We start from the raw sequence: 57,671 nt of genomic DNA on the forward strand, positions 1-57,671 counted from the left end.
CACCTCGACGTACTTGTGGGCGTTCTCGGGATCGGTCATCGCGAGCGTCATCGCCGGGTTCTGCTGCAGGTTGCGGAACTTGCCGCGCTTGGTCGTGTGCGTGAAGCGGATGGTCTGCGTTTCGGCGTCGAACTCGAACCACATCGGGTTGATCTGCACCTCTCCGTTCGGGCGCGTAGTGCCGAGGAAGGCGAACACGGGCGCGTTGAGGATGCGGGCGAAGTGGTCGTTGATCTCGATCGTCATGCGTTCAGTCAAGCAGGCGCGAGCGACGGGCATTCCCGGGTGTGGCGTCCCGACGGCGAGTCGCGAGCAGGCTCAGTGGAACACCGAACGCGCCGTCGCCGTGACTTCGATCGGCACCTCCACGGGGATGAACTCGGTGCCGATCGGCGCGTTCCAGACCGCCCGGAGTGTGACCGTCGCCGTGCGCCCGTCTGGCGACCCGGCGGCCACGAGCTCGAGCTGGTCGAGTTCGTGCACGGCATCGCCGAGATAGGCGTTCGCGGCGCGCAGCGCGTCGGCGTCGTCGAGCTCGAGGGCGAACTCGCCGTCGTCGATGCTCACCTCGTCGAGGGACCACGCCTCGGCCGCGGCGAGCGCGGCGCCGTCGGCGAGGGTGAAGAGGCGCTTGCGGTCGAGGTAGAGCGAGGTCGCCGAGGCGACGACGAGGATGAGCGAGAGACCGAGCACGCAGAAGAAGATCGTGAGCAGCAGGGTCGACCCCGACTCGTCGCCGTGGACGCGGCGGATCACGGCACCACCGCCGCGAAACGCGAGACCGTCTGCGTGGCGCTCGCCTCGAGCGACACACTGCCGACCCGGTCGAGCGAGAGCACGTCGGGCACGAGCGGAAGGCCGACGCTCGCCTGCACCGACACGCGGATGCGGCTGCCCGGCTGCCCGCAGTCGGCATCCTGGCAGTCGATCGTGACGGATGCGTCGCCGGCATCCATCCCGTAGTCGGCGAGCGCCACTCGAACCGCCCGTTCGACCGCCGATACGGCCGTCGCCCGGTCGCCGGCCTGCACGGCGACCCGCGCCGCCTGCCGCGCCGCACCCTCGACCGCGAGCGCACCTCCTTGGATCGACGCGAGGGCGAGCACCAGGTAGACGAGCGGCACGAGCAGCAGCACGCCGACCGTGAGGAACTCGAGCGAAGCCGAGCCCCGCTCGCCGGCTCGATCGTGCTGCGCCGGGCGCGGCTCAGTCGAGGCGTTCGACGGCGGCATGACCGGTCACCTCCAGACCGTGATCGACGCCGAACAGCCCGACGACCGGCATCGTCGCCCGCACCGTCACCGCGATGACGGGCACCCCGTCGAGGCTCGTGCGATCGGCAGTGATGTCTCGGGCATAGTCGGCCGAGATCGCGGTGCTGATCAGTTCGCGCGTGCGCTCGACTCCGTCGAACTCGTCGGCCCCGGCGAGTGCGGCGTACCTGGCGCCCTCGGCCGCCGCATCGAGCACGGTGTTTCGCACGTGCAGCGCGAGCGCCAGCTGCACGACCGCGAGGGCGAGCGCGGTGAGCAGCACGCCGACAAGGGTGAACTCGGCGACCGCCGAACCTCTCTCGTCGCGCAGGAGCCGTCGCACCGCGATGACGGACGACGAGCCTCTCAGGCCCCGAGCACCCGCTCGATCGCCTGATTGAAGACGTCGCTCAGTGCGGGGCCTGCGAGCCCCCAGATGAGGATCACGAGCCCGGCGGTCATGAGGGTGATGAGCACCCACCCCGGCACGTCGCCGCGTTCGTCGCGGAGTCGTCGCCGGATTCGGTCGAGTCGTCGTTGCATCGGGGTTCCTTTCGTCGTCGGGCATCAGAAGCCCGTCTGGAGTACGAGGTAGCCGGGGAACAACGCGAACGCGATCGTCACCGGGAGGATGAGGAAGATGAGCGGCACCAGCATCGCGATCTCCTTGCGACCGGCGAGCTCGATGATGGTGCGTTTCGCGGCCTCGCGCGCGTCGCCGGCCTGGGCGCGCAGCACCGCGGCGAGCGGGGCGCCCCGTTCGAGCGCACCGAGCACCTGGTCGACCGCACGCGAGAGCCCGGGGTGGTCGACCCCGTCGCGCAGTTCGGCGAGGGCCGTGGCGAGCGGGACCCCGGTGCCGACGCTCGCGACCACGTTCGAGAACTCGCGCGGAAGTTCGCCGTTGCCGGTGGCGCCGACCCGTCGAAGTGCGTCGAGCATGCCCTCGCCGGCGGTCAGGCTCAGGGTGAGGAACTCGAGCACGGTGGGAAGTTCGGAGGAGATTCGGGCGAGCCGGCGCCGCGCGCTGCGCTGGAGGACCCAGTCGCGGGCGACCGCACCGAGCGCTGCCGCGACGAACGGGGCGGCGAGACGGACGATCGTCGGCATTCCGCCGAAGCCCGGTGCGACGATCGCCAGCGCCGCCCCGAGCGCGAAGCCGACGGCCGACCACGCCAGCTGCTCGCCCCTGAATCGCTCGACGTTCTTCGAAGACCCGGCCTGCCGCAGGCGCTTCGCCACGACCTCGTTACCACCGAGCCACGACGACATCACGCCGCGCAGCCACCGCAGGGCGGGTGCCACGACGACGCCGAGCACGGGGCTCGGATCGGCCGGCCTCGTGGCGAGGAGCACCCTGGCCTCGGGCGAGAGATCGGCGATGTACGGGGCGACCCGCTCGGCGAGGCGAGGGCGGCCGATGCGAGGAACCGCCGAGATCATGAGCCAGAGGCCGAGTCCGGCGATCACGCCGAGGGCGAGGCTCAGCGCGGCGACGTTCAGGTGAACCATCGACGCTCCTCGGGCAGTCGACCGAGCGCGATCATGCTGCGGTAGGCGATGAGGGTGATGCCGAGTCCGACGAGGATGAGCGCGGCGCCGGCCGCCGAGTCGTAGGCCGCGATCGCCTCGTGCCGCGAGGCGAGCACGACGAGCAGCAGCCAGGGCGCGGCGACGCCGAGTCGGGCGGCGTTCCGGATCCACGACTGCCGGGCGACGACCTCGGCGCGGAGGGCCGCATCTTCGCGAAGGTACCCGGCGAGGCCACGGAGCACCGCCGTCACGTCGCTGCCACCGACCTCGCGAGCCATGCGCAGCGTCTCGATGATGCGGTCGGCGACCGGATCGGCGAGTTCTGACTTCAGTCCGTCGAGGCACGCCGAGAAGTTGCCGGTGCGCCGGTATTCGCGTTCGAACGACGAGAAGGCGGCCCGTGTCGGAGCCGGGCCGAGTTCGGCGAGCGCGCCGACGCTCTCCGGCAGCGACATCCCGGCGCGGACCGAGGCGACGAGGTGATCGACGACGTCGGGCCACACCGCCCGGTTGGCCGCGCGACGACGCGTGGCGCGGCCGCGTACGACGAACGGCACCAGCAGCGCTCCGAGCACGGCGCCGGTGATCGTGAGGAACGGGATGGCGAACACCGCATGCACGAGCGCCCCGGTCACGGCGGAGAGGATCACGCAGACGATCGCGACCACGGGAACCGGCACGCTGCCGAGTCCGGCGAGCGCGAGTTCGCCGCGCAGTTGCTCGAGCAACGCCGACGAGCCCGGGCGCTGCTCGACGCGGCGCGGCCACAGCAGCGGCGCGGCGACGAGCAGCAGGCCGAGGCCGAGGGCGGCGCCCAGCACGAGGCTCATCGCGTGTCTCCGAGCACGTGACCGGGGTCGAAGCCGCGTGCGTGGAACTTCTCGAGCCGCGCCGGCCGCCGCCCGGTCGCGAGAAGCGCCCCGTCGCGGGTCTCGAAGATCGCCTCGGCCACGACCTCCGCCCCGGAGCTTCCGCCCGTGGGTGCCACGATCTCGGCGACGCGACGTCGGCCCTCGCGGTCGATCGTGAGATGGACGACGAGGTCGATGCAGCTCGCGACCGTCGGCACGACGAACGCCGAGTCGATGTTGCGGCCGGCGAGCAGCGGCAGCGTCGAGAGCTTCACGAGCGCGTCGCGCGCCGAGTTGGCGTGAATGGTGCACATGCCGGGAAGCCCGGAGTTGAGGGCGATCAGGAGGTCGAGGCTTTCGGCTTCGCGCACCTCGCCGACGATGAGCCGGTCGGGGCGCATGCGCAGCGCCTCTTTGATGAGGCGGCGGAGCGTGATCTCACCGCTTCCCTCGAGGTTCGGCTGCCGGCACTGGAGCGCGACGAGGTCGCGCACGTCGAGGTCGAGCTCGAAGGTCTCCTCGACGGTGACGACGCGGTCGCCGATGCGGGCGCTCGACATGAGCGCGTTGAGCATCGTGGTCTTGCCGGTGTGGGTCGCCCCCGACACGAGGATGTTGGCCCCTGCGAGCACCGCCATGCGGAGGAACTCGGCGGCCTGAAGCGTGAGCGAGTCGAGTTCGACCAGCGACGGGAGCGATCGGATGCGACGCTGGAACTTGCGCACGTTCACCGCCCAGTGGGCCCGCGCGACATCGGGGATCGCCACGTGCAACCGCGACCCATCGGGCAGTGAGGCGTCGACGAACGGCGAGCTGAGGTCGACGCGGCGCCCGGTGTGGGCGAGCATTCGTTCGACGAGTTCGCGCACCTCGCGGTCGGAGAGCACGACCGTCGTGAGTTCGGCGACGCCGCCGCGGGCGACGAAGACGCGCGTGGGCCCGTTGATCCAGATCTCCTCGATCTCGTCGTCGTCGAAGAACGGCTGCAGCGGCCCGTACCCGGTGAGCGAGGCGACGACCTCGCGCGCGGTGCCGTGCTCATCGCCGAGGCCGGCGTGGGCACCGCCGAGCGCGCGCTCGCTGTAGCGGCGCACCTCGTCGCGGGCGTAGCGGGCGGCGAGCTCGTCGTCGCCGGCGAGGTCGACACCGTCGCGCAGCACGCGCGTGCGCACGCGCTCGGCGATGGTGCGGACGGCGTCGGACATGGGAACCATCATGCGGTGGGGCGGATGCTTCGCCCCGAAGTTATCCACAACGAGGCATCCCGCACTTCCTTGTTCACATGGGGTACTTTATCTGTTATAGTACTTTACATGATCCAGGATTCAGCGGCATCCGGCGACGCCTTCGCGGCCGACCTGCTGCGCGGGCACACCGACACGATCGTGCTGGGCGTGCTGCGCGCGCACGACAGCTACGGCTTCGAGATCTACAAGCACATCCGCGATGCGACGGGCGGCGGGTACGAGATCAAAGAGGCGACCCTCTACGCCGGCTACCGACGGCTCGTGCGCGACGGCCTCGCCGAGGCGTACTGGGGCGATGAGTCGCAGGGCGGCCGTCGCAAGTACTACCGCATCACCGACGCGGGCCGCGCCGCCTTCCGCCAGAACGTGGCGAGCTGGGTGGCCACCCGAACCATCATCGACTCCCTGCTCGGCACCCAGGCGGCGCCGGCGAACACGAAAGGCTCCCTGCGATGACGAACGAACGCAGCCCCCGCACTCGACCGAGGTGCACCGCCTCCTCGATGAGGCCTTCGCGGGCATCGATCCCACCCCCGAGGCACAAGACCTGAAAGAAGAGATCCGCGACAAGCTGCTCTCGCGGGTCGCCGAGCTCGAGGTCGCCGGCGCCTCCCCCGCCGAGGCGGCCCGCCGCGCGATCGGCGAGCTCGGCGACGTGCGCGAGCTCGCCGCAACGGCCTCGGGCGAGAGCGAAGGCGAAGCTGACGCAGCGGATGCCACGCCGCCGGCCTCGTCTCCGCGCGGCGCCCGCCCCGCGGCATCCGCCGCCGAACTCGCCGAACGTCACCGGGTGCGCCCGAAGCCCGCCTTCGTGGTGCGCACCGTGCTGCTCGCCATCGTCGCGGCGGCCGCCCTCGTGACGCTCGTGCTCGGGCTCACGCCGCTGCTGTCGCTCGCCACGAGCCTGCTCATCGTCATCGCCGCGGTGCTCGGGCTCGCGATCGGCGTGATCACGGGCGACGCGCTTCGGCAGGAGACGACGACGAACTACCCGCTGCCGACCGGGAGGGCGCTGCTCTTCGGCACCGCCACGGGCCTGCTCGTCGCCGGGCTCGGTTTCGCGGCCGTCGTCGCAGTGCGGCTCGACCTCGTGTGGCTCGTGCTCGCCGCAGTGCTCGTGATCGTCGCGATCGCCGTGCTCAGCGCGCTCGGCGCCACCCAGACCAACCGGCACAAGCCCTGGATGGTCGCCATGCAGCGCGACGCCGCCCGAGCGGGCAACCGCTTCGAGGAGGACCCGGCCGCCGCCGCCCGCTTCGGCATCTACTCGGCCGTGATCTGGCTCTCCGCCTTCGCGCTCGTGCCGGTGCTCGGCTTCACGGTGGGTTGGTGGTGGGCGCCGTTGCCGATCGTCGGCGCGTTCATCGTCATGATGCTCGTGCTCGCGCGCATGCTCTTCGGGCACGACACGTCGCGCTCCGCGCGCTCCTCGCGCTGAGTCGCCGCGACACGCGCCCAGCGCCCCTCCGCCACCACCGCGGAGGGGCGTCGCCGCAATTGCTAGGCTCGGCTCACCCGATCCACCCGCCCCCGGAGACCGATGACCGCAGAGCCGCGATCGACCCCCTCGACGCCGGAGCCCGCCTCCGCGCCCACCGTGCCGCCCCCCACACCGGCGCCCGTCGCTGACGCGAGCACCTCCCGCACCGGCGAGCAGGGTGCGGCCCGCGCCGCCGCCCTCGCCTCGCGCGACTTCGTGGTCGACCTCGCGAGGGTCGCGTGCATCCTGCTCGTCGTCGTCATCCACCTGCTCATGATCGGCGTCGGCTACGCGCCCGACGGATCGCTCGTCGTCTCGCGTCCGCTCGAGGCGCAGCCGTGGTTCGCCCCGGCGACCTGGTTCGGGCAGATCATGCCCCTCTTCTTCGCCGTCGGCGGCTTCACCGCCCTCGCCGCATGGCGCAGCCTCCGCCGCCGCGGCGGCGACGCGACCGCGTTCGTGCGCGGACGGGTGCTGCGCCTGGCGGGGCCGGCGCTGCCGCTCTTCGTGTTCTTCTCGGTCGTGCTCGGCGCGGCGACGCTCATCGGCGTCGACCCGACCCTCCTCGACACGATCGCGACCGGTACGGGTTCGCCGCTCTGGTTCCTCGCGGCGTTCCTCATCGCGCAGTGCGCGGTGCCGTGGCTGTCGCAGCTGCACGAGCGGGCTCCGCGCGCGACGCTCGTGGTGCTCGCCGCCGGGGCCGTCGCGATCGACGCGCTGCGCATCACGACGGGGGTCGTCGAGATCGGTCTCGCGAACCTCTTCTTCGTCTGGCTCTTCGTGCAGCAGCTCGGCTTCTGGTACTCCGACGGCTGGTTCCGTCGGCGTCGCGTCGTGACCCTCGTCGGCATCGCCGCGGCCGCGTACCTCGTCATCTGGCCGCTCGTCGCGGCCGGGTGGTACTCCCCCGACATGCTCGTGAATCTCAACCCGCCGACGATGCCGCTCGCGCTCCTCGGCATCGCGCAGCTCAGCCTGATGAGCGCACTGCACCGCCCGCTCAGCGCGCTCATGCGCCGCCGACCGGCGCAGGCGGTCGTGTACCTCGTCGGCAGCCGGGCCATGACCGTCTACCTCTGGCACCTGCCGGTGATCATCATCGTCGAAGGGCTCTCGCTCCTCATCCCGGGTGCGGCGCCCGAGCCCGGCAGCGCCGGGTGGTGGGCCAGCCGCCCGCTCGCGCTCATCGTCGTGCTCGGCATCGTGTTCGCGATCGCGCCGCTGCTCGTGCGCTTCGAGCGGCTGTCGACCGCGATCCCCGAGGGGTTCCGCGCGCCGTCGCCGACTGCCACGGCGGCCGCGGCCGTGCTCGCGATCGTTCCGCCGTTTCTCGTGATGCAGTGGTTCCTCGACCTGCCGATCGCACTCGTCGGCACCGCGCTGCTCGTCGCGGTGCTGCTGCTGCTCCGACCACGACTCGGGGCGCTGCGCGGAGGCCTGCACGCATAGACTGTTCGGGCACTCGCGGGAGTGGTGAAATCGGCAGACACGCAGGATTTAGGTTCCTGTGCCTTCGGGCGTGAGGGTTCAAGTCCCTCCTTCCGCACTCAGTTCTGCGCGGCTACTCCCCCGGAACCACCGAGCCGTGGCCGGCGCCGGTCGCTCACTCGACGCGCGGCGGCCCCGCCGCCACCCGCTCGCGCGAGTACTGCTCGATGCGATCGGCCGACACCGACCAGTCGGTGTCGAGCCACCACGTCGCGCCCGCCTCGGCCCAGGGGCGCACCACGGCTGCGTCGGCGACCGGGTCGAACCCCGCGGTCGTGCCCTCCTGCACCCAGTCGAACGGTTCGTCGGCGAGGCCCAGGCGCTCGCGCTCGGCGCCAAGCCACGCGAACGCCTCGGCACCGATCTCGGGGGTGAACAGCGCGGCCTGCACGTCGGGAAGCACGTGGTCGCCGGGCGGCGCGTAGTTCGGCAGCCAGCCGTCGAGCCGAGCAACGCGGCGCATCGACTTCGGCCGCGGCCAGAGCCCGACCGCCCAGATCGGAATGCGCGGCTGCACGGGCGGTGGCGGCAGCATCGTGTCGGTGCGGCGCACCGTGTAGTGCGGGCCCTCGTGCTCGAACGGCTCGCCGCGCCAGAGCTTCGGCAGCAGCTCGAGCGATTCGTCGAGCAGTTCGGCGCGCACGCGGCGGCCGGGGTCGTGCTCGAAGATCCAGAAGCGGTCTTCGGCGTCTTCGGGCACGCCGAGGCCGACCGAGAGCGTGACCCGCCCGCCCGACAGCCGGTCGACGGTCATCGTCTGGCCGGCGAGCTCCCACGGGCGGCGACGCGGCACCGGGGTGAGCATCGTGCCGAGACGGATCTGCGACGTGCGCATGGCCGCCGCGGCGAGCACCGACCACGGGTCGGTCGCCCAGATGCCCTCCCAGACGAAGAAGCCGTGCCAGCCCTGCTCCTCGGCGAGTTCGGCGAGCTCGACCGCGACCTCAGGGTCGCTGCCCGGGTAGATGAATCCGTAGCGCATGCGGGCGAGGTTACGCCGGACGTCCGACAAGAGTGCTGAAATCCCGAGCCGCGCACGGTAAGGTAAGCCTTACCTGCTGAACTCCTCCACCCGAAGGGCCGAAATGTCGAGCGTCTCCACCACCGCCGTCCCGAGTTCCGCCGTCGTCCGGACCGAGGCGCCCGAGTCGGCCGAACCGCTCGACGTCGCCGCTCTCGTGCGGGCCGCCTCGGCCGACGATCACCGCGCCACCGAGTCGCGCGGCTTCATCACCGAACTCATGGGCGGCGAGCTGACGCTCGACGACTACACGCGCTACCTCGCGCAGTTCGCCTGGGTCTACGAGGCGCTCGAAGCCCGTGGCATCCGCCACGGCGACCCCGCCGTCTTCGATCCCGCGCTCGCCCGCATGGCGGCTGTCGAGTCCGACCTCGCGGCGCTCGGCGCCGCCGATTGGCGCGAGACCCACCCGGCACTGCCCGCCACCGCCGAGTACGCCGCGCACCTCCGCGCCGTCGCCGACGACGACGTGCGCTACCTCGCGCACCACTACACGCGCTACCTCGGCGACCTCTCGGGCGGCCAGGCGATCGCCCGCCTCGTGGCCCGCCACTACGGCGCGACGCCCGAGCAGCTCGCCTTCTACCGCTTCGACCTCGCCGCCGACGAGGGCGTCGTGCGCTACAAGCGCGGCTACCGCGAGGCGATGAACGCCCTCGCGCTCGAGCCCGCACAGGTCGACGCGCTCATCGACGAGGTGCGCAACTCGTTCCGCCTGAACGGCGCGATCTTCGACGCGCTCGCCGCCTGAGCTCGCGTCGAGACCCGTCGCGGGCGGCGGCGATCACTCCGCAGAGTGAGGCGAGCGTCATCCTGCAGTCGGATGCCGCGCTCAGCGAGCGCTCGGTAAACTGCAACGAAACCCCGCCGCCTGCCGACCACGCCGTGCCCTGAGGCATGGTGCCGGGTCCGACGACTGGAGCCACCGCACATGGTCCACACCGCACTCATCCCCTGGCTCGACCCCGAGACGATCATCGCCGGGGCCGGTCCATGGGCGCTGCTGGTCGTGTGCGGCATCGTCTTCGCCGAGACGGGCCTGCTCGTCGGCTTCCTGCTGCCGGGCGACACCCTGCTCGTGATCTCGGGGCTGCTCTCGCACCCGCTGCCCGGATCGCCCGACGGCGTCTTCGGCATCAGCGTGTGGTGGGTGGCGCTGCTCATCGGCCTCGCCGCATTCCTCGGCGGTGAAGTCGGCTACTACATCGGCCACAAGGCAGGCCCGGCGATCTTCGAACGGAAGGAGTCGGGGCTGTTCAGCGTCAAGAACGTCGAACGCACGAACGCCTTCTTCGAACGCTTCGGCGGGCTCACGATCATCCTCGCCCGCTTCGTGCCGATCGTGCGCACCTTCGCGCCGGTCGCGGCGGGCGTCGGGCACATGCCCAAGGGCAAGTACACCCTGTACAACTTCATCGGCGCCGTGCTCTGGGGCTTCGGCCTGACGATGTTCGGCTACGCGATCGGGTTCATCCCCTTCATCGCCGACCTGGTGAAGGAGTACATCGACCTGATCCTCCTCGCCGCCGTCGGCGGCACGGCGCTCATCACCCTCTGGCACTACCTCAGCGAGCGCCACAAGGCGAAGAAGGCCGCCGCCGTCGGTGACGACGTCGTCACCGACGAAGACGAGGCCGCCGAGCTCGTGCTCGACGCCGACGTCTTCGAGCGCGGCCCCAAGCACGACGAGAACTGACCGTCGAGAGTTCGAGGATGCCCCGGGCCGCCGCGTGCGGCACGGGGCTCTTCTCGTGCTCGAGCCGTGCGCTCGTCGGCGGATCGTGCCGTCGCCCTGACGCGCCATCGCGGTTCGGTGACGCGAGCCGTCAACAGTGCGAGCCCTGCTCCTGCTCGGCGCGACCCCCGGGCTCGAGCTGGATCGTCGAGTGCGCGACGTCGAAGTGTTCGCTGAGGCATTCGCCGAGCTCGTCGAGGAGCACCCCCGTGCGCCCCGTCTCGAAGACCTCGGGCTCGACCTCGACGTGCGCCGTGAACACCGGCTGTCCCGAGGTGATCTGCCACACGTGCACATCGTGCACGGCGACCACGCCGGGCGTGCGCTGGATGTGCTCGCGGATCTCCGCGACATCCGTCTCGGCGGGCGCGCCCTCGCTGAGCACCCGCACGACGTCGCGCAGCAGTGACAGCGCGCGGGGCACGATGAGCACGGCGATGCCGAGCGAGGCGATCGGGTCGGCCGCGCTCCACCCGGTCAGGAGGATGACGATCGCGGCGACGATCACGAGCGCCGAGCCGATCGTGTCGCCGAGCACCTCGAGGTAGGCGCCGCGCAGGTTGATCGAGTCCTTCGCGCCGCCGCGCAGCACGAGCATCGCGGCGACGTTCGCGGCGAGCCCCACGACCGCGACGACGAGCATCAGGCCGCCCTGCACCTCGTGCGCCTCGCCCTCTGCACCGGTCACGAGCCGCCCGATCGCACTGATCGTCACGCTCACTGCGACGACGATCAGGATGACCCCGTTGATGAGCGCCCCGAACACCTCGGCACGACGGAACCCGTATGTCTGGCGGTCGGTCGCCGGCCGCGCCGCGACGAACGCCGCGACGAGCGCGACGACGAGCCCGATGAGGTCGCTCGTCATGTGCCCGGCGTCGGCGAGCAGGGCGAGCGAACCGCTCACGAGCCCGCCGACGACCTGCACCACGACGAACGCGCCGATGATCGCGATCGCGATCCAGAGTCGGGTGCGGTTCGCGGTCGCCGCGTGGTCGTGGGAGTGATCGTGTGCCATGTCCCCTCCAGCGTAGGTCGGGCGGAGGGACGTTCGGGGCGATTCCGCCCAATCAGGAATGAGTCGCGTTCTCAGCGGGCGGGCGGTTCGCACGCCCGCCTGCGCGCCCCAGCGCGCCGCGATGTCGCGATGTCGCGCAAATGGTCGTCACTCTCGAGGTATCGCGGCGATTCGTGCGACATCACTCCCCTCACCGACTCGAGATGCGCCCCGATATCCGCTCGAGCTCGGGGATGAGCGCCTCGAACGCGCGCGCCCGATGGCTGATCGCGTTCTTCTGCTCGGGCAGCAGTTCGGCCGCCGTGACCTCGTACCCCTCGGGCTCGAACACGGGGTCGTAGCCGAATCCGTGCGATCCGCGAGGCTCGTAGGCGAGCGTGCCTCGCCAGAGCCCCTCGGCGACGAACTCCTCATCGGCCGAGTCGACGGCGGAGTCACCGGCCTCGGTCGTGCCGGTGAGCGCAGCAGGCACCACGACCGCGATCGTGCAGTGGAACGCGGCGCCGCGGTTCGGCCTGCGCACGTCGCCGAGCTGTGCCAGCAGCAGCTTCACATTCGCGACGTCGCCCGCCGAGTGCCCGGCCCAGCGCGCCGAGAAGATGCCGGGCGCCCCGCCCATGACGTCGACCGCGATGCCCGAGTCGTCGGCGAGCGCGATGCGCCCGGTGTGCGCCGCCGCCGCACGCGCCTTGATGAGCGCGTTCTCGGCGAAGCTGGCGCCGTCTTCGACGGGCGATGGTCCGTCGTAGGGCAGCACGGTGATGCCAGGCATCCGCTCGCCCAGAATGCGCTGGAACTCGGCGACCTTGTGCGCGTTGTGGGTCGCGAGCACGACCTCGAGCGCGCCGGAACCCGCTTCGGCCACGCTCACTCCCCCGCCGCGAGCGACGCCGCGAGCGCGGCCCGCTGCAGCTCGGTGAGCGAGGCGGTGCCGGCGAGCGCCAGGTCGAGCAGCGAGTCGAGCTCGCGCCGATCGAACGGGGCGCCCTCGGCGGTGCCCTGCACCTCGACGAAGAGGCCGCGGCCCGTGGCGACGACGTTCATGTCGGTCTCGGCACGCACGTCCTCGGTATAGGCGAGATCGAGCATCGGCGTGCCGTCGATGATGCCGACCGAGACCGCGGAGACGGTGTCGATGAGCGGGGTGGCCTTCTGGCCGATGAACTTCTTGCCGCGGGCCCACTCGATCGCGTCGGCCATGGCGACGTACGCGCCGGTGATCGCCGCCGTGCGAGTGCCGCCGTCGGCCTGAAGCACGTCGCAGTCGATCTGGAGGGTGTTCTCGCCGAGCGCCTTCATGTCGACCACCGCGCGGAGGCTGCGGCCGATGAGGCGGCTGATCTCGTGGGTGCGACCGCCGATACGGCCCTTCACGCTCTCACGGTCGTTGCGCGTGTTCGTCGCGCGCGGGAGCATCGCGTACTCGGCGGTGACCCAGCCCTTGCCCTTGCCGCTCAGCCAGCGCGGCACGCCGTTCGTGAAGCTCGCCGTGCAGAGCACCTTCGTGCCCCCGAACGAGATGAGCGCGCTGCCTTCGGCGTGGGCGCTCCAGCCGCGTTCGATGGTCACCTCGCGCAGCTGGTCGGGGGTGCGGCCGTCGGCACGGACGATCGCGGGGGCGGATGCCTCGGTCATAGGTTCTCCTGTCGAAGCTGTTCTCGGTCGGGGATGGCGACCGCTCCCGTCTGCACGAGCTCGACGCTCGGGATCTCGGGGGCGATGAGTCGGTGGGCGAGGTCGAGGAAGGCGCTCGTCGAGCGGCCCGTCGCCTCGTAGCGGTAGCTCGGGGGTACAGGCGCGCGTCGCTCCATGCCGCCGCCGACGAGCACGCGGTACACGTCGTTCGCGGTCTCGACGTCACTCGAGACGAGGGTGACGCCCTCGCCCATGACGTACGAGATGGCGCCCTTGAGGAACGGGTAGTGGGTGCATCCGAGCACGAGGGTGTCGATGTCGGCCCGGCGGAGCGGTGCGAGGTACTCCTCGGCGACGGCGAGCAGTTCGTCGCCGGTCGTGACGCCCGCCTCGACGAACTCGACGAAGCGCGGGCAGGCCCGCGAGAAGAGCTCGAGGTGCGGGGCCGCGGCGAAGGCGTCGTCGTAGGCGCGCGACGAGACGGTGCCCTGCGTGCCGATCACGCCCACCCGGCCGGTCTTCGTGGCGGCGACGGCACGGCGGACGGCCGGCTGGATCACCTCGACCACAGGCACCTCGTAGCGCTCGCGCGCATCGCGGAGCATCGCCGCGGAGGCGGTGTTGCAGGCGATCACGAGCATCTTGACGCCCTGCGCGACGAGATCGTCGAGCACCGCGAGGGCATACCCGCGGACGTCGGCGATCTTCTTCGGCCCGTACGGGGAGTGCTCCAGATCGCCGATGTAGAGGATCGACTCGTTCGGCAGCTGGTCTTTGACGGCACGGGCGACGGTGAGTCCACCGACCCCCGAGTCGAAGATTCCGATCGGTGCATCCGTCACGAGGTTCAAGCTTAGGCGAGTCGACGGCACGCGGTGGCGGGATGCCACGGGGTCGACCACGTGCCCCAGTAGGCTCGACTCCGTGACCGGCTCAGCTGCCCTCTTCACCGACCGTTACGAACTCACGATGGTCGATGCCGCCCTGCTCGACGGCACCGCCCACCGCGAGAGCCTCTTCGAGGCCTTTGCGAGGCGCCTGCCCGACGGCCGCCGCTACGGCGTCGTCGCCGGCACAGGGCGCCTCCTCGAACTCGTGCAGCGGTTCCGCTTCGACGACGCCGAGCTCGAGTGGCTGCGCGAGCACGAGGTGGTGCGCCCCGCGACGATCGACTGGCTCGCCGACTACCGCTTCACGGGAGACATCTGGGGCTACCGCGAGGGCGAGGCGTACTTCCCTGGCTCGCCGCTGCTCACCATCCAGGCGAGCTTCGCCGAGGCGGTCATGCTCGAGACGGTCGTGCTCTCGACCCTCAACTACGACTCCTCGGTGGCGAGCGCCGCCGCACGCATGGTCTCGGTGGCGCTCGGCCGCCCCATCGCCGAGATGGGCTCGCGCCGCACGAGCGAGCGCGCGGCGGTCGCCGCCGCCCGGGCGGCCTACATCGCCGGATTCGATGCGACCTCGAACCTCGAGGCGGGCCGCACCTGGGGCATCCCGACGATGGGTACCGCCGCCCACGCCTTCACCCTGCTGCACGACAGCGAAGAAGACGCGTTCCGCGCCCAGGTCACGGCATTCGGGCCGAAGTCCACCCTGCTCGTCGACACCTACGACATCACCCGCGGCGTCGAACTCGCGGTCAAGGTCGCCGGGCCCGAGCTCGGCGCCGTGCGCATCGACTCGGGCGACCTGCCCACCGTGGTCGCCGCGGTGCGAGAACAGCTCGACTCGCTCGGTGCGGTCGACACCCGCATCACCGTCACGAGCGACCTCGACGAGTTCACGATCGCGGGCCTCTCGGGCGCGCCGGTCGACGCGTACGGCGTCGGCACCGCGGTCGTCACCGGGTCCGGGTTCCCCGCGGCGGGCATGGTCTACAAGCTCGTCGCCCGGCGCGACGACGCCGGCGACTGGATTCCCGTCGCGAAGGCCTCGACCCAGAAGGCCAGTGTCGGCGGCCGCAAGAACGCGGCGCGGCGCCTCGACTCGACCCGAACCGCCCGCGAGGAGCTCGTGTTCGTGGGCGACGGCCCCGACGGCGAGGCCGAGTTCGACGCGGGCGACCGGCTGCGACCGCTGATGGTGCAGCTCGTCGCGAAGGGCGAGGTCGACCCCGCGTTCCTCGGCGCCGCAGGCACGACCGCCGCCCGCGCGCACCGCGCCGAGGTCATGCAGGAGCTGCCGATCGAGGCGTTCCGGCTCGGCCGCGGCGAGCCGGTGATCCCGACGACGTACCGCTGAGCGGCCGGTCGGCCACTCGGTCGCGTCGCATCGCTCGGCTTTGCTGTGCCGGCGTGCAGAACGCAGGAGATTCGGCGCGCCACGCCGAGCGAACGGATGCCTCGTGCGGCGCGCCGCACGAGGCATCCTGAATTCTGCACGGCCCGGCGACGAACGCGGGGCGACCAACCAGCGGGCGCCCGGGCGCGGGCTAGGCCGACTTCATCCGCTCGTAGATCTCTTTGCAGCTCGGGCAGACCGGGAACTTCTCGGGGTCGCGCCCCGGGGTCCACTTCTTGCCGCAGAGCGCCTTCACCGGTTTGCCCGTGATCGCCGATTCGAGGATCTTGTCCTTCTGCACGTAGTGCGAGAAGCGCTCGTGATCACCCGGCTCGATGGCCTCCTCGTTGAGGAGCTTCTCGAGTTCGCGGTCGAGGACGTCGGTGCCGCCACCCGGCTGACCGGGGTCGGCGATGCTGGCGCGCACGGTGTGGATCATGCGCTCGATTCTACGCGTCGATCCCGTCGCGTCGTCCGGCCGATCGGCCGGAAGCACCCGGCATCGGCGATCGGCTCAGGCGCGGATCGCCGCCGCGATCATCTCGGGCCCGCGGACGTCGAACACGCGCCCGCCGAACCAGACGCCGAGGGCGAGCACCAGCAGCCCCAGGCCGACCCCCGCGGCGAAGGCGGCCGCGTGCCAGCCGGGGTCGACGAGGATGCCGAGCGCGGCGAAGAACACCGCCGGCGCTGCGACGAGCACCGAAGCGAGCATCGTGAGCGACTGCACGAGCGCGGTGATGCCGCCCGTCGACTGCGGTTGCTGGAACGGGCTGTCGCCGGGTTTCACCGCCGGGTAGGGAAACCGCGCCGAGGTGATCGACCCGACGCCGAGGCCGGCGAGCAGCAGCGCCGTGCTCACGCCGAGCAGCGACGGCAGCAGCCGCCAATCGTTCAGCACGAACACGGTGACGGCGCTGCCGAGCCCGATCACGAGCACGCCGGCGACGAGCACCGGCACGAGCCGCCCGAGCCGGTCGGCGGCGCCGCGCACCCCCGAGGTGATGTGCAGCCAGATCGCGGTCGAGTCGTACGCGGTGTCGTTGTGGAGGCTCCAGCCGAGGAACAGGCACATGAGCGGCACCGGGATGAGCCCCAGGTACTGCATCGGCACCCCGGCGACGCCGAGCGGCACCATGACGAGCACCGGCACGATCGGCACCATGACGATCGAGACCCAGTAGCGCGCGTCGCGGAACCAGTAGGTGAAGCTGCGCGCCGCGACCGCACCGGTCGCGCCGTGGGGCATCCGGTCGAACCAGCCGAGCCCGCGGTAGCTCTTCGCCGACGCCTCGCGACCCGGAGTGACGAGCATCTTCGCGACGAGCGCCTGCCAGGCGAGCCAGATCAGACCGAGCGTGGCGACGGCGATGAGCAGCTCGAGGATGGCCGGACCCCACGCCCCGGCGGCCGCGTCGCCAGGAATCGCGAAGGCGGCGCCGAGCGGGGTCCAGCCGAGGATGTCGCCGAAGACGCCGAGGATCTCGAGCCCCGAATTCGCCCAGTCGAGCGTGACGAGCACGACGATGATCGGCGACAGCATGACGATGAGCAGCAGCCCGATGACGCCCATCAGTTCGCGTGAGCGCCGCGTCGAGAGCAGGAACGAGGCGAGCGCCGTCGTCACGCGCGCGAGCAGCAGGCAGGTCGCGAACGCGAGCGCAGCGGAGATGAGCGCCAGGAGCGTCTCCGCGACGCCGCGTGACCACGTGACGACGGTGCCGAGCAGCACGATCGCGAGCACGAGGGCGGGAATGCCGATGAGCCCCGCGACCGCGAGCCCGAGGGCCAAGGTGCGGTCTGGCAGGCCGAAGAAGGCGAAGCGGCGCGGGTCCATGGTGTCTTCGGTGCCGAAGACGAGCGGGAACACGATGAAGCCGACGACGGTCGCAGCACCGGCGACCACGAGCACATCGCGGATCACCGCCACGTCCTCCACGAGTCGCAGCCCCACGAGGGAGAGGAAGAGCAGCAGCGCGAGGCCCAGACCGTAGACGAGGCCGAGCACGATGCCGACCACTTGCCAGGTGCTGCGGCGGAAGATGTTCGCCATCAGGCGCAGTTTCAGTCTGAGAAACTGTGCAACCATTCCATGCCTTCCGCTGCCTTGCGCCCGCCCGCGAGCTCGACGAATCGGTCTTCGAGGGTGTGGCCCGCACGTACCTCGTCGAGCGTGCCCGCCGCGAGCACCCGGCCCGAGACGATGATCGCGGCCGAGTCGCAGACGCGCTCGATCAGGTCCATGCCGTGGCTCGACAGCACGACCGTGCCGCCGCCGGCGACGTAGCGCTCGAGGATCTCGGTGAGATTCGCCGCCGACACCGGGTCGACGGATTCGAACGGCTCGTCGAGCACCAGCAGGCGCGGGGAGTGGATCATCGCGCACGCGAGCGCGATCTTCTTGGTCATGCCGGCCGAGTAGTCGGCGACGAGCCGGTCGACGGCGTCGTCGAGGCCGAAGGCCGAGATGAGGTCGGCGCTGCGTTCGCGCACGGTGCGGTTGTCGAGACCGCGCAGCACGCCCGAGTAGTAGAGCAGCTGCGCGCCGGTCAGCCGGTCGAACAGCCGCAGCCGGTCGGGCAGCACGCCGGTCGCGCGCTTCGCGGCGTGCGGGTCGGCCCACGCGTCGATGTCGTGGATGCGGACGGTGCCCGCGTCGGGCCGGAGGAGCCCCGTGATCATCGAGAGCGTCGTCGTCTTGCCCGCGCCGTTCGGCCCGACGATGCCGAAGAACGAGCCCGCCCGCACATCGAGGCTGATGCCGTCGACAGCGGTGTTCTCGCCGAAGCGCTTCACGAGCCCGGTGATCGAGAGCACGTTCGGCGTACCGGCCGCCGGGGCCGGGCGCGCAACCCGCAGGGTGCGCTTCTTGCGGGGAGCCGCGTTCTTCTTCGCGGGGATCACGGCGACCGACTGCGCTGCGATGAGCGGTGCGGATGCCTCGGATGCCGACGTCTCGTCGGCCGTCGGCGTGTCGGCGGGCGCGGGCTCGGGCTCGGGCTCGGGCTCGGCGACCGGCACCGGTACGACCGTCTCGGGCTTCGCCACCGCCGCCGCGACCGGTTCGGGCTCGACCGTCTCGGCCTCGGGCGCGACCGCCACGGTCGAGACCTCACCCGCCGCGACGGCCGCCGCGGCGGCGCGGACCTCGGCCACCGGGGTGCGCCGTTCGGTCGTTGTCTCGTCGATCTCGTCGCGGTCGGGCTCGTGCCGCTCGGCGACGACGGGCGGCTCGCTCGCCGCCGCGGGAATCGTGTGGTCGGCCGGCTTTCGCGGGGCCCGTTCGGCGGCGGTGGTCTCGGTCGTGACCGACGCCGCGACCCGCTGCTGCGCCTGACGTTGTGCGCTGGCCGCGGCGGTCGCGCGGCTGCGGTCGCCAGGGGTGCTCGCGGCGCTCTTCGCGGAGGAATCACGTGCGGTGCGGGCGGACTTCGCTCCGGCCCCGCGCGCGGTTCGCGCGGCGGAGGAGGCGGCGTTCGACGCGCCGGTGCGCTTCGAGTCGATCGTCTCGGCGACGGCACCCTGCTCGGCGGCTTCGGCCGCGGCGGCCTTGTTCGCCCGGCGGGTCGCGGCGGCCTTCTTCGCGGCGGCCGAGCGGGCGGCAGCCCGCTCGGCGGGCGTCATGGTCTTGGCGGCGGATTTCGCGGCGCTCTTGCGGGCGCCCGAGGCCGCGCTGCCCGACGCGGCCGGCGCGGTTCCGCTCTTTCGAGGCGCCCCCGCACCGGTGCCTTCGGCAGCTTCGTCGTCGTGATCGGAGCGCGAAACGGAAGTCACCCAGCCAACCTACCAACGACCGCCCGCCGAGCGCGCCTCGGGAGCGCGATCCTCTGACTGTGGATTGCCTGTGCGTCATGTCACGATCCCACTACGACCGGCGCCCCCGAATGGCGACGCGGGAGGGCCCCCGGATACGCTGGGTTGCGGCATAACGGCGTGTCCACATGTGAACTTCCGGATGAACTCCGGGCGAACTCCGCAGAACGAGCCCGCCCGGTGGGGGCATCCGACCCACCGAAGGAGATGCAGTGACCACCCAGATCGTGATTCTCGCGGCCGGCATGGGAAGCCGGCTCGGGCGTTCCCTCCCCAAGCCCCTGACCGAGCTCAGCGACGGCCGCACCATCATGCGCCAGCAGTTCGACAACGTCGAGCACGCGTTCGGCGCGCACGCCGACGTGACGATCGTCGTCGGCTACAAGCTCGAGCACATCATCGAGGCGTTCCCGCAGGCGTCGTTCGTCTACAACGAGGAGTACGACCAGACGAACACCTCCAAGTCGCTCATGCGGGCGCTCGCCGCCTCGCAGTCGGGCGGCGTGCTGTGGATGAACGGCGACGTCGTCTTCGACCCAGCCATCCTCGACCGTGCGCTCCCCTTCATCGCACGCGACCAGTCGTTCGTCACGGTGAACACGGCGAAGGTCTCCGACGAAGAGGTGAAGTACACGACGAGCGCCGAGGGCTATATCAAGGAGCTCTCGAAGACCGTCAAGGGCGGTCTCGGCGAGGCCGTCGGCATCAACTACATCTCCGGCCGCGACAAGGCGACGTTCCTCGCGCACCTGCAGCGCGTCGGCGACCAGGACTACTTCGAGCGCGGCCTCGAACTCGCGATCGAGCGGAACGGCCTCCTCGTCGAGCCGATGGACGTCTCCGACCTCTACGCGGTCGAGATCGACTTCGCCGAAGACCTGGAGCGTGCGAACCACTTCGTGTGACCTGCACTGCACAGCGCAAGAGACGAAGGGCGGATGCTGCGGCATCCGCCCTTCGTCATACCCGGCCGCACCGCGGCGGGCGAACCCTCAACGCAGGGTGCGCGCGACGCCCGCCCGCGCCAGCGAGGCGGCGATGACCCGGCCCAGCCAGGTGAACAGCACGGGGCTGAGCGCGAACATGGCGAGGTAGAGCACCCAGAACCACGGTGCGTAATGCTCGGGGCCGAGCGCGATGAAGGTGCCTGCGGCGAGCACGATGCCCGACCCGCCCGCGGCCACGTAATAGAGCCACGGCGACCAGTTCTTGTAGCGGGTGAGGAAGAAGGGCAGCTCGAGCAGCGCGCCGACGAGGAGGCCGGTGCCGAGGAAGCGAAGGATCCAGTGGGGGGCGAAGGCCGCGCCGACGAGGCCCGCGATGAAGCCGGTGAGAATGCCGACGCCGGGTCGCTTCAGAAGCGCCAGCGCGACCGCGCTCGGCAGGAAGTGGGTGCCGATCGTGATGCCGTAGAGCATCGGCGCGATGCCGGCGATGAGTCCGGCGAAGTACCCGGAACCGGCGGCGACGAGGCCGCCGCCGACACCGATCGCGGCGCAGCTGAGAATGACGCGGGTGCTGGTGCGGTGCACGGGGCGCTCGGCTCCTTTCGGGTCGGGCTCGGCACGTCGCCACCCGTCTGCATCAAATCTACCCCGGCAGGCCATCTACGATGAGAGACGTGATGAGCTCAGCTCCGGTGTCGTACCGAGACGCGCATCCGCTGCAGCGGACGCCGTTCGCGAGATATCGGCATGCGCTGTGGCTGCTCACCACCCGCGACCTCAAGGTTCGCTACTCGACCTCGGCGCTCGGGTACATCTGGTCGGTGCTCGACCCGCTCGTCATGGCGGGCATCTACTGGTTCGTCTTCACCCAGGTGTTCGAGCGCACCGTCGGCCAGGTGCCATACATCGTCTTCCTGCTCACCGCGCTCCTGCCGTGGATGTGGTTCAACGGCGCCGTCTCGGACTCGACCCGGGCGTTCCTGAAGGACGCGAAGCTCGTGCGCTCGACGATGATCCCCCGCACGATCTGGGTGAACCGCATCGTGCTCTCGAAGGGCATCGAGTTCGTCTTCGCGCTGCCCGTGCTCGCGCTCTTCGCGATCGTGTTCCAGGCCGAACTCAGCTGGAAGGTGGTGTACTTCCCGCTCGCCGTGCTGCTTCAGGCGGTGCTCACCGCCGGCGTCTGCCTCATCGTGGCCCCGCTCGTCGTGTTCTTCCGCGACCTCGAGCGCGCGGTGAAACTCGTCCTCCGCTTCCTCTTCTACGCGACACCGATCATCTACTCCACGACCGATCTGCCCGAGGGCATGCAGTTCTGGGCGGCCTTCAACCCGCTGTCGGGCATCTTCTCGCTCTACCGCGCCGCGTTCTTCCCCGAACAGCTCATCTGGTTCGAGGTGGCGGTCGCGGCGGTGATGTCGCTCGCGTTCCTCGCCGTCGGTCTCTGGGTGTTCCGTCTCTCCGAGCGACAGGTGCTGAAGGAGATCTGATGACCGAGGCATCCGTTCGCGATGACGTCGCCCGGGGCGGCGCCGAACCGTTCGACATCCGTGTCGACGGGCTCGGCGTGCGCTTCCGACGCAACCGCCGCGGCCGTCGTTCCTTCAAGGACCTGCTCGCCGGCCGCCGCCGCCGCACCCGGCCCGGCGAATTCTGGGCGCTGCGCGACGTCTCGTTCGACGTGCGCCAAGGCGAGGCGATCGGCGTGGTGGGCCGCAACGGCCAGGGAAAGTCGACGCTGCTGAAGCTCGTCGCCGGGGTCATGCTGCCCGATGAGGGCTCGGTCACCGTCGGCGGCGGCGTGGCGCCCCTGATCGAGATCACGGGCGGCTTCGTCGACGACCTCTCGGTGCGCGACAACGTCTACCTCACGGCCGGGCTGCACGGCATGTCGCGCACGCAGATCGACGCCCGGTTCGACGAGATCATCGGCTTCGCCGAGATCGGCGACTTCCTCGACACTCCGTACAAGCACCTCTCGAGCGGCATGAAGGTGCGCATCGCGTTCGCCGTGATCTCGCAGCTCGAGGAGCCGATCATGCTTGTCGACGAAGTGCTGGCCGTCGGCGACAAGGCCTTCCGAGAGAAGTGCTACGAGCGCATCGACGAGTTGCTCGCCGGTGGGCGCACGCTCTTCTTCGTCTCGCACAACGAGCGCGACCTGCGCCGATTCTGCACGCGCGGCCTCTACCTCGACAAGGGCGCCCTCGCGCTCGACGGCCCGATCGACGAGGTGCTCGCGCGGTACAACCGCGACTACGACACCGCGAAGAAGTAGCCGGGCGCCGCCGCGCCGCCGCGCCGCGCCCGGGCTGCCGCCGCGCGCTGGGGCTGCCGCCGCGCGCTGCCTCCGCCCCCCGGGCTGCCGCCGCGCGCTGGGGCTGCCGCCGCCCCTACACCCGTCGAGTCGCCGAAAACCGATGCATACGGCGGGGTTTCGAGCAGTTTTCGGCGACTCGCTGAGCACGGCGGCGCGGCGGCGCGGCGGCGGCGCGGCCGGCGGCGCGGCGGCGCGGCCGGCGGCGCGGCGGCGCGGCGGCGCGGGCGAGCTCCTCCTCAGTCCGACGCGCAGATGAAGTCCTCGAAGTGGCCGGGGGTACCCGAGAACGCCTTGCCGGTGTTGTTCTTGAGATCCTTCGTGTACACGATCGCGGCCTCACGAGCGGCCGAGCCGTTCGCCTGCACGTCGCCGAGCGTCGGCGCCCCGTCGAAGTCGGCGCGGGCACCCGTCACGTACGCGAGCTTCTCGAGCCCGGCGAGGTTGTTCGGATCGATCTTGCGGACGTCGTTCCAGCCGCCGTACGCGGCGTTGCACGCCGTGTACAGGTTGTAGGCACCGCCCCAGTCGAGCAGCTTGTCGCCGTCGTTCGGGCCGTTGGCCGAGACATCCGCCTGCAGCACGTCGCGGTCCCACCCGCCGTACTGCCAGTCGGTGCCGTGGTGGTGCTGACGCGTCTCGGCGCGACCGGCGGTGCCCGCGCCCTCGGGGGCGGTGTCGGCATAGGCCTGCACCATCGTGAACCATGAAGCGGGGTCGACGCCCGGTCGCGGCTGGTAGTCGATGACGTCGGCTCCGGCCTCGGTGGCGTTCGCACCGTAGCCGGCGAAGAGCACGTCGAGCCACTCGCCGTTCGCACCGGGAGCGTTGCGACCGGGCAGGTCGGGCGAGCCGACCATCGGGTCGCCGCGCCCGCCCCACATCACGTCGGCTCCGTCGTCGCCGTAGGCGTAGTCGCCGCCCGAGTCGCCGTTCATGAGGTCGGCGCCCTCGCCGCCGTGCATCGAATCGTGTCCCGGCCCGCCGCGCATCCGGTCGGCACCGCCGGCGTCGTGCCCGTTCTTCACGAGCACCGAGCCGTCACGGTCGTGGCTGAGCGAGGTGCCGCGGTAGAGCGGGTGAGCCTCGAAGGGGTGCAGCACCGCGTCCTGCGCGCCCGCATCGGGACCGCCGAGGTTGATGCCCGGGGGGCCCTGACTCGTGTGCGTCAGGATGTCGGGGTCGCCGGCATCGCTGCCGTCGGTCTCGACGAAGCGCGTCTGCACGCCGCCGCGGTCGCCGACCATCGCATCCTCCCCCGCGCCGCCCCACATGGTGTCGTCGCCGAGCTCGCCGAACTGGTCGTCGGCTCCGTCCTCGCCGAACAGCCGGTCGTCGCCGTCCTGGCCCCACTGGCTGTCGTCGCCGTCGCCGGCGCCGGCGGAGATGAGCGGGTTCGTGCCGTTGCCGCCGAAGACGAGGTCGGCGCCCCAGACGCCCGCCGCGGCGGGCACGCCCACGTCGTAGCGGGTGACCTCGCGTTCGATCACGGCCGAGCCGTCGTCGGGCGGGTCGTTGTCGGGGTAGCGCTCCTCGTAGACGGCGTAGCTCGCGTCATCCTCTTCGCCCTCGACCGTGCGGATCAGTTCGCCGTTGTCGCCGAGCTGGAAGTCGGCCTCGCCGTCGCCGAAGAGCCAGTCGCCCGTGTCGCGGTGGCCGGCGAGGTTGGAGCCGCCGAACTGGTCGTCCTGTCCGTCGGCCTGCGCGGGGCCGACGAGGAAGGCACCGGTGCTCGGCGAACCGGGGAGCCCCGTCGGCTCGGCGGGCAGCGTCGGCAGCGTTCCGCCGACCTCGGGCGGCAGCGCGATCTCGCCGTACGTGTCGACCGGCCGGTCGCCGACGATGATGTCGGTATCGCCGTTGCCGTGCTGGAAGTCGGCGCCGCCGTCGCCGAACAGTGCGTCGCCGCCGTCCTGGCCGAACTCGGCATCGACCCCAGAACCGCCGTTCAGGATGTCGCGACCGAACTCGCTCGGGAAGGGCCCGTCGAGATCGTGGTAGACGAGGCCGCGCCTGGTCTCGACGCCGAGCTGGCTCGTGACGTAGTGGAACTCGTCGAGTGCCGGGTCGTCGAGCGCCGGGCAGCTCGCCGGCTCGAAGTCGACGCCGGGCACGTCGCGCACGATGCACGCGTTGTCGCCGGCGAGCACGTCGGCGCCGCCGCCGCCCCAGAGCACGTCGCCCGAGTCGGGCTGGTCGGGGAACGACGAACCGCCGATGACGTCGTCTTCGTCGGCGTTGCCCTCGAGCCAGTCGCCGTCCTGATCGCCCTCGACGAGGTCGTCGTCGGCGTCGCCCTTCACCCGGTCGTTGCCGCCCTCGCCGAACATGCGGTCGTTCTCGTGGTTGCCGCGCATGTAGTCGCCGCCCGAGACCTCGTCGAGGTCGGCGCCCGTCTTCTCGGTGTCGAGCAGGGTGACCTCGCGGAACACACCGCCCGTGACCGGGTCGGTCTGCCAGGCGTTCGGGTCGTCGGGGTCGGCGTGGCGCGTCAGCACCGCGTTGTCGCCCGTCATGACGTCGTCGAGGTCGTTGCCCTCCATCTCGAGCTCGCCCTCGTCGAGCGCGTGGTTGAACCCGTCTGGCTTCGCGAGCGGATTGACCGGCGAGGAACCGCCGATCAGGTCGTCGGCGCCGTCGGTGGAGTCATCGGCCGTGTGGTCGCTCTCCTCGTCGAAGCCGAAGATGCGGTCCTGCCCGCCGTTGCCCTCGAGGTGGTCGTCGTACGCGCCGCCGCGCAGGGTATCGGTGCCGTGGCCGCCGAAACCTCGATCGTCGCCGCCAGTCGACCACGGGGCATCCGCGGTGTCGAAGTCGCCCCAGATCAGGTCGTCGCCGCCCACGGTGGGTGCGACGAGCTCGATCGTCACCTCGGGCGAGCCCTTCGGGGTGCCGGGGGCCCAGCCGCCGGCCGGAGGCTGCACGTGGCGAGCCTCGGGGCTCATCGTGCCCTGGTCGCCGACGAGGTCGTCGGGGCCCGGACCGCCGACGAGGAAGTCACCGGCAAGCTCCCCGAACACCTGATCGTAGTCACCGGCGCCGTACAGCGTATCGACCTCGTCCTGCCCGTGCAGTTCGTCCTGGCCCGGTCCGCCGTCGCCGGTGTCCCTGCCGTAGGTCGATGAGTCGGCCGACGGCGAGAACGACACGTCGGAGTCGGAGGTGATGCCGGTCATTCCCGGTGTGATCGACACGTCGTCGCCGTAGAGCCGGTCGCGCTCGGTACCGCCCGTGAGCCGGTCGCCCGTGTCCTTTCCGGTCAGTCCGTAGTGTCCGCCGATCACGAGGTCGACGCCCTCCTGCCCGTCGACGGTGTCGGAGTCGGCGTTGCCGTACAGCACATCCTCGTCGGGGCCGCCTTGCACGACGTCGTTGCCGACATCGCCCCACGCCTCGTCGTCGCCGGTCTCGCCGTAGAGGTGATCGACGTCGGCGTTGCCGTGCAGCAGGTCGCGGCCGGCGCCGCCGGTGCCGGTGTCGTCGCCGCCCTCGCCGTAGACCTTGTCGTCGCCGTCGCCGCCGCCGAGACCGGGGTCGTTGCCGATGGGAGCGGCGTCATCGACCTTCGTCGAAAGCGCGCTCGGATGCGCGACCCGTGCGTCGATCGCGATGCCGCCGGCGTGGGTCACGACACCGCTGATCGTGCCGTTGTCGCCGAGCACCATGTCGTCGCCGGCGCCGCCGTCGGCGCGGTCGTCGCCCGGCGTGGGAGCAGTGCCCGCGTCAGCACGCCCGTCGCCGACGAGGTTGTCGAGGCCCTCGTCGCCGAACAGCGAATCGTTGCCCGCTCCGCCCCAGACCTTGTCATCGTCGGGACCGCCACGGAGTTCGGGGTCGTTGTCGGCCTGGCCGTCGATCTTGTCGACGCCGGGGCCGCCGAACGCGCGGTCGCCGGACCTGCCGCCCCACAGGTCGTCGCCGCCGGCGCCGCCGTGGAGTTCGTCGTCGCCCGCATCGCCCTGGATGTGGTCGGCCGAAGTGTCCGCGTCCTGGTCGGGGATCCTCATGCCGCCGTAGACCACGTCGTTGCCGCCGCCGCCGAAGAGGAAGTCAGCCCCGGGGCCGCCTTCGATCGTGTCGACGCCGCCCGCGTCGCCCTCGTTGCGTGCTCCGTTCGCAACGTTCGTGTCGGGGTTCGTGACGGTGCCATAGAGGGCGTCGCCGTAGACCTTGTCGGCACCCGACGAGCCCTGGATGGTATCGGCGTCGAGCCCCCCGATGATCAGGTCATCGCCGTCGACCGTCAGCGTGCCGGAGCCCGCCTTGGCCTTGTCGACCGGCTCGGTGCCGCCGAACAGGTGATCCACGCCGGCGCCGCCGCTGACGGTGTCTTCGCCGAGGCCGCCGTCGATCGTGTCACCGTCGCCGTCTCCGTCGAGGATGTCGGTGCCGGGGCCGCCCGTGATGTTGTCGTTGCCCGGGCCGCCGCACGCACGGTTCGCACCGGCGCCGAGATCGATCACGTCGGCGTCGGCCGTCGCATCGCCCGACGCCGGGCAGTTCTCCTCGCCGTTCATCACGTCGGGTCCGTCACCGCCGCGGTACTTGTCGGCGCCGACGCCCAGGTTGCCCGAGACGGGCGCGGTGAATGCCCACGAACCCGTCGGTGCGGGAACACCCGGGTCGCCCTCGGTCGGCTTCTCGTAGTCCTTGAGCGACCCCTTCTCACCCGCGGCGCCGCCGCCGAGGAAGGTGAACGAGTCGTTGCCGTTGCCCGAGTACAGCTCGATCGAGGTGCCGCGTTTCGTCTCGGTCGCGCCGAATGCGGTGATCACGAAGGTGTACTTGTGGTCGGTGGTGTCGGGGTGCTCGGTCGTCTGGCGCACCTCGTAGATCTCGTTGGGCTCGCCCGACTTCACGCCGCGCGTGTTGCCGGGACCGACGTTGAGCTTCAGCACGCCGTTCGGCTGCTCGATCGCGAGTTTCGGCTCGGCCGGCTTGTCGCTGCACGAGCTACTGAAGTCGAGCAGGGTGATCTCGGCCAGGTTCCAACTGTCCTCCCAGCCGAGCGGTGGCCAGCCGACCTGCACCGAGGCGTCGAGCGACGCCTTGAGACTGCCCTGGAAGTCGAACAGGCAGACCGGGTTCAGGATCTTCGGCCAGATCTCGTCGAAGTACATGCGGCCGTCGGCCTGGGGCGTGTCGTTGAGGTTCAACCCGAAAGTCGCCGTGATGCCGCCCTCGACCTTGAACGACGCGATCACGATCGAGAGCTTCGCGCCGGCCTTGATCGAGCCGCTCACGGTGAACTCGGGGATGTCTTTGCCCTCACCGTCGACATCGGCGAGGTACAGGCTCTGCAGGAACGTGTCGCCGATCGCGGCGACCATGTCGGACGGAAGACCACCGGCCTTCACGATCTGCTCGCCCATGAGCCGGACGCCACGGGTCGAGATGCCCGCGCCGAACTGCGCCGAAGCGTTCACCTCGCCCGCGATGGTGATGTAGAGCACGCCGAAGAACGGCCCGAAGCTCGCCTCGTACGGCATGCGGATGGTGAGCGGGTCGGGCTGCCATTCGGCGATGCCGCAATCCTTGCCGATGAGCAGCGTCGCAAGGCACGACGGCTTGTCGAACATCTCGAACGTGAAGTCGCTGTCGGCCGGGTCGGTGACCTTGTCGTAACCCGTCACATCGCTCCCGAGCGTGGACTTCATGTCGGTGGCGAGCTGGGCGCCCTTCGCTTCGTCTGCTTCCTTGGAGGGAAGCGTGTTCGGCTTGATGAGCTCATCGGCCTGGTCGGACGTGCGCGGTGGGCCCTGCGCCGCGTCGCCCGAGATCTGGAGCTTCTCGAGGATCTCGATCGGCTGACCGTTCGCCGACGCCTGCGCCTTCTCGACGAAGTCGAGCAGCAGGTCGATGTCGCGCAGGAGGCTCAGGTCGACGTCGCCGAACTGTTCGGCGAGCGACGCGACCGTCACCGGATCGCCTCCGAAGAGCTCCGAGAGGTCGGTCAGCACCGGGATCGGACTGAACAGGAAGTCGCGCACGGGCTTAATCGGCTGCAGCACCGGGTCGAGCGCCTTGAGCACGCCGCCGAACAGCCGCTGGAACAGCTCGCCCGGGTTCACCCGGATGTGTTCGAGCGCGATCGTCGGGTCGCCGACGCCGCTGTTGTCGAAGCTCCACTCGAGGGTGAAGTCGGCGGTGATCGTCGGCAATGAGTCGTTCACCGCCTCGAACCCCGGCTTGGCGACGCCGGTGTCGATGGTGAGGTGCGCGTTCGCCGATCCGTCGACGCGGGGCTCGCCGAGTACATCGGTGAGACCGCCGCTCAGCAGCTGGGTGAGCTTCAGCCGCTTCCAGCAGTAGGCGTCGGAGATGCCCGATCGGTAGTCGGCACCGAGCGTGCATGTCTGGCCGTCATCGACCTTGAGCCCGAGCTGCACGCCCGCTTCGATACCGGTCTTCTCGCCGTCGATCGCGGTCGCGGTCATGCCGAGGAAGCCGACGACGCCGGTGACCCGGCCTTCGTTCCCGGGCGTCCCGGGGTCGTCCTTCAACTCGACCGAGGCATGCACCCGCAGTTCTTGCGGGGTGCCGGCCGCGTCGTCGTCGGCCCATTGCGTCACGTCGACATCGGCGGGCACCGGGTTGTCGATCAAGTAGAAGCCGTCGTCGCGGGAGAGCCCGAAGCCGAGCTCGAGCCGCCAGCCGGCCTTCGCGATCGCCTTGGCGTCGAGCTTCAGCGGCAGGCCGTCGAGCCCGAAGCCGAGGTCGACCGGCTCGCCGTCGATGCAGTCGGCCGCGTTCGTGCAGTCGCTCACATCGGGGTTGCCCTGGCCGAGTTCCATCTCGACCGTCACGTCTTCGAGATCGGTCGGCAACGCGCCCGGTGCGCACACCACGCCGCCGGTGCAGATGGGCACGATGCGGATGTCGCGAGCATTGACGTCAGTCGTGCCCGGGGCATCCCCTGTCGTGGTTTCGAAGCCCGCGACAGCGGGGTAGTCGCTGTCGATGAGTACCGGCCCGAAGTTCGCGAAGAGCTGGTCGCGCAGGCCGTTCGCCTCGAAGAGCAGTGCGTCGACATCGCTGCCGTTGAGCCCGGGAACCGGCTTCGCGATGAACGCCTTCGCGTCGGAGAGCCCCTTCGCGAACTTGCCGAGGTCTTCGCCGATGCCCGGCAGGCCGGACCCCGCGCTCGACGCGGCGATGGCCGCGTCGATGATCTTGCTGATCGCGGCGAGCCCGTCGCTCAGGCTGTCGAACGAGAAGTCCGAGGTGTCGATCGAGTCGAGCAGCCCCGCCGGAAGGCCGATGTCGGCGCCACCGCTGCCGAAGCTCCCGGTCACGAAGTCGTCGGCAGTCGGCGGAGTGGCGAGCGACGAGATGCCGACCGCACCCACCATCACGGGCATGGCGATGCACCCGAACTCGCCGGTCACGGCGGCCTCGCCCGGCACCGGGCACGAGAACGGGTCGTCCTGTGTCGAGCTCAGTACTGCGGTCGGCGACCAGGCACCGAAGTCGACCGGTGAGTCGTCGGTCTGCGTCGCGTCGGTGACGGCGAACCGCGCGCCGAGTTCGAGGTAGCCCGCATGGCCGTCGCCGAGCGATGCCGAGAACGGCCCGGCCGTGACGCCGAACTTCAGCGTGCCGTCGTCGGGGGTGTCGAGCTTCGCCGAGAACGCGGCCGACGAGTCGCCGAGCATCTTCGGCGCCGAGGCCGCCTTCGTCAGCGGGATCATGACACCGAGCTTCATCTCGCCATGGAGCGTCGCCTTCGGAATCCCGGTGACAGCACCCATCGACTTGCCGTCGCCGTCGAGGGCGAGCGGCAACTGCTGCTCGGCCGTCTTCTCGAACGCGAGCTTCACGTCGAGTCCGGAAGCGGTACCCGCCTCGAGGTCGCGCAGCCGCAGATCGAGTCTCGCCCCCGCAGGCAGCTTGCCTTCGACGGCGCGTTCGAGGGCACGGACATCGCCGGCCGACGCCGGGTCTCGCAGCCCGTCGAGAAGTTCGTCGATGCCGACGAGTCTGTCGAGAATCTCACCGGCGCTGAGGCCGAGCACCGGGATCTCGGTCGATGCGGCGCTCGCGACCTCGCCGACGGCTTGAGCGATGCCATCGATCGTGCGGCCTCGAAGTGCGTCGGTGACGACGGCCTCGGGGTCGAGGTCGAGGCTCTTCAAGAGCCCGGCCGGCCGGTTGCCGTTCGTCGCGGCGAACGACAGAGCGGCACCCGCCGGGTTCGCGAAGGCCTCGCCCGCCACGTCGTAGGTGCCGGGGTCGTCGGTGAGTGCGGGCGACGTCGGCGAGACGTCCTGCCAAGTGCCGTCGGCGTTCACCCCGGGGGCGCTCACCGACAGCTTCGCCTGCAGTTTGCCCGCGGCATCCGCCGTGTCGACGTCGTAGTCGGTGCCCGGCTTGGTGATCGCCTGCGCGAGTGCCTGCATCTGCGGCGTGCTCGTCGCCCCGCCGACGGCCGAGACGTCGACCGAGCCGGTCGGCTCGGATCCGTCGGGGACGAGCTTGTACTCGCCGCCGACCTTGGCGGGCACGAACCCGATCGAGCCTCGAGCTGCGATCGGCGCGGTCGCCGACTGCGTGAACGAGAGTTCCGCACCGTCGCCGACCTCGGCGCCGAAGCGCTCGTAGGGCATCGGCGACTGGTCCTCGATCGCCGGCGTGCCCGGGTCGTCGGAGGCCGGCTGCGCTTCGCGGAGGTCGATCGTGATCGGCAGGTCGAGGTCGAAGCCCGTGCGCACGTCGGGGTCGCGCGCTGCGCCCTCATGGGCGACGCCGCGGAGGCCCGTCGTGCCGCGCAGTTGATCACCGGACGAGAACTGCGCCACCGACGAGTCGTCGGGAAGGTTGAGCGTCGTGGTCGTCGCATCTGCGAACGACCGATGGGCGGCGAGCCCGATGCGCATCGTCTCGGCCGCGCGGTCGAAGGTGACGGTCGGCGCGTCGCCGACTCCGTCGAGCGTCGCGAGCTCGGCGGCGAGTTCACCGACGGTCGACACGTGAATGACGATCTGCTGGCCGAGCTCCTTCGACGGGTCGACGGTGATGAGCTCCTCCGCGAGCGTGAAATAGGGGTCGCCCAGGTTCACGAGGTCGGAGAGGCGGCCGCCGGCGAGCGGCAGTTCCCGGTCGGCGCCGGGTGCGAGCTGCATCGTGCGCACGAGGTTGCCGTACTGCACGAGCCCCGACACGAGGTCCCCCGGTCCGAGCCGGCACGCCATCTCGAGTGCGTCGAGATCGGAATCCGTGCCCGTGAAGTGTGCGACGAGTGGGTCGTCTGTCGCGAGGTCGGCGTCGAGCACGGCGGTCGGCGCGGGCGATGACGAGAGCCCGAGCAAGGTCGAGCCGAACTTGATCGACGCGGTCGCGGTGCCGTCATGGGTGAAGTCGCTGAGCTGCGCGACCGGGACGGCGAGTTCCCCCGGAACCCGGGGGCCACCGTCCGCTGCCGGCTCCGAGAGACTGAGCTGCCCGTCGCTGTTCGAGTCGGCGAGTCCGCTCGACCACCGCGCGTCGACGTCGACCGTCGAACCGTCGAGGATCTCGACGTCGGCGATGCCGACCGCGGCTTCTCCGCTCGGGAAGACGAAGGCGTCGTCGCCCGCGAGATCGGTCTCCAGCAGGGCGGCCGGGCCGTCATCGACCGGCGCCACCCAGAATCGATCGGCCGCGGTGTCGACTCTGTAGTCGGCTTCGAACGTGAATCGCACGCGGTAGGGAGCATCGGCGGCGGTCAGTCGCAGGGGGGTCGCCTGGTTCGCTATTCCGCCCTGCAGGGTGGGGTCGACCACCGTGATCGGCACCTTGACGGTGTGCTCGACGGTGATCGAGAGGTTGAACCCCTCGGCGCCGGCGCTCGTGGGGAGGGAGGATGCCTCAAGGTCGAAGGTGATGCCGTCGAGGGCGGGAACGCTCTCGTCGACCGGGCCGTCGTAGTCGGTGTCGAGCTGGCCGACGAACTGATCGAGCGTCGCAGCGGTGTGCGCGTCGGCGGCGATGTCGGACTGGAGCTTCGACATCGCATGGCCGAGCGCCAGGGCCGAAGCCGGTGTCACGATCGAGCTCGGGATCAGCCGGTCGTCTTCGAGTGCGAGCGGTTTCGTCATCGCGCCGAACGTCGAGTACTCGGCGATGACGTCGGTCGCGACCGTGCCGAGATTCTCACGGAAGCGTTCGACCGCGGCCGGCTCGTCGACCGCGGGATCGACCGCCTGCGCCGGCACGGCCCCGGCGAGCGCGAGCGCCCACGCGGCGACCACGGCGATCACACCGACGGCAATTCGTTCGAGCGCATGCCGGTGTGCGAACGGCGTGGTCGACAACGGGTTCGGGTAGTTCTGGGCGCGCATGAGAGTTCCCCCCGGGTCGATGCAGCCCGGCGCGCAGCGGGTGACGTGCGCGCCCGAGGCCGTTCTACTCCGGTGCCGACCCCGCTGACAAGAGAAACCCTCACTTTGGGGGGCAAGATCAGCTGCGGCGTCTAGGATCGTCGCCATGTCCGACCGCGTGCACTCGATCACCTCGATGGGCCAGAACGACCCGCGCGAAGGCGCCGGTTCGCCGACCGGCGCGGCCGACGCCGGTCGCGCCCACGGCATCGAGCGCGCCATCGACCGGGCGCTCGCGATCCAGCGTCCGATCGTCGTCGCGCACCTGCGAAGCATCCGCCGCCGCGCGCCCGGCGCGACCCCCGAGCAGCTCGTGCGCATCCTCGAGCGCCGTTATCTCGCCGCGGTCACGACCGGCGGCGCCGCCGTCGGCGCGACGGCCGTCGTGCCCGGGATCGGTACCGGGGTCACCCTCGCCCTCTCGGGCGTCGAGACGGCAGGCTTCCTCGAGGCGACCGCGCTGTTCGCGCAGTCGGTCGCCGAGGTGCACGGCATCCACGTCGAGAACCCCGAGCGGGCGCGGGCGCTCGTGATGACCCTCATGCTGGGTCAGGAGGGCAGCGACCTCGTTCGTCAATTCGCCGGCCAGGCGACGGGCTCCGGCGTGGCGCGCAACGCCTACTGGGGCGAACTGATCACCAACAGCCTGCCGAAGGCGGTCATGGGCACCGTCGTCGACCGGCTCCGTTCGGTCTTCATCAAACAGTTCGCGGTGAAGGGCGGCGCGGGCATCATCGGCAAGGCGATCCCGTTCGGCATCGGCGCCGCGATCGGCGGCATCGGCAACCACGTGCTCGGGCGGCGGGTGCTGACCCAGTCGCGGCTCGCGTTCGGCGCGGCGCCCGCGATGGTTCCGGCGGAGCTCGAATCGGCCGGTGACGACACGCTCGTCACGGCGACGGGCAAGCGGGTCGCCCGCGCCGCCGGTGCCGTGGGCGGCGTGCTCGGACGGGCTGCGAAGCGGCCGTTCAATCGGCTGACGACGGGGCGCTCGTCGGCGATCAACGCGGATGCCTCGGGCGACGGCGACGCCGACCGCTGACGCGCCCGCATGCGCGCGGTCGATGTTCGTCGGCCCGCACGAGTGAGTGAAAGTCTCGTGCCGCCGAGCCTCCTCAGGAGCGGTGCACGCCCATCGAGACCGCTGGGGCCGGGAAGCCTCGGCGACGAACAGCGCATGACCATCGGCGACGGCGGCGCCGACGGCGCGAACCTCGAGATGCGCGCCACGGTACGGCTGACCCTGCGGGCGCAGTCGAGACTCCTCCAGACCCGCTCCGTCGACGAACTTGCGCACACCACATCGGCATCGCGGCCCGCCCGCCATCAGCGCCATACGCTGGCATTCGCCTCGCCCCGCCCGCAGAATGGAGCCATGACCGTGAACGATGCCCAGATCTGGACGGTGATCGGCGTGCTCGCTGCGGCGTTCGCCGGCACCATCGCGGTCACGACCCAGCTCATGCTGAAGGCATTCGCCGCCCAGGTCGGCGGTATCGGCGTCAAGGTCGACGCACTGCGCGACGAGATGGTTCTGCGGTTCGAGCAGGTCGACCACCGGATGAGCCGTGTCGAGGGTCAAATGGATCGCTTCGAGTCACGCCTCGGTGGTCTCGAATCCCGTTTCGACGCCCTCGACCGTGATGTGCAGGCCATCGCCCGCAGAGTCTTCCCGACCGATCAAGAGTAGCGAGCGAGCTCCGCTCGGGCGAGTCGTTCCGGCTCGATCGCGCCGTTGTTCGATCCCGTGCGAAAGATGTCAGCGAGATTGGCGCAAATCAGCATGATCGTGCCGATCAACGCACTCGAACCGCGCTCAGCTCAGAGACGAGCACAAGTTCGGCACGATTGCACAGATTCGAGGTGCGAAGAACACAGCGGATGCCGCAGCCGCCGACCTCGCGTCGACCGTGCACGCGCGCCGACGGCAACTCGAGCTCACGCAGGAGGAGCTCGCCGATCTCGCTGGCGTCACAGTGCGCCTCCCACCGGCGCCGTTCCCCCACGACGACTCGCCCCCGCCATCGCGACTCGAGCGCGGTACCGAGCGGATCTGACCGGAGCTACAGCTCCTCGTCGTCGGTCTCGCCCTCTTCGTCGTGCTCGTCGATGTCGCCGTCTCCGGCGTGCAGGGCCGCGAAGCGCTCCCACTCGGCCATGAGGTGGTCGATCGCGGCGTGGAATCGCGCGGTCGTCACCCCCGGCGTCGTGTCGCCGAAGTAGCGCTCGACCCAGAACTTGAGCCGCTCGAGCGCCTGCTCGTCGTGTGCGACCTCGTCGACGCGGGCGACCATCGACGCGGCATCCGCCGCATCCAACCATTCGCACGCTTGCAGGTAGCCGCTCGTGTCGACCTGTGCGGCCGGGTTCGCGGGGCGCGTGATGAGCAACGGTTTGCCGGCGGCGAGACGGTCGTAGACCATCGCCGAGATGTCGACGATCGCGACGTCGGCGGCGGCGAGCTGCCACCCGAGCTTGGGGCCGTCGTCGAAGACGTGCTGCGCGCCGGGGTCGGCGGCGTTCGCCTGCTCGATCGCCTGGATGATGCGCTTGTTCGCTGCCGCGTAGGCCTCGTCGACGACGCCCGAACGCGGGTGCGGCCGGTAGATCACCCGATGGCGCCCCGTCGTGAGCAGGCCTTCGACGAGCGCGACGCCGTGCGAGGCGATCGAACCGTACGCCGCCGCGGCACGGTCGCCCTCCCAGGTCGGGGCGTAGAGCACCACCTCGCGCTCGTCGGGCGTGTACGGCAGCGGAGTGCCGTCGAGGTAGTGGTCGGCCTGCGGGCGCCCGATCGGGATCGCACGCTTGTCGAAGTCGTAGTCCCACAGCACCTTGTCGAGCCGGGCACGGGCGGCGTCGCCCGCGATCAGAGCGTAGTCGTACGCCTTGAACTGGTTCGTGGTCATGTACATCTTGTCGGACTCGCCGTGGTTGACGAACACGTGCCAGCGGCGCCCGTAGCGCATCATCTGGAAGTTCTTCGCGTTCTGGTTCACGTAGAGGATGACATGCAGGTCTTGTTCGTGGATCACCCGTTCGAGGTCGGCGACGCGGCGCACATAGGCCACCGGCAGCGGCGACTCCTCGAAGAGCCTCAGTGCGGCGCCCGACGCCCGGCTGAGCACGAGCACGGGGTGCGTCTCGGCGAGCTCGGCCAGCGGCGCGTACCACTGCCGCAGCTGGTACAGGTTGACCTTGCCGTCGGCGAAGTACACACCGATCTTGAAGCGATGCGGCTCGAGCGGCGCCCGCTCGGCGAGCTTCGTGCGCAACGCGCGCTGCGCACGCCGCGACCACATGATGTCTTTGGCGAGCTTCATCGCGCGTCGCGCGTCTTTCCTCAATCCCACTGTCCAAGGGTAGCGAGGGGCGGCTGAACGGATGCCCCGGCGCCGGGCCCTGCGCGAAGACGAGAGCCGATCGTTACGGCACCGGCGGGTCGAGGAGGAGCGAAGCGACGTCTCGGGACCCGCGCACGACGGAGCTGTCGTGACCCGTCCTCCTCCGTCGGGCGCTCCGCAACCCTTTCAGACGACCGGCGGGCGTCCTGCTCGAGTCATCCGCCACACCGTGCGCCAGCGCATCGGGCGGCGCTCACCCGGAGACTCCCGCCACCCGGCCGCCCAACCGCCGAACCAGGCCTTCAGCGCGGCAGGTCGGCGCGCCCAGCGCAGCATCTGGATCGCCGTCCACGAGCCGACGTAGAACGGCACGAGCAGCGCCGGCAGGTTGCGGCGGGCGAGCCACACCCGATTGCGGGCGTTCAGGCGGAAGTAGTACGAGTGCCGCGCGGGGTCGATGACGGGGTGCGCCGCCTCGAGCGAACCCTCGTACCAGGCGATGCGGCCCGCGTCCCACACGCGCCAGGCGAGTTCGATGCCCTCGTGCGCGTAGAAGAAGGGGTCGGCCCATCCACCGGTCTCGTCGAACACCGCACGCGGCATGAGCACCGCGCCCTCCCAGCACGAGAAGACCGGGCTCGAGTGCGCGGGGTCGCCCTTGCGGATCCGCGGGATCCAGCGGCGCGGCGAGACGAGTCCCGTCGGATCGACGACTCGCGGCTGCACGAGACCGAGCTCGGGGCGCTCGGCGAGCAGCCGGATGCCGTCGGCGAGGAACGCGGCGCTCGGCAGGAACGCGTCGTCGTCGAGGAAGAACAGCACCTCGCCCGAGACCTCGGTCACGCCCGCGTTGCGGCCGGCCGGGATGCCGAGGTTCTCGGGCAGGTGGCGCGTGCGCACCCCCGCGGGCAGCGGGGGCTCGGCGGTCGCCGGGTCCCAGCCGTTGCCGACGACGACGACGTCGGTCTCGACGCCCTGCTGCGCGAGCACGCTTCGGATGCCTCGCGCGAGCTCGTCAGGGCGCTCGCCCATCGTGAGCACCACGACGCCGACGCGCGGGAGCACGTCAGGAACGGACACGACGGCTCGCCATGATCGCGACGAAGTGGCCGATCACCGCGAGCATCGCGAGCGGCAGCAGCGCCGCCACGACGACGCGGTCGACGAGCGGCTGACCGAACGCGAGCCCGATGAGCGCCGCGGCGAACGCGATGAGGGTGAGCTCGACCGAATGGTACAGCCGGTGGAACGGCAGGAACCTCGCCGCCTTGCGGAGCTTCGCGACGAGGCCGCCGCGCGGCGCGGTCTCGCCGTGGGTGTCGGCGAGCTTCGCGAGCCCGGCGTTCGCGCGGGCGACGTGCACCATGTCGTTGAGCGCCTTGTTCAGCACGATCACGAGGGCCAGGAGCGCGCCGAGCGTCGTCCAGAGGAAGTCGGCGGGGAACTCGAGCGGGTACGCGGCCGCCCGGAGACCGAGCGCGAGCGGGATGAGTGCCTCGGTCGTGTAGTGCCCGACCTTGTCGAGGAAGACTCCGGCGGGCGAGGACGTGCGTCGCCAGCGGGCGACCTCGCCGTCGCAGCAGTCGACGAGCATCTGGAGCTGGCCGAGCACGACCGCGAGGAGCGCACCCCAGATGCCGGGGATGAGCAGCGCCGCCGCCGTGGACCAGCCGACGAGGATCATGAGGCCGGTCACGCCGTTCGCCGAGATCGGCGTCTTCAGGAGCAGCCACGTGAGGTGGATCGAGAAGCGGCGCAGGTACAGCGACGCCGTCCAGTGCTCGGCGTTGCGCCGGCCGCGCACCTCGGGAGGCTGCGCGACGGCGCGCAGCTCGGCGATGCTCGCCGGCCGCACCGTCACCGGTCGGGCGTCAGACATCGTGCTCACCTTCCCGTGTGCCGTGCGATGTTGCTGGTCAGCGAGAGAGAGCCGAGCACGAAGCCGATGCCCCACGTGACATGTATGCACGGCAACACTACGAGAAACCATGCGGCCGTGCTCGCGCCGCGCCCCCGCGCGGCGGAGAACGTGGCGACCGCGACGAACAGCAGGTAGACGAGCGGCGCCGCGAAGCCGACGAGGAGCCACGGCGTCGCGCCGATGAGCGCCTGCACGATGCCGCCGACCCCGAGCAGCAGGCCGAGCGCCACGCCGACGACCATCGCGGGCGGGATGAAGTAGCGGATGCCGTTCGAGGCCGGGAAGCGCCGCGCGAGCTCGCCGCGCCAGAGCCCGGTCGAGAACATCTGCCGGGCGAGCCGGTCGACGCTCGACCGAGGGCGGTAGGTCACCGCGAGTTCGGGGGTGAACCAGACGGTGCCGCCGGTCTCGCGCAGACGCCGGTTGAGCTCCCAGTCCTGGCCGCGCTTGATCGACTCGTCGAAGAGGCCGACCCGTTCGAGCGCCTCGCGCCGGAACACGCCCAGGTAGACCGTCTCGGCGGGCCCCTCGGCACCGCCGACGTGGAAGGCCGAACCGCCGAGGCCGACCTTCGTCGTGTAGGCGAGCGCGACGGCGCGCTCGAACGGGGTCTCGCCGCGGGCGTCCATGATGCCGCCGACGTTGTCGGCGCCCGTGCGTTCGAGCGTGGCGACGGCGACGCGGGCGTAGTCTTTCGGCAGCATCGAATGCGAGTCGACGCGCACCACGACCGGATATCGCGCGGCACGGATGCCGATGTTGAGCCCCGCGGGCGTCGACCCGACCTCGTTCTCGAGCACGCGGATGCGCTCGTCGCGCGAGGCGAGATCGGCGACGAGCTCGTTCGTGCCGTCGATCGACGGCCCGAGGGCGATGAGCACCTCGACGGGACCGGCGTAGTCTTGCGCGAGGATCGATTCGACGGCCTGGCGCACGTGTGCGACGTCGTTGAGCACGGGCATGACATACGACACGCCGGCGAGCGACGACGGGGTCGTCTCGGGGTGGTGCTCGGGCATGTTCCTCACTCGCGCTGGGGTCGATCGAGCCTAGCAGCCGCGCTCCCGCGGGCGGTGTTCCCGGAGACGCCGAACGGGGCCGGATCGATACCGATCCGGCCCCGCCCCGTGGCATCCGTGCCGTTCAGGCTCAGCCCTCGTACGTGTCGAGGGTGACCTCGACCGTCTGGGTCTCGCCGTCGCGGATGACGGTCAGCTCAGCCGTCGAGCCGCCCGCGAGCGCCCGCACCTGCGCGGTGAGGTCGGTCTGGTCGGTGATCGGCAGGCCGTTGAACTCGGTGACGACGTCGCCCGCCTCGAGCCCGGCCTTCTCGGCTGCGCCACCGGGGGTGACCTCGGTGATGAGCGCCCCCACCGTGGTGCTCTTCTCGTCGGACTCGGCCGAGGTGACCGTCGCGCCGAGCAGGCCGTGCGAGGCCGAACCGTCTTCGATGATCTCGTTCGCGATGCGCTCGGCGAGGTTCGACGGCACGGCGAATCCGACGCCGATGTTGCCCGCCGCGGCCGTCTCGCCCGCCGAGAGGATCGCGACGTTCACGCCGATGAGCTTGCCCTGGGCGTCGAGCAGCGCGCCGCCCGAGTTGCCGGGGTTGATCGCCGCGTCGGTCTGGACGACCGGCAGCGAGACGCGTCCGGCGTTCGCGCTCGGCTGCTGGGCCTGACCGCCGCCCTCCTCGGGGATGTCGAAGAAGAAGTCGAAGGGGCTGTCGCCCTCGCCGCCCTGCTCGCCGTTCTCACCCTCGCCCGGGCCTTCGCCCGACCCCTCGTCGCCCTGGGCGTCGTCGGGGGTCGACGGCGCCGCCGAGGAGGCGACGTCGATCGAGCGGTTGAGCGCGCTCACGATGCCGTTCGTCACGGTGCCCGAGAGACCGAGCGGTGCGCCGATCGCGATCGCCGTGTCGCCGACGTTGAGCTGGTCGGAGTCGGCGAACTCGAGCGGGGTGAGGCCCGAGGCGTCGACGAGCTTGATGACCGCGAGGTCGGAGAGGGGGTCGGTGCCGACGAGCTCGGCCTCGTAGAGGTGGCCGTCGTTCGTCTTGACCTGGATCGTCGGGTCGCCGGTCGCGCCGTCGAGCGTCACCACGTGGGTGTTCGTCAGCACGTAGCCGTCGTCGGAGAGGACGATGCCGGAACCCGTGCCCGCGCCCTCGTTGCCCGCGACCGAGATGGTCACGACGCTCGGGCTCGCCTTCGCGGCGACCGCGGTGACGGCCGTCACCTGGTCGGTGTCGTTCACGACGATGTTCTGCGCGGTGCCCGAGCTCGCGGTCGAGGTCGCGTTCTGGTTGCTCGTCACGAGCGCCGTGATGCCCGCGCCCGAGGCGCCGCCGATGAGGGCGGCCGCCACGATCGCGGCGGCGACGCCGAGGCCGACGCGGCGCGGCTTCTGGGCCGGCGCGGTGGATGCCTCGGGGCCGGTGCCGTACGGCGGAACGCCCGCGAGCGGGGCGGTCGGCTGGGTCGCACCGGGCTGGGCGCCGCCGAAGGCCGGCGGAACCTGTCCGGGGACCGGAACGGTGGGGGCCGTCGCCGGAGCGGCGGGGGCGGGTGCGGCCGTCGCCTGCTTGGTGTACTGCGGGGCGTGGTACGGCTGCGGGGCCTGGCCCGGCTCGTACACGGTGCCGGTCGCGGCGGGAGCCGCCGGCGCGGCGGGTGCAGCAGCGGCGGCGGCCGGGGCAGCAGCGGCGGCCGGGGCAGCAGCAGCGGCGGGTGCAGCAGCGGCGGCGGGCGCCTCGGCGGCGGCCGGGGCAGCAGCCTCGGGCGCCTCGGCGATGGTCTCGGTGGTGGCCGTTTCGGCGGCGGTGCTCGCGGCGGCGGTCGTCTCGGTGGTGCTGGCCTCGGGAGCGGTGGGCTCCTCGGTGACCTCGGCGTCGCGGGCCTCGCCCTGTGCGCCGTCAGTCGTGTCGGTCATGTCTGCTCCTTCCAAAGCGATGCCAGCATCTCTCGCCAAGCTGTGCACCGGATCGGCGGTTCCTATGTCCTTGCTATCACCGAGCAGGGATTCGTCCGAGCGACCCGTGCGAGGCGACGATGCCCTGCGCCAGCGTACCCGTGCGGGCTTCGCGTACGGTGTGAGCATGAGCGACTTCTCCCCCGCGCCGGGGCTCCTGCCGTTGCAGCGCACCGCCGCCGGAGCGGGCCTGCTCGGCACCGACGGCCGGGTCGCGGCGACGATCTTCGCCGAGATGAGCGCCCTCGCGACCCGCACGGGAGCGATCAACCTCGGGCAGGGGTTTCCCGATGAAGACGGCCCCGCCGAGGTGCTCGAGGCGGCGCGCGCCGCGATCGCCGAGGGAGTCAACCAGTACCCGCCCGGGCTCGGCCACGCAGTGCTCCGTGAGGCGATCGCCGCGCACCAGGCGCACTGGTACGGGCTCGACGTCGACGCGGCATCCGAGGTGCTCGTGACGGCCGGCGCGACGGAGGCGCTCGCCGCGACCGTGCTCGCCTTCGTCGACCGGGGCGACGAGGTCGTCACCTTCGAGCCCTACTACGACGCCTACGCGGCGCTCGTCGCCCGGGCGGGCGGCGTGCACCGGACGGTGCCACTGCACTGGGCGGCCGAGGAGCAGGGCGACGGCGGGGCATCCTGGCGCGTCGACCTCGACGAGCTGCGCCGGGCGGTCACCGATCGCACGCGGCTCGTCATCGTCAACTCGCCGCACAACCCGACCGGCGCCGTCTTCGACGACGAGGTGCTCGCGACGATCGTCGAGCTCTCCCGGCGTCACGACGCGCTCATCGTGACCGACGAGGTCTACGAGCACCTCACCTTCGGCGCCCCGCATCGCCCGATCGCGACGCTGCCGGGTGCCCGCGAACGCACGATCTCGATCTCCTCCGGCGGCAAGACCTTCTCGACCACGGGGTGGAAGATCGGCTGGCTCACCGCGCCCGCGCCGCTCGTCACCGCCGTGCTCGCCGTCAAGCAGTACCTGAGCTACGTCAACGGGGCGCCGTTCCAGCCGGCCATCGCCACCGGGCTCGGCCTGCCCGATGCCTTCTTCACCGGTGCCGCCGCAGCCCTCGCCGCGAAGCGCGACGTGCTCACCGCGGGTCTCGAGCGGGCCGGATTCGCGCTCGCGCGCCCGCAGGCGGGCTACTTCGTCGTCGCGGATGCCGCGCCGCTCGGGTTCTCCGACGCAGCAGAGCTGTGCCGACGGCTGCCCGAGTTGGCGGGTGTCGTCGGGGTGCCGGTGCCGGCGTTCGTGCACGCCGATCGGCGCGACGCCTACCGAAGTCTCGTGCGCTTCGCCTTCTGCAAGCGCATGCCGGTGCTCGAGGAGGCCTCGACGCGCCTCGCGGCGCTCAGGGTGAGCTGAGCGGCCGGGCCGGGGTCGGCTGAGCGGTGCTCGGGGCCCGAGCGCCGGAACTTGCAGGATGAGCCGCACAGCGCCCCCGTATTCCGGCCCGCTTGCCCGCTCATCCTGCAAGTTGGGGCTCGCCAGCCCGGCACGAACACCTCAGCGCGGCACGACCCCGTAACGTCGAAGCGACAGCGCGGGGTTCGTGCGGCGCACCGCGGCGATCCGTTCGCGAGAGATCCAGGCGAGCGCGATGCCCGGCTGCTCCCCGAGCGCCGCGAGCTCGACCCCCATCGGGTCGACGACGAGGCTCTGCCCGACCGCGACCGGCGGGGTCTGGTCGGCCGCGGCGAGGTAGACCGTGTTCTCGATCGCCCGCGCCAGCGCGAGCGTGCGCCAGTGATGCTCCTTCAGCGGACCGCGCACCCACTCGGCGGGGACGAGCACGAGGTCGGCACCGGCATCCACGACGACCCTCGTGACTTCGGGGAACCGCAGGTCGTAACAGGTCTGCATGCCGACCGCGATGCCGTCGACCGTGAAGATCTCGGGCTCGTCGAGCGCACCCGCGACGACCCGATCCGACTCGAGCTGGCCGAACGCGTCGTAGAGGTGCTGTTTGCGGTACCGGGCGACGAGCCGCCCGCCGCCGTCGAGTGCGACGAGCGTGTTCGAGAAGCGGGCGGCATCGCCCGGCGCCTGCTCGAGCACGCCCGCGACGAGGTGCACGCCGAGCTCGCCCGCGAGCGCCCCGAGCGCCCGCACGAAGCCGCCGTCGAGGGGTTCGGCCGCATCGGCCATCTCCTGCCCGAGTTCGGGCGTGAAGAACATCGAGTACTCGGGGAGCACGACGAGCCGCGCGCCGCGCCCCGCGGCGAGGCGTGCGAGGCGCTCGATCTCGCCGAGGTTCGCCGCGGCATCCGCCTGCGGAGCGAACTGCGCGACCGCGATCGCGAGTTCGTCGCCGTCGGATGCCTCGGCGCGCTGCCGCGCATCGGGTGCCCTGTGTTCGTGGTCACGTGCAACCGGGCCGGGTGTCATGTCACCAGCGTAGGGCGAGGCCGGTCGATCGGCCGAGGTCTGCGCGATACCGCAGCTGCGAGTAAGCGCCGGCGGAGCCGACGGGCCGGGCGTCGGCGACGACCGGCCTGCCCGAGGCGGTGACGTCGTCGATCTCGCGCAGTAGGGGGCACGCGCCCTCGCACAGATCCGAGATCTACTTTAGCTGCTAAAGTATTTCCCATGACGACCATCGCACTCTTCGGCGCCACCGGCAAGACCGGGCGACGCGTGCTCGACCGCGCGCTCGCGGCGGGTTTCGACGTCCGCGCACTCGTCCGCGATCCCGACCGCCTCGAGGTGCAGCACGAACGGCTGACCGTGATCCGCGGTGACGTCCTGGACCCGGTGGCCGTCGGCCGCGTGGTCGACGGCTCCGAGGTCGTGCTGAGCCTGTTCGGCCAGGTGAAGGGCTCCCCCAGGACCCTGCAGGCCGACGGCACGCGCCACATCGTCGCGGCGATGCAGTCGCACGGCGTGCGCCGCATCGTAACGCTCTCGGGCGGCGGCCTCCGCGCCGAGAACAAGGATCAGCCCAAGGTGCCCGACAGGGTGATGCGGTTCCTGTTGAAGACGTTGGCCGGCCATGTGCTCGCCGACGCCGAAGCGCACCTCGATGTGCTCGGCGCGAGCGGGCTCGACTGGACCGTCGTGCGCGGCCCACGTCTGCTCGAGACACCCGGCACGGGCACGTACCGGGTCGGGTGGGTCGGCGTCGGCACGGGCATGCAGATCAGCCGCGACGACCTCGCGGACTTCATCCTGACCCAGGTCGACGACGACCGCTTCGTCCGCGAGCTGCCGTTCGTGAGCGCGTGATGACTGGCGCACGGGGCGGCCGGGCCGGCACAGCGGTCGAGTCGCGCCGCGCGCAGGCCTCGGCCGTGCTCGAAGCGGTGACCGTGCTCGGACGGGCGATCGCCGCCGAGCGGCGGACACCGTTCGAGGGGCGGTCGCTCACGAGATCGCAGATGCAGACCCTCTTCCTGCTGGCGCACGGCACGGGCCCGATCACCCCGAGCCTCGTCGCCGAGCACCTCGCCCTCACCGGGGGCGCCGTCACGCAGCTCGTCGACGGACTGAAGGCCGACGGGCTCATCGAAACCGCGCGACATCCCGACGACGCGAGGTCGCGGGTGCTTCGGCTCACCGACGCGGCCTCGAGCCAGGTCGACCGATTCGAGGCCGAAACGGTCACTCGCCTCCTGCCGATGTTCGACCGGCTCGACGACGACGGGCTCACCCGGCTCGCGCTCCTGCTGCGCACGGTCACCGAGGAGGACGAACGATGACGACGAACGACGCCGTGTTCGTGACCGGGGCGACCGGGATCGTCGGCGGAGCCGTCGTCCGGTCGCTCGTCGAGCGAGGCGTCCCGGTCGTCGCCGCGATGCGCGGCGACTCGGATGCCGCCCGCCTCCCCGCGGGGGTCACCCCGCGCACGTTCGACTTCGGAATGCCGCCGGCCGAGATCGACGCGGCGCTCGAGGGCTGCGACCGGCTCTTCCTCATGCGACCGCCCGCCATCGAAGACGTGCGCACCTACCTCTTCCCGGTGATCGAGGCCGCGAAGCGGCGTGACCTCCGTCAGCTGGTGTTCCTCTCCCTCCAGGGCGTGCAGGCGAATCGGAAGACCCCGCACCACGCGGTCGAGCAGTATCTGCGCGAGACGGATGCCCCGTACACGAGCCTGCGGCCCAATTTCTTCATGCAGAACCTGTCGACGACATATGCCGTGGAGATCCGCGAGCGCGACGAGATCTTCGTTCCGGCCGGGCGTTCGCGCACGGCGTTCATCGACACGGAGGACATCGGGCGGGTCGCCGGCGCGGTGTTCACCTCGCCAGGCCATCTGCGCAAGGCATACACACTGTCGGGCGAGCAGTCCGTCACGTACGCACGCGTCGCTCGGATCCTGTCGGACGTCCTCGGCCGCGACATCCGCTACGCGCGGCCGAGCGAGCGCGAGTACCTGGCGCGACTCGAGGAGCAGGGTGCACCGGCCGACTACCTCGCGGTGCAGAAGATGATCTACCGCGTCGTGCGGTTCAACGTGTCGGCGATCCCGAATCACGCCGTGCGGCGGCTCACCGGACGGCCGGCGACGACCTTCCGCGAGTTCGCCGTGCGCGAGCGCGCCGCATGGGAGCCCCGGTCGGGTTGATCCAGCAGGCGAGGGGGCGACCCCCTCGACCGCCGCCGGAAATGCCGAAGGCCCGGAATCGCAATGATTCCGGGCCTTCTCGGTGTTGCAACCAACACAGCGTTGCGGGGGCAGGATTTGAACCTACGACCTCTGGGTTATGAGCCCAGCGAGCTACCGAACTGCTCCACCCCGCGGCACAAGAAGAAACACTATCACGGGAATTCACCTTCGTCCAATCGAGCACGGCCCGCCTCGATCCGCACGCGGCAGCGCACCGACGATCGACCCGCCGAACGTGCAGCATCTGCACCAGCGCCCTATTCCGTTGGAGATCTCCACAGTGACCGCACACGTTCGCCCGTGGCATCCGCGAACCTTTGTTAAGACTCTTTCTTTTCATGCCTTGCGCTTGGTACCGTCTCGCAACCGCCGTGATCGCGGCGGTCGGGACAACGATCGATGAGGATTCCATGTCACCACTCCCCCTGCTCCGCGGGGCGGCCGTCGCCGTCGCCGCAACCGCGCTCATCGCCACCGCGGCGACCGCTCCCGCCACCGCCCACCCGCGTCATCAGCCCGAGGGTCCGAGCGAGATCAACGGGTACCGCAGCGTCGGCTACCTGATGGCCGACACCCCGATCACCCGCGACTTCCAGATCGCCGACCTGCTGAAGAACGGGGCCATCGAAGACGTCACGCACATCAACTACGCCTTCGGCAACGTCACCGAGAACCTCGTCTGCGAGATCACCGACGTGCCCGGCGAGGGCGATGCGTACAACGACTACCTGCGTCTCGTCTCGCCGCGGGACTCGGTCGACGGCAAGCGCGACCACAAGAACCGGCACCAGCGCCTCGCCGGCAACTTCAACCAGCTGAAGAAGCTCAAGCAGGCGAGCCCCGACACGAAGGTGCTCATCTCGCTCGGCGGCTGGACCTGGTCCGACCACTTCTCGGCCGCCGCCGCCACCCCCGAGAGCCGCGAGAAGCTCGTCTCCTCGTGCCTCGACATCTACTTGCGCGGCGACCTGCCGAAGGTCGGCGGCCTCGGCGGCGACGGCGCCGCCGCCGGTATCTTCGACGGCATCGACGTCGACTGGGAGTGGCCGGTGAACGGCGGCGAGACCTCGAACGCGAGCCCCGCCGACCGTGAGAACTTCCTCGCGCTCATGGAGGAGTTCCGCCGCCAGCTCGACGCCTACGGCGCCGAGACCGGCGAGGACTACCTGCTCACCGCATTCGCCCCTGCCGGAGGCTGGAACACCAACGCCGGCGGATGGACCGACCCGCGCCTGTTCGAGGTCGTCGACTTCCTGAACATCCAGGGCTACGACTACGCCGGCGGATGGACCGGCAACACCGGCCACCAGGGCAACCTCCACCCCGACGGCGCGAACAACTGGGGGCTCGCGCTCGACAACGCCGTGGGCCTCTACACCGCCGCCGGCGCTCGCCCCGATCAGTTGAACGTCGGCATCCCCGCCTACGGACAGGGCTGGACGAACGTGACCGTCGGCGACCGCGCCGTCTGGACGCCCGACCCCGCCGTGACCTCGCTCGGCACGAAGCCCTATTACGAGATCCGCTCGATCGGGCAGGGGTACTACGACCCCGCGCTCGGCGCGTCGTGGCGCTACGACGCCGCGACCGGCCAGTGGTGGAGCCTCGACGACCCGAAGTCGGTGCAGCAGAAGGCCGAGTGGCTGGCCGAGCAGGGGTTCGGCGGCGCGATGTGGTGGGACCTCTCGGGCGACTACCGCAACGAGCTCGGCTCGACCCTCGGCGACACGCTGCGCTCCGCCGAGGAGGGTCCGCTCGGCTGACGCACCCCGAGAACGTCGGATGCCTCGGAGCTGACTCGCTCCGAGGCATCCTGGCCGTTCGGGGCCGTGGCCTCGATACGCTGCGCTACTCGACCGACGGGTTGAGCGCGACGAGTTCGTACGAGAGCGGCAGCCAGCGTTCGGCCGGCCAGCCGTACATGCCCTCGCCGAGCTCGACCGTCGCCGGGAACACCCTCCACGGCACCGAGTAGTGCTCGGTGAACGCCTCGAGCGCGAGCCCCGCGTCGCGCAGGGCGGACAGCACCTCGTCGATCGGATGCGACCACTCCCAGGTTCGGGCGTTCGCGAGACGCGCCTCGGGGTCGGCGTAGTCGCTCGGGTCGTCGAGGATCTCGGGCTGCTCGCTCTGGTAGGCGTACCTGATCGACGGGAGCCCGTCGGGCCCGTCGTCGCCGTCGAAGACCATCGCGGTCGGATGCCCCTCCGCGAAGTAGAGCCGACCGCCGGGCTTCAGATACCAGGCGACGATCCGCGCCCACTCGGCGACATCGGGCAGCCAGTTGATCGTGCCCCACGTCACGAACACGAGGTCGAACGACTCGGGCTCGGGCAGCATGTGCCGGGCGTCGTACACGTTCGCCTCGATGAAGCGGGCGCGATCGGCGACGCCGATCTCGATGGCCATCCGCCGCGCCTCGGCGACGGCGGCGGGCGAGAAGTCGATGCCGACGACGCTCGCCCCGCCGCTCACGAGCGAGAGCGAGTCGGAGCCGAAGTGGCACTGCAGGTGCAGCACCCGCACGCCCTCGAGTCCGTCGGGGAAGAGCCGATCGATTCCCGCCCTCGCGATCGGGTCGAGCACGCTCCCGCCCGCACGGAGCGGCGCCTGGTCGTAGAACGTGCTCGCGAGGTGCACGCCGACCCGTTCGTCCCAACCGGCCCGATTGTCGTCGAGCCAGTCGCCCTCACGCAGCTCGACGCTCATTCGCCGCCGGACTCCTCCGAGCCGCCGGTGCCGCCGGTCTCGCCCTGCGTCGCCTCGGTGAGCGCGATCATCTTCGAGATCGTGTCGGCGAGCTTCGCATCGGCGGCTCCGTACGCCACCCAGTCGCCCTCGGCGAGTGCGGCCTGCTTGTCCTTCAACGCCTGGGCCGCCTGGTTCAGGAGCGCCTGCATCTCGTCGCTCGGCGCCTCGGGCGACGTCGGCGAACCGCCGTCGCCGTCACCGTCGCCCTCACCCTCGCCGGGGGGCGGGGTCGTTCCGGGCTCGACGTCGCCGTCGCCCGCCGACGCACCCGAGTCGCCGCCGAACAGCACGTCGAGCGCCTGGTCGAGCGTGTCCTGGAAGGCGATCTGGTCGCCGAAGGCGACGAGCACCTTCTGCAGCAGCGGGTAGCTCGTGTCACCCGTCGACTTCACGTAGACCGGCTGCACGTAGAGGAGGCCGCCGCCGACCGGCACCGTGAGCAGGTTGCCGTTGATGACGTCGGACTGACCCTGTTTCAGGAGGTTCAGCGATGCGGAGACGCTCGGATCGGAGTTGAACTTCGCCTGCACCTGACCCGGGCCGGGCACGTTGTCGTCTTCGGGCAGGGTCAGCAATCGGAGCTTGCCGTAGCCCTCGGCGCGCTTTCCTTCTACGGCGCCCGCATCGGCATCGACCGCGAGGTACCCCCGCAGCACATTGCGGCTCTCATCGCCGCGAGCCTCGGGGATGAACGTCGAGTACAGCGAGTACGCCGGGGCATCTTGGCCGGGCATCTGCATCGTCAGGTAGTACGGCGGCTGCAGCAGCGCCGTGTTCGCCCCGGCGGTCGGCTCCTTGGGCGTCGTCCACGCGTCCTCACGCGAGTAGAAGGTGCTCGCGTCGGTCACGTGGTAGCGGCCGAGCACGGCTCGCTGCACCTTGAACAGATCGGCGGGGTAGCGCACGTGGCTCATGAGCTCGCCCGACATCTCGCTCATCGGCTCGATCGTCGACGGGAAGATCTTCTGCCAGGTCTGGAGGATGGGGTCCTCTTCGTCCCAGGCGTAGAGCGTCACGGAGCCGTCGTAGGCGTCGACGGTGGCCTTGACCGAGTTGCGGATGTAGTTGATCTCGTCGAACGCGAGCGCGGGCGTCAGCCCTTCGCTGTCGGCGATGGCCTCGCTCATGCTGACCTTGTTCGAGTACGGGTACTGGTCGCTGAGGGTGTACCCGTCGACGATCCAGACGAGACGGTCGTCGACGATCGACGGGTAGGTCTCGGAGTCGAGCGTCAGGTACGGAGCGGCCTTCTGGACGCGCTGGATCGGGTCGCGGTCATAGAGGATCTGCGAGTCGTCGGTCACCTCGTCGGAGAGGAAGATCTGCTCGGATTGGAACTTCAGCGCGTAGACGAGCTTCGTGAAGATGTTGTCGAGCTTCGGCCCGCCGTCGCCCGAGAAGGTCGTCTGCGTCTGCTCTTCGTTGTCGCTGCCCGCCGGGTAGTCGAGCTCGATGGGGTCGCTGTCTTTCGGGGCGCCGACGATCGAGTACTGCGGCGAACTCTCGCCGAAGTAGACGCGCGGCTCGAACTCGCCCAGCGAACCCATCTGCGGGATGCCCGACTCGAGGAACACCGGCTGCCCGTCGACCGAGCGCTGGTTGCCCGCCGCGGCCACGAGGCCGTAACCGTGCGTGTAGACGAGATGCGAGTTGAACCAGGTGTCGGCGTCGCCGAGCCCCGACAGCTTCACGTCGCGGACGGCGACCACGGTGTCTTGCGTCTCGCCGTCGACCTCGTAGCGATCGACGTCGAGCTGCTTCGGGAACTGGTAGTACTGGCGGAACTGCTCGAGCTGCTGGAACGCGGGCGAGATCACGAGCGGGTCCATCAGGCGGATGTTCGCGGTCGTCTCGGCGTCTGAGCGGAGCGCGCCCGGCTCGGCGTCGGTCTTCGCCTCGAAGGGGATCTGCTCGACGCCGTCGACGTTGTACGCATCGCGGGTGAGGTCGATGTTGCGCTGGACGTACGGCGCCTCGAGCGGCTTCGCGTTCGGGTCGACCTGGAAGCGCTGCACCACCCACGGGTAGAGCGTGCCGATGAGCAGGCTCGTCACGATGAGCAGCGCCGTGCCGACGAGCGGCAGCCGCCAGCGGCCCATCACCGCGGTCACGAAGAAGAGGATCGCGACGACGACGGCGATGCCGGCGAGGATGCCGCGACCGGGGATCACCGCGTTGACGTCGGTGTACGCGGCGCCGGTGATGAGGGCGCCCGACTCGGTGACCGTCGCGTACTGGTCGAGCCAGATGCTCACGCCCTGCAGCAGCAGGTACAGACCCGCCGTCACGGCGATCTGCACGCGCGCCGACTTCGAGATGACGACCTCGCGGCCGCTCACGCGGATCGCACCGTAGAGGTAGTTCGTCGCGATGACGAGGAGCACCGAGAGCAGCACGACCGCCGACGCGAAGCCGACCACGCTGCGGTAGAACGGCAGCTCGAAGACGAAGAAGCCGATGTCGAAGCCGAACTGCGGGTCGGTCTGACCGAACGGGGTGCGGTTCAGCCACGCGAGCGTGACCTCCCACCGGCTCGACGCAGACACGCCGGCGAACACGCCGAGCACCGCCGGGATACCGTACATCGCGAGTCGGCGCAGCGGCTCGAACACCTCTTGATAGCGGTCGAGCTGCGAGTTGAGCTTCGCGTAGACCGGGCGGGTGCGGTAGGCGATCTGGATCGAGCCCCAGATCGGCAGCGCCATCGCGAGGAACCCGATGGCGAACAGCGACACTCGCGCGATCCACCCGGTGGTCAGCACCGAGATGAAGCCGAGTTGCTGGAACCAGAGCACATCGGTGTAGAGACCCGCGAACACGAAGAACGCGATCACGAGGGCGGCCACCACCCCGATCGTGATCGCGATCGGCGCGCGACGGCGCGGGACCCTCGGTTCTTGCGGCTGTGCTGACACTCTCGGCCTCTGCTTCGGTCGGGACGGGATCGAGGCTCCATTTTAGAGCCGCGATGCTTGGAATCTGCTGGTCAGGATGCGTCGCACGACGGGTAGGTCCCCGTCAGCTCACCGTCTCCGAGGTCTTCGACGATCGTTCGCGCCTGGTCGAGCGTCGTCACCGCGAACACGGTCATGCCGTCGGGCACGTTTCCCGCGACCTCGTCGCAGTTCGATTCGGGTGCGAGGAACCAGTCGGCGTCGGCGCCGTCGGCGCCCCAGAGCTTCTGCCGGATGCCGCCGATCGCCCCGACGGCGCCCGCCGAGTCGATCGTGCCCGTGCCGGCGACGATCTCGCCACCGGTCATCGCACCGGGGGTGAGTTCGTCGACGATGCCGAGCGCGAACATCATGCCGGCGCTGGGGCCGCCGACGTTGTCGAGTTGCAGCTCGACCTCGATCGGGAACTCGTAGTGCATGCGCACGCCGACCCCCAGCACCGCGACGCCGTCGCGGTCGACCGGGGTCACTTCGACGGTCTCGCGCACGCCGTCGCGTTCGATCTCGATCGACGCCGGGGCATCCGTGCCGTGCTCGCGCACCGCCGACTGGAGCTCGCCGATGGAATTCACGGCCTCGCCGTCGAGTGCGACGACGACGTCGTCCTCCTCGAGCACGCCCTCGGCGGGCGAGCCCTCCAAGAGGCCGACGATCGTCACCTCCCGCGGGAACTCGTAGCCGAGCTCGACGAGCGCCGCGGCGATCGCGTCCTGCTGCGAGTCGACCATCGCCGCCTCGTTCTGCGCATCGCGGTCGTCGTTGCTGATACCGGGCGGGAAGACGGCCTCGACGGGGATGACGGTGCGGGTGGCGTCGCCCCACGCCCAGAGCACCTCGAGCCAGTTCGGGGTGTTGCCGGGCTTGCCGACGACCGAGACCGTGAGCAGGTTGAGCTCGCCGTCGGTCGGGTAGGTCGTCTCGTCGGGAATCGCGATCAGCGGCACCTCGTCGCCGTCGGCGTTCTCGGCAACGCCGAGGGTGTCGTAGACGGGGCCCGGCTGCTCGATCACGTAGGGCGACGGCAGCAGACCGAACACGATCGCGATGACCGTGGCGACGGTGACGGCGGCCCACCCGATGCGCTCGCGCCGCGAGCGCCGACCGCGCTCGACGGGCGCCGACGAGTCGTCGGAGAAGAGGGCCATTCGGGCAGTCCTTTCGCGCCGTTCGCGGCGACGGGCCGGTCGTTCGCGGCGACGGGCCGGGATGGAGGTGAGGGCCGACCCGGCGCTGTTCGCGAAGGGCGGACACCCGGATTGCAAGCCTAGGCCATTTCCCAGACGCGACGCCGGATGCCCGCGTTACGGTTGAGGAGACGAGAGCTGGAGGTGGCGCACGTGGCCGATCAACAGGGCGAACCCGGCGACCGGAATCCCGAGGACGAGTTCCGCGACATGCTGCGAGAACTGCTGTCGGGTGCCGGTGGCATCGACCCGACGAGCCTCGCGGGCGCAGCGGGTCTCCCGAACGACCCGGCGAGCGTCGCCGCGCTCTTCGGCCAATTGCAGCAGGCGATGAACCGCAGCGGCGACGGCATCGACTGGGCCGTCGCGACCCGCCAGGGCGAGGAGCGCGCGGCGACCGGCCAGACGCAGATCTCCGATGCCGACCGAGAGCGGTTCGATCAGGCCTTCCAGGTCGCATCGCTCTGGCTCGACGAGGCCGTCGACTTCTCCGCTCCCCCGCAGACGCCCGAGCTGATCACCCGTCGCGCCTGGGTCGCGGCGACCATGCCCCTCTGGACCCAGCTCGCCGAGCCCGTCGCCCTCTCCATCTCCGACGCGCTCACGCGGGTGATGCGCGAGCAGGCGCCCGAAGAGATGCGCGGCATGATCGAGAACGCGAGCAAGATGCTCCGCGGCATCGGCGGCACGCTCTTCGCGATGCAGCTCGGGCAGGTCGTCGGCCAACTGTCGACCGAGGTCGTCTCGGGCGGCGACATCGGCATCCCGCTCCTCGACGACTCCCGCGCGGCGATCCTCCCGCAGAACGCCTCGGTGTTCGGCGAGGGCCTCGACATCCCGACCGACCAGGTCGAGCTCTACCTCGCCGTCCGCGAACTCGCGCACGCCCGGCTCTTCCGCCACGCGCGCTGGCTCCGACTCCACCTCATCACGGCGATCACCGCCTTCGCGCGCGGCATCGACATCGACACCGAGCGGCTCGAAGAACTCGCCGAGGGCTTCGATCCTTCGAACACCGACGAACTCCGTCAGGCCGTCGTCGGCGGTACGCTGATCCGCCCGAAGAGCGAGGCGCAGCAGGCCGCGCTCGGCCGGCTCGAGACGATGCTCGCGCTCGTCGAGGGCTGGGTCGATCAGGTCACGGCGGATGCCACGGGCCGGCTGCCGCGCACCGATGCCATCGCCGAGTCGATCAGGCGACGTCGGGCGTCGGGCGGGCCGGCCGAGTCGGCGTTCGCCACGCTCGTCGGGCTCGAGCTGCGCCCGCGCCGTCTGCGCGAGGCGACGGCGATGTGGCGCGCGGTGACCGAGGCGGTCGGCGTCGAGGCGCGCGACGCGCTGTGGGCGCACCCCGATCTGCTGCCGACCTCGGCCGACCTCGACGACCCGAGCGCGCTCGTCGCCCGCCTGACCGGCACCGATGCGGCCGAGAACGAGGCCGACGACGAGTTCGACCAGGCGCTCGAGCAGCTGCTGCGCGGCGAGACCCCCGCCGGCCCGGGCGAAGACGGCGAGACCCCCGCGAGCTGACGCACAGGCGGTGCACGCCGGTGCGCTCGCGGAGCCGGGAGGCGGGGGCTGTGGAGGGATTCCGACGCCCCGCGTCCCGGTGCGCGATGCTCTCGACATGTCACCGCGCATCGATCCGGCACTCCCTCTCGTGTGGCGTTCGCCCCGCGAGCTGCAACTCGGCGGCGAGGTGCCGCGCGTCGTCATCGGCGAACCCGGCCCGCTCGAGACCGGGCTGCTCAGCGCGCTCCGGCACGGCGCGAGCGTCGCGACCCTGAAGACCATCGGCGACGGCCTCGGTGGGACCCAAGCCGAGATCGAACGGCTGCTGATGAGGCTCGAGCCGGCCTTCGAAGTCGAGGCGGCCGGGGCCGGCGCGACCGGCGCGACCGGCGCGACCGTGCTGCTCGACGCCGACGGCGCCTTCGGCCTGCTGCTCGAGCGCCGCCTCACCGAGCTCGGCCATCGGGTGATCGGCGCCGACCCCGCCCCGTCGGGCACGACGCCCAGCCCCGATCTCGCCGTGATCGCGGCGCACTGGGTGATCCCGCCCGCCCGTCACCTGCCGTGGCTGCGCTCCGACGTTCCGCACCTCGCGGTCGTCGACGACGAAGCCGGCTGGCGCGTCGGTCCGCTCGTCGATCCGGGCCGGGGCCCGTGCCTGCGCTGCCTCGAACTCGCCCGCCGCGACCGCGACCCCGCGTGGCCCGCCGTGGCCGCGCAGCTCGCCGGGCGCCAGGCACCGCCCGCGGCACGCGGCATCCGCGCCGTCGTCGATGCCGCAGCGGCCGCGGCGGCCGCCGTCGACGACCGACTGCGTTTCGGCGAGACCCCCCTCGCGTCGCGGAGCCTCAGGCTCGGGGCCGTGGGCGGCTCGCAGTCTGCGAGCCACCACCCCCATCCCGAGTGCGGTTGTCGAGCTCCTGGAGGAAGCGCGACGGCTCCCGCTCTCCGCGCTGCCCGTCGCCGAGGCGCGCCCAGCTCAGCTCGAGCCGATGCCGTGCCCGCGTGAGCCCGACGTAGAGCAGTCGGCGCTCCTCGTCGATCGCGTCGAAGCCCTTCGCATAGCTGATCGGCAGCATTCCCTCGGTGAGGCCGACGAGGTAGACCTCGTCCCACTCGAGCCCCTTCGCCGAGTGGAGCGTCGCGAGCGTCACGACCGCGAGCGCGGGCTCGTGCTGCGCCTCGGCGCGCGCCCGCAGATCGTCGGCGAACTGGCGGAAGGTGGTGCCCTCGGGAGCATCGTCGACGAGACGCGCGATCGCGTTGAGCGACTCCCATCTGGTGCGCACGGCGCCGGGGCCTTCGGGCGCCTGCACGCTCCAGCCGAGCGAGCGCAGCACGTCGCTCACCGATTTGAACAGCGGCTCCCCCGTGATCGTGAGCGCCGCGGCGCGGAGGGCGTGCACCGCCTCGCGCACCTCGGGCTGGTCGAAGAAGCGCGCGGCTCCGCGCACGCGCGAGCCGACGCCGACCTCGTCGAGCGCCCGCTCGAGGATGGCCGACTGCGAGTTCACGCGCATCAGCACCGCGATGCCCTCGGGTGCGGCGCCCGCGTCGATGCGATCCCTGATGCGGGTCGCCACACCCCTGGCCTCGGCGAGATCGGAGGCGTACTCGGTGAGCCCCGGCTCGGGCGCGCGCTCGCTGCTCGCCACGGCGGCGAGCCGCAGTGCACCCTCGCGACCGCGCATGAGCCGGTTCGCCGTGTCGACGATCCGACCGCTCGAACGGTAGTTGCGTTCGAGGCGCACGACCGTCGCCTCGGAGTAGCGTCGCTCGAAGCCGAGGAGGTAGCTCGAGCTCGCCCCCGCGAAGGAGTAGATGGTCTGGCTCGCGTCGCCGACCACGCAGAGCTCGCTGCGATCACCGAGCCAGAGCTCGAGCAACTGCTGCTGGGCGGGCGAGACGTCCTGGTACTCGTCGACGATGAAGTGGCGGTAGCTCTCGCGCACCTGCATCGCGACGGATGGCTCCGACTCGATCATTCCGGCGGTCGCGAGCAGCACGTCCTCGAAGTCGAGCATGCGCCGCTCGTCTTTCACGTGCTCGTACGACTCGACGAGCTCGAGGAACTGCTCGGCGGTGAGCCGTCCCGGCGCGCCTCGACTCGCGAGCCGCGCCGCGTACCATTCGGGCCCCTGCACGCTCACCTTGCGCCGCTCGATCTCGGCCGCGACGTCGCGGAGGGTCGCCACGTCGACCTTGAGCTTCACCCGCTCGGCGGCCTGCCCGAGCAGGCGGCCTTTGTAGTCGAGCACGCGCGGCGCCGGGCCGCCGACGACGATCGGCCAGAAGTGATTCAGCTGCGCAAGCGCCGCCGCGTGGAAGGTGCGGGCGCGGACGGCCCCCGCACCGAGTGCGCCGAGCCGCGCGCGGAGCTCGGCGGCGGCGCGCGAGGTGAAGGTGAGCGCCATCACTCGCGCCGGGTCGTACGCACCGGAGGCGACGCCGTAGGCGATGCGGTGCGTGATCGCCCGGGTCTTGCCCGTGCCGGCGCCCGCGAGCACGCAGACCGGCCCGTGCAAGGCCTCGGCGACGACACGCTGCTCGTCGTCGAGCCCGTCGAGCAGCGGATCGCCCGTCGCGGCTCCGGGTTCGGCTGCGTCGATCGCGCTCGCGCCGGGGCCGACCGTCACGAGACCGACCACTCAGGCGAGCGATCGGGTGCCGCGACCGGCCCGCCGTACCAGTGTTCGATGAGCCAGCGGGCGATCGAGGTCTCGCCCGGCAGGGTCACCCCGCCCCACGACTCGGCGAGCTCCTCGCGGCTGAACCAGCGGAGCTCGAGGATCTCCTCGCCGTCGGGCTTCGCGTCTGCCGGATCGACCCCGGGGGCGATCCGGGCCGCGAACCCGAGCATGAGGCTCGCCGGGAACGGCCACGGCTGCGAGCCCAGATACTCGACCCGGTCGACGACGAGCCCCGCCTCCTCGTGGATCTCCCGCACGACCGCGTCCTCGAGCGACTCGCCCGGTTCGACGAACCCGGCGAGCAGCGAGAAGCGCCGCTGCTCCCACATCGCGTTCGACCCGAGCAGCAACCGGTCGTCGTCGTCGGTGACGAGCACGATCACCGCCGCGTCGGTGCGCGGGAACAGCATCGCGGCATCCTGGTCGCAGCGCCTCGCCCAGCCCGCCTGTACGGGCGTCGTCGTCGCCCCGCATCGCGGGCAGAAACCGTGCGACGCGTGCCAGTTCGCGAGCGCGAGGGCTTCGACGAAGAGCCCCGTGCCGAGTTCGTCGAGCGCGGTCGCCGCGTCGCGGAGCCCGACCCAGCGCGCCGCCTCGGGCTCGACGGCCGCGGCGGTCTCGTCGTCGACGACTCGCAGCTCGTAGGCGCGTGCGGGGGTGTCGCCACGACCGAGGTACGCGCGCAGCATCCCTGCCGGCGCCTCAGCCGGCTGGAAGAACTCGAGCGCCGGCGCCGAGCCCTCG

Annotated in this window: 46 protein-coding genes and 2 tRNA genes (2 of these 48 cut by a window edge); 18 read left to right on the plus strand and 30 right to left on the minus strand. The window is 70.9% G+C overall.

The annotated features are described in order from the left end of the window. The 8 genes from H516_RS0115105 to H516_RS0115140 form a co-directional block, all read right to left on the minus strand. Positions 1-246, minus strand: partial view of a TIGR03618 family F420-dependent PPOX class oxidoreductase gene (locus H516_RS0115105; RefSeq protein ID WP_022890549.1) — the 5' portion only. 153 nt of this gene lie to the left of the window's left edge; 246 of the gene's 399 nt are visible here — the first part of the coding sequence; its start codon is at positions 244-246; its stop codon lies beyond the left edge, outside the window. Positions 247-318: 72 nt separating this feature from the next. Further along, a complete protein-coding gene (locus tag H516_RS0115110; protein WP_022890550.1) occupies positions 319-756 on the minus strand; it encodes a pilus assembly protein TadG-related protein in 438 nt (145 codons plus the stop codon). Next, positions 753-1,232 carry a hypothetical protein gene (locus tag H516_RS0115115; RefSeq protein WP_022890551.1) on the minus strand — a complete coding sequence of 160 codons (480 nt, stop codon included), beginning with the start codon at positions 1,230-1,232 and terminating at the stop codon, positions 753-755. The genes H516_RS0115110 and H516_RS0115115 overlap by 4 nt, the downstream gene beginning before the upstream one ends. After that, positions 1,207-1,596, minus strand: a complete 390-nt coding sequence (locus H516_RS0115120; protein ID WP_022890552.1) for a TadE/TadG family type IV pilus assembly protein — start codon at positions 1,594-1,596, stop codon at positions 1,207-1,209. The genes H516_RS0115115 and H516_RS0115120 overlap by 26 nt, the downstream gene beginning before the upstream one ends. A 23-nt stretch (positions 1,597-1,619) precedes the next feature. Then, positions 1,620-1,796, minus strand: a complete 177-nt coding sequence (locus H516_RS22445; protein ID WP_022890553.1) for a hypothetical protein — start codon at positions 1,794-1,796, stop codon at positions 1,620-1,622. Between the two features lie 24 nt (positions 1,797-1,820). Further along, positions 1,821-2,765, minus strand: coding sequence for a type II secretion system F family protein (locus H516_RS0115130; protein ID WP_022890554.1), 945 nt, complete (start codon positions 2,763-2,765; stop codon positions 1,821-1,823). Beyond that, positions 2,753-3,616 carry a type II secretion system F family protein gene (locus H516_RS0115135; RefSeq protein WP_022890555.1) on the minus strand — a complete coding sequence of 288 codons (864 nt, stop codon included), beginning with the start codon at positions 3,614-3,616 and terminating at the stop codon, positions 2,753-2,755. Before H516_RS0115135 ends, H516_RS0115130 begins: the two co-directional genes overlap by 13 nt. Then, positions 3,613-4,842, minus strand: coding sequence for a TadA family conjugal transfer-associated ATPase (locus H516_RS0115140; protein ID WP_022890556.1), 1,230 nt, complete (start codon positions 4,840-4,842; stop codon positions 3,613-3,615). Before H516_RS0115140 ends, H516_RS0115135 begins: the two co-directional genes overlap by 4 nt. A 108-nt stretch (positions 4,843-4,950) precedes the next feature. Here H516_RS0115140 and H516_RS0115145 point away from each other — a divergent pair, with 108 nt between their 5' ends. From H516_RS0115145 to H516_RS0115160, 4 genes are all read left to right on the plus strand, one after another. After that, positions 4,951-5,340: a PadR family transcriptional regulator gene (locus tag H516_RS0115145; RefSeq protein WP_022890557.1), complete on the plus strand. Its 390-nt coding sequence runs from the start codon at positions 4,951-4,953 to the stop codon at positions 5,338-5,340. 31 nt (positions 5,341-5,371) lie between these two features. Beyond that, on the plus strand, positions 5,372-6,322 hold the full coding sequence (locus tag H516_RS0115150) for a permease prefix domain 1-containing protein (protein WP_022890558.1): 951 nt from the start codon (positions 5,372-5,374) through the stop codon (positions 6,320-6,322). Between the two features lie 102 nt (positions 6,323-6,424). Then, positions 6,425-7,816 (plus strand): acyltransferase family protein, encoded by a 1,392-nt coding sequence (locus H516_RS0115155; protein ID WP_022890559.1) that lies wholly within the window; start codon positions 6,425-6,427, stop codon positions 7,814-7,816. Positions 7,817-7,831: 15 nt separating this feature from the next. Further along, positions 7,832-7,913: transfer RNA gene (locus H516_RS0115160), tRNA-Leu, on the plus strand. 57 nt (positions 7,914-7,970) lie between these two features. On the opposite strand, the gene H516_RS0115165 is transcribed toward H516_RS0115160, so the two are convergent. Then, complete coding sequence (locus H516_RS0115165) at positions 7,971-8,837, minus strand: LLM class flavin-dependent oxidoreductase (RefSeq protein WP_022890560.1); 867 nt, start codon at positions 8,835-8,837, stop codon at positions 7,971-7,973. A gap of 103 nt (positions 8,838-8,940) precedes the next feature. Between H516_RS0115165 and H516_RS0115170 the strand changes: the two genes are divergently transcribed. Together H516_RS0115170 and H516_RS0115175 are read left to right on the plus strand one after the other, a co-directional pair. Then, positions 8,941-9,627: a biliverdin-producing heme oxygenase gene (locus H516_RS0115170; protein WP_026378860.1), complete on the plus strand. Its 687-nt coding sequence runs from the start codon at positions 8,941-8,943 to the stop codon at positions 9,625-9,627. 180 nt (positions 9,628-9,807) lie between these two features. Continuing rightward, a complete protein-coding gene (locus H516_RS0115175; protein WP_022890561.1) occupies positions 9,808-10,572 on the plus strand; it encodes a DedA family protein in 765 nt (254 codons plus the stop codon). Positions 10,573-10,702: 130 nt separating this feature from the next. On the opposite strand, the gene H516_RS0115180 is transcribed toward H516_RS0115175, so the two are convergent. The 4 genes from H516_RS0115180 to murI all read right to left on the minus strand — a co-directional run bounded on the left by H516_RS0115180 (position 10,703) and on the right by murI (position 14,106). Then, the gene (locus tag H516_RS0115180; protein WP_022890562.1) at positions 10,703-11,629 is read right to left on the minus strand and encodes a cation diffusion facilitator family transporter; all 927 of its coding nucleotides are present in this window, start codon (positions 11,627-11,629) and stop codon (positions 10,703-10,705) included. Positions 11,630-11,819: 190 nt separating this feature from the next. Next, complete coding sequence (gene rdgB / locus H516_RS0115185; protein WP_026378861.1) at positions 11,820-12,494, minus strand: RdgB/HAM1 family non-canonical purine NTP pyrophosphatase; 675 nt, start codon at positions 12,492-12,494, stop codon at positions 11,820-11,822. A 2-nt stretch (positions 12,495-12,496) separates the two neighbouring features. Further along, positions 12,497-13,264: a ribonuclease PH gene (gene rph / locus H516_RS0115190; RefSeq protein ID WP_022890564.1), complete on the minus strand. Its 768-nt coding sequence runs from the start codon at positions 13,262-13,264 to the stop codon at positions 12,497-12,499. Continuing rightward, on the minus strand, positions 13,261-14,106 hold the full coding sequence (murI, locus tag H516_RS0115195) for a glutamate racemase (protein ID WP_026378862.1): 846 nt from the start codon (positions 14,104-14,106) through the stop codon (positions 13,261-13,263). Before murI ends, rph begins: the two co-directional genes overlap by 4 nt. Positions 14,107-14,233: 127 nt before the next feature. Here murI and H516_RS0115200 point away from each other — a divergent pair, with 127 nt between their 5' ends. After that, entirely contained in the window at positions 14,234-15,508 is a 1,275-nt protein-coding gene (locus H516_RS0115200; protein WP_051138863.1) for a nicotinate phosphoribosyltransferase, read from the plus strand. Positions 15,509-15,698: 190 nt separating this feature from the next. Here the strand turns inward: H516_RS0115200 and H516_RS0115205 are convergent, their stop codons facing one another. From H516_RS0115205 to H516_RS22945, 3 genes are all read right to left on the minus strand, one after another. Then, positions 15,699-15,986 (minus strand): DUF3039 domain-containing protein, encoded by a 288-nt coding sequence (locus tag H516_RS0115205; protein ID WP_022890567.1) that lies wholly within the window; start codon positions 15,984-15,986, stop codon positions 15,699-15,701. A gap of 75 nt (positions 15,987-16,061) precedes the next feature. After that, positions 16,062-17,600, minus strand: coding sequence for a hypothetical protein (locus H516_RS0115210; protein WP_033197278.1), 1,539 nt, complete (start codon positions 17,598-17,600; stop codon positions 16,062-16,064). Between the two features lie 11 nt (positions 17,601-17,611). Continuing rightward, positions 17,612-19,321: an ABC transporter ATP-binding protein gene (locus H516_RS22945; protein ID WP_022890569.1), complete on the minus strand. Its 1,710-nt coding sequence runs from the start codon at positions 19,319-19,321 to the stop codon at positions 17,612-17,614. A 251-nt stretch (positions 19,322-19,572) separates the two neighbouring features. Here H516_RS22945 and H516_RS0115220 point away from each other — a divergent pair, with 251 nt between their 5' ends. Then, positions 19,573-20,265: a phosphocholine cytidylyltransferase family protein gene (locus H516_RS0115220; protein WP_022890570.1), complete on the plus strand. Its 693-nt coding sequence runs from the start codon at positions 19,573-19,575 to the stop codon at positions 20,263-20,265. Between the two features lie 87 nt (positions 20,266-20,352). On the opposite strand, the gene H516_RS0115225 is transcribed toward H516_RS0115220, so the two are convergent. Beyond that, on the minus strand, positions 20,353-20,892 hold the full coding sequence (locus tag H516_RS0115225; RefSeq protein ID WP_022890571.1) for an ECF transporter S component: 540 nt from the start codon (positions 20,890-20,892) through the stop codon (positions 20,353-20,355). Between the two features lie 92 nt (positions 20,893-20,984). Between H516_RS0115225 and H516_RS0115230 the strand changes: the two genes are divergently transcribed. Together H516_RS0115230 and H516_RS0115235 are read left to right on the plus strand one after the other, a co-directional pair. Beyond that, on the plus strand, positions 20,985-21,797 hold the full coding sequence (locus H516_RS0115230) for an ABC transporter permease (RefSeq protein WP_051138855.1): 813 nt from the start codon (positions 20,985-20,987) through the stop codon (positions 21,795-21,797). Continuing rightward, a complete protein-coding gene (locus tag H516_RS0115235) occupies positions 21,797-22,585 on the plus strand; it encodes an ABC transporter ATP-binding protein (RefSeq protein ID WP_022890573.1) in 789 nt (262 codons plus the stop codon). The genes H516_RS0115230 and H516_RS0115235 overlap by 1 nt, the downstream gene beginning before the upstream one ends. A gap of 278 nt (positions 22,586-22,863) precedes the next feature. Here H516_RS0115235 and H516_RS0115240 read toward each other — a convergent pair whose 3' ends face one another. Beyond that, entirely contained in the window at positions 22,864-32,943 is a 10,080-nt protein-coding gene (locus tag H516_RS0115240; protein WP_022890574.1) for a calcium-binding protein, read from the minus strand. Positions 32,944-33,088: 145 nt separating this feature from the next. Here H516_RS0115240 and H516_RS0115245 point away from each other — a divergent pair, with 145 nt between their 5' ends. Further along, complete coding sequence (locus H516_RS0115245; protein ID WP_022890575.1) at positions 33,089-34,024, plus strand: hypothetical protein; 936 nt, start codon at positions 33,089-33,091, stop codon at positions 34,022-34,024. A 135-nt stretch (positions 34,025-34,159) separates the two neighbouring features. Continuing rightward, positions 34,160-34,672 carry a hypothetical protein gene (locus H516_RS0115250; protein WP_022890576.1) on the plus strand — a complete coding sequence of 171 codons (513 nt, stop codon included), beginning with the start codon at positions 34,160-34,162 and terminating at the stop codon, positions 34,670-34,672. 373 nt (positions 34,673-35,045) lie between these two features. Here H516_RS0115250 and H516_RS0115265 read toward each other — a convergent pair whose 3' ends face one another. From H516_RS0115265 to H516_RS20485, 5 genes are all read right to left on the minus strand, one after another. Then, on the minus strand, positions 35,046-36,335 hold the full coding sequence (locus tag H516_RS0115265; protein ID WP_026378866.1) for a CDP-glycerol glycerophosphotransferase family protein: 1,290 nt from the start codon (positions 36,333-36,335) through the stop codon (positions 35,046-35,048). A 177-nt stretch (positions 36,336-36,512) separates the two neighbouring features. Then, positions 36,513-37,406, minus strand: coding sequence for a glycosyltransferase family 2 protein (locus tag H516_RS0115270; RefSeq protein ID WP_026378867.1), 894 nt, complete (start codon positions 37,404-37,406; stop codon positions 36,513-36,515). After that, on the minus strand, positions 37,393-38,205 hold the full coding sequence (locus H516_RS0115275; RefSeq protein WP_026378868.1) for a CDP-alcohol phosphatidyltransferase family protein: 813 nt from the start codon (positions 38,203-38,205) through the stop codon (positions 37,393-37,395). The genes H516_RS0115270 and H516_RS0115275 overlap by 14 nt, the downstream gene beginning before the upstream one ends. Before the next feature lie 5 nt (positions 38,206-38,210). Then, entirely contained in the window at positions 38,211-39,266 is a 1,056-nt protein-coding gene (locus tag H516_RS0115280) for a glycosyltransferase family 2 protein (protein WP_022890582.1), read from the minus strand. Positions 39,267-39,396: 130 nt separating this feature from the next. Continuing rightward, positions 39,397-41,178 carry a S1C family serine protease gene (locus H516_RS20485; protein WP_033197279.1) on the minus strand — a complete coding sequence of 594 codons (1,782 nt, stop codon included), beginning with the start codon at positions 41,176-41,178 and terminating at the stop codon, positions 39,397-39,399. A 166-nt stretch (positions 41,179-41,344) separates the two neighbouring features. Between H516_RS20485 and H516_RS0115290 the strand changes: the two genes are divergently transcribed. After that, the gene (locus tag H516_RS0115290) at positions 41,345-42,589 is read left to right on the plus strand and encodes an aminotransferase class I/II-fold pyridoxal phosphate-dependent enzyme (protein ID WP_051138865.1); all 1,245 of its coding nucleotides are present in this window, start codon (positions 41,345-41,347) and stop codon (positions 42,587-42,589) included. A 141-nt stretch (positions 42,590-42,730) separates the two neighbouring features. Here the strand turns inward: H516_RS0115290 and H516_RS0115295 are convergent, their stop codons facing one another. Continuing rightward, positions 42,731-43,612 carry a carbon-nitrogen hydrolase family protein gene (locus H516_RS0115295; RefSeq protein WP_022890584.1) on the minus strand — a complete coding sequence of 294 codons (882 nt, stop codon included), beginning with the start codon at positions 43,610-43,612 and terminating at the stop codon, positions 42,731-42,733. A 201-nt stretch (positions 43,613-43,813) separates the two neighbouring features. On the opposite strand from H516_RS0115295, the gene H516_RS0115300 reads away from it, so the two are divergent. Genes H516_RS0115300 through H516_RS20495 form a run of 3 tightly spaced genes read left to right on the plus strand, consistent with a single transcriptional unit; the run spans position 43,814 to position 45,794 of the window. Next, positions 43,814-44,449 (plus strand): NAD(P)-dependent oxidoreductase, encoded by a 636-nt coding sequence (locus H516_RS0115300; RefSeq protein WP_022890585.1) that lies wholly within the window; start codon positions 43,814-43,816, stop codon positions 44,447-44,449. Beyond that, positions 44,449-44,922 (plus strand): MarR family winged helix-turn-helix transcriptional regulator, encoded by a 474-nt coding sequence (locus H516_RS21450; RefSeq protein WP_026378871.1) that lies wholly within the window; start codon positions 44,449-44,451, stop codon positions 44,920-44,922. Before H516_RS0115300 ends, H516_RS21450 begins: the two co-directional genes overlap by 1 nt. After that, complete coding sequence (locus tag H516_RS20495; RefSeq protein ID WP_022890587.1) at positions 44,919-45,794, plus strand: SDR family oxidoreductase; 876 nt, start codon at positions 44,919-44,921, stop codon at positions 45,792-45,794. The genes H516_RS21450 and H516_RS20495 overlap by 4 nt, the downstream gene beginning before the upstream one ends. Positions 45,795-45,896: 102 nt before the next feature. Here H516_RS20495 and H516_RS0115315 read toward each other — a convergent pair. Further along, positions 45,897-45,970, minus strand: a tRNA-Met gene (locus H516_RS0115315). A gap of 276 nt (positions 45,971-46,246) precedes the next feature. Between H516_RS0115315 and H516_RS20500 the strand changes: the two genes are divergently transcribed. Further along, a complete protein-coding gene (locus tag H516_RS20500) occupies positions 46,247-47,599 on the plus strand; it encodes a glycoside hydrolase family 18 protein (RefSeq protein ID WP_022890588.1) in 1,353 nt (450 codons plus the stop codon). Between the two features lie 85 nt (positions 47,600-47,684). Here the strand turns inward: H516_RS20500 and H516_RS0115325 are convergent, their stop codons facing one another. From H516_RS0115325 to H516_RS0115335, 3 genes are all read right to left on the minus strand, one after another. Then, on the minus strand, positions 47,685-48,545 hold the full coding sequence (locus H516_RS0115325) for a class I SAM-dependent methyltransferase (protein WP_022890589.1): 861 nt from the start codon (positions 48,543-48,545) through the stop codon (positions 47,685-47,687). Continuing rightward, positions 48,542-51,502: a UPF0182 family membrane protein gene (locus tag H516_RS20505; RefSeq protein WP_022890590.1), complete on the minus strand. Its 2,961-nt coding sequence runs from the start codon at positions 51,500-51,502 to the stop codon at positions 48,542-48,544. Before H516_RS20505 ends, H516_RS0115325 begins: the two co-directional genes overlap by 4 nt. A gap of 71 nt (positions 51,503-51,573) precedes the next feature. Further along, positions 51,574-52,686 carry a YlbL family protein gene (locus H516_RS0115335; protein WP_022890591.1) on the minus strand — a complete coding sequence of 371 codons (1,113 nt, stop codon included), beginning with the start codon at positions 52,684-52,686 and terminating at the stop codon, positions 51,574-51,576. Between the two features lie 192 nt (positions 52,687-52,878). On the opposite strand from H516_RS0115335, the gene H516_RS20510 reads away from it, so the two are divergent. Continuing rightward, positions 52,879-54,255 carry a zinc-dependent metalloprotease gene (locus tag H516_RS20510; protein ID WP_033197295.1) on the plus strand — a complete coding sequence of 459 codons (1,377 nt, stop codon included), beginning with the start codon at positions 52,879-52,881 and terminating at the stop codon, positions 54,253-54,255. Positions 54,256-55,085: 830 nt separating this feature from the next. Here the strand turns inward: H516_RS20510 and H516_RS0115350 are convergent. Next, positions 55,086-56,846: an ATP-dependent helicase gene (locus tag H516_RS0115350; RefSeq protein WP_051138867.1), complete on the minus strand. Its 1,761-nt coding sequence runs from the start codon at positions 56,844-56,846 to the stop codon at positions 55,086-55,088. 23 nt (positions 56,847-56,869) lie between these two features. Next, positions 56,870-57,671, minus strand: the 3' portion of a protein-coding gene (nudC, locus tag H516_RS0115355) for an NAD(+) diphosphatase (protein WP_022890594.1). Its footprint extends 158 nt past the window's final position; 802 of the gene's 960 nt are visible here — the last part of the coding sequence; its start codon lies beyond the right edge, outside the window; its stop codon occupies positions 56,870-56,872.

Source organism: Agromyces italicus DSM 16388, assembly GCF_000421545.1.
In the GTDB taxonomy this organism is placed as follows: domain Bacteria; phylum Actinomycetota; class Actinomycetes; order Actinomycetales; family Microbacteriaceae; genus Agromyces; species Agromyces italicus.

What these genes read in the sequence shown, in the direction of transcription:
- H516_RS0115275 (WP_026378868.1), bottom strand. Translation starts at nt 38,205, where the DNA reads ATGTCTGACGCCCGACCGGTGACGGTGCGGCCGGCGAGCATCGCCGAG.
- H516_RS0115175 (WP_022890561.1), top strand. Translation starts at nt 9,808, where the DNA reads ATGGTCCACACCGCACTCATCCCCTGGCTCGACCCCGAGACGATCATC.
- H516_RS0115155 (WP_022890559.1), top strand. Translation starts at nt 6,425, where the DNA reads ATGACCGCAGAGCCGCGATCGACCCCCTCGACGCCGGAGCCCGCCTCC.
- H516_RS20495 (WP_022890587.1), top strand. Translation starts at nt 44,919, where the DNA reads ATGACGACGAACGACGCCGTGTTCGTGACCGGGGCGACCGGGATCGTC.
- H516_RS0115295 (WP_022890584.1), bottom strand. Translation starts at nt 43,612, where the DNA reads ATGACACCCGGCCCGGTTGCACGTGACCACGAACACAGGGCACCCGAT.
- H516_RS0115140 (WP_022890556.1), bottom strand. Translation starts at nt 4,842, where the DNA reads ATGTCCGACGCCGTCCGCACCATCGCCGAGCGCGTGCGCACGCGCGTG.
- H516_RS0115240 (WP_022890574.1), bottom strand. Translation starts at nt 32,943, where the DNA reads ATGCGCGCCCAGAACTACCCGAACCCGTTGTCGACCACGCCGTTCGCA.
- H516_RS22445 (WP_022890553.1), bottom strand. Translation starts at nt 1,796, where the DNA reads ATGCAACGACGACTCGACCGAATCCGGCGACGACTCCGCGACGAACGC.
- H516_RS0115145 (WP_022890557.1), top strand. Translation starts at nt 4,951, where the DNA reads ATGATCCAGGATTCAGCGGCATCCGGCGACGCCTTCGCGGCCGACCTG.
- H516_RS0115205 (WP_022890567.1), bottom strand. Translation starts at nt 15,986, where the DNA reads ATGATCCACACCGTGCGCGCCAGCATCGCCGACCCCGGTCAGCCGGGT.
- H516_RS20485 (WP_033197279.1), bottom strand. Translation starts at nt 41,178, where the DNA reads ATGACCGACACGACTGACGGCGCACAGGGCGAGGCCCGCGACGCCGAG.
- H516_RS0115130 (WP_022890554.1), bottom strand. Translation starts at nt 2,765, where the DNA reads ATGGTTCACCTGAACGTCGCCGCGCTGAGCCTCGCCCTCGGCGTGATC.
- H516_RS0115290 (WP_051138865.1), top strand. Translation starts at nt 41,345, where the DNA reads ATGAGCGACTTCTCCCCCGCGCCGGGGCTCCTGCCGTTGCAGCGCACC.
- H516_RS0115300 (WP_022890585.1), top strand. Translation starts at nt 43,814, where the DNA reads ATGACGACCATCGCACTCTTCGGCGCCACCGGCAAGACCGGGCGACGC.
- H516_RS0115165 (WP_022890560.1), bottom strand. Translation starts at nt 8,837, where the DNA reads ATGCGCTACGGATTCATCTACCCGGGCAGCGACCCTGAGGTCGCGGTC.
- H516_RS0115135 (WP_022890555.1), bottom strand. Translation starts at nt 3,616, where the DNA reads ATGAGCCTCGTGCTGGGCGCCGCCCTCGGCCTCGGCCTGCTGCTCGTC.
- H516_RS0115335 (WP_022890591.1), bottom strand. Translation starts at nt 52,686, where the DNA reads ATGGCCCTCTTCTCCGACGACTCGTCGGCGCCCGTCGAGCGCGGTCGG.
- H516_RS0115245 (WP_022890575.1), top strand. Translation starts at nt 33,089, where the DNA reads ATGTCCGACCGCGTGCACTCGATCACCTCGATGGGCCAGAACGACCCG.
- H516_RS0115180 (WP_022890562.1), bottom strand. Translation starts at nt 11,629, where the DNA reads ATGGCACACGATCACTCCCACGACCACGCGGCGACCGCGAACCGCACC.
- H516_RS0115325 (WP_022890589.1), bottom strand. Translation starts at nt 48,545, where the DNA reads ATGAGCGTCGAGCTGCGTGAGGGCGACTGGCTCGACGACAATCGGGCC.
- H516_RS0115200 (WP_051138863.1), top strand. Translation starts at nt 14,234, where the DNA reads ATGGTCGATGCCGCCCTGCTCGACGGCACCGCCCACCGCGAGAGCCTC.
- H516_RS0115280 (WP_022890582.1), bottom strand. Translation starts at nt 39,266, where the DNA reads ATGCCCGAGCACCACCCCGAGACGACCCCGTCGTCGCTCGCCGGCGTG.
- H516_RS0115170 (WP_026378860.1), top strand. Translation starts at nt 8,941, where the DNA reads ATGTCGAGCGTCTCCACCACCGCCGTCCCGAGTTCCGCCGTCGTCCGG.
- H516_RS0115210 (WP_033197278.1), bottom strand. Translation starts at nt 17,600, where the DNA reads ATGGCGAACATCTTCCGCCGCAGCACCTGGCAAGTGGTCGGCATCGTG.
- H516_RS21450 (WP_026378871.1), top strand. Translation starts at nt 44,449, where the DNA reads ATGACTGGCGCACGGGGCGGCCGGGCCGGCACAGCGGTCGAGTCGCGC.
- H516_RS0115235 (WP_022890573.1), top strand. Translation starts at nt 21,797, where the DNA reads ATGACCGAGGCATCCGTTCGCGATGACGTCGCCCGGGGCGGCGCCGAA.
- H516_RS0115250 (WP_022890576.1), top strand. Translation starts at nt 34,160, where the DNA reads ATGACCATCGGCGACGGCGGCGCCGACGGCGCGAACCTCGAGATGCGC.
- rph (WP_022890564.1), bottom strand. Translation starts at nt 13,264, where the DNA reads ATGACCGAGGCATCCGCCCCCGCGATCGTCCGTGCCGACGGCCGCACC.
- H516_RS20500 (WP_022890588.1), top strand. Translation starts at nt 46,247, where the DNA reads ATGTCACCACTCCCCCTGCTCCGCGGGGCGGCCGTCGCCGTCGCCGCA.
- H516_RS0115115 (WP_022890551.1), bottom strand. Translation starts at nt 1,232, where the DNA reads ATGCCGCCGTCGAACGCCTCGACTGAGCCGCGCCCGGCGCAGCACGAT.
- H516_RS0115230 (WP_051138855.1), top strand. Translation starts at nt 20,985, where the DNA reads ATGAGCTCAGCTCCGGTGTCGTACCGAGACGCGCATCCGCTGCAGCGG.